Source organism: Pseudoalteromonas luteoviolacea (genome assembly GCF_000814765.1).
Lineage (GTDB): Bacteria > Pseudomonadota > Gammaproteobacteria > Enterobacterales > Alteromonadaceae > Pseudoalteromonas > Pseudoalteromonas luteoviolacea_H.
In genome coordinates this window covers 346029-403699 of sequence record NZ_JWIC01000004.1, presented here as the reverse complement: position 1 = coordinate 403699, position 57671 = coordinate 346029, and the positions used below count along the sequence as shown (strand labels likewise).

Here is a 57671-nt window from a genome sequence, read left to right as displayed (position 1 = left end):
GCGCACTTTCAAATGTCTCTTCCATTTCTAACATGGCTTTAGATAAGCGTTTAGCATGGATTGGATCTGCTGCATAACGTCCCGCTAAGCGGTTTTGCGACTGCTGCATTTGCGATATCAGCCATGCTGCTTGTCTGTATGTACCAATGAACCTTTCGGTTTCCTGCTCTAGGCTTAGCTCAGCCTGTGCCACACTGAGTTCCAGTGATTTCATCTCAAGCCATAAGGATTCAATGCGCCTTGCCTGTTCAGCATCCAGTAACGTTAATTGAAGATTGTTAATTTCAACACGCTCTTCCGCACCTAAGCGCTCACTTTGTGCCAGTAACTCGCCTTCTTTTTTAATTTTACGCATGGCCGCTCTATGGGAGACCATTTCACCAACCACTCCCGTAATACCACCGATAGCTGCGCCATATCCTTGTGCCTTCCCTAAATCTGCAACTGGGTTTAAAGTGGCAGTGAATAAAGAGGTTCCCATGTCAGCAATGGCGTCAAACACAGCAACTTTATGTCGTGAGCGCTCCGCTTCCGCCCTGACTTTAGCAAGCTGTATTTGGATATTAGCCCTCTCTTCTCCATAGAAAAGGAAGATATCCGACACGTCATGAATATGATCTTTTTGTGCTAGGATACGTTCAAGCTCAATGTGAATGGAGCCTTTGCCAAATACATGAGTATAAGGTACGTTATCTTCGGCTGATTTTTGCGCGGCAATATCGGCACACACTTGCTCATCGAGTATTTCATCTTGAGGAGAGTCATAAGTGACCTGGGCGTTTGCACCATTAGTCAATTGACAATAGCCCACTCTTTGACGTAGCTGTAAAAGTGCACGTTCTAAATTTAAGCGCGCTGTATCAATATTTTGCTGTTGCCAAGCTAACTGGCTGCCATCTGTAGGTGTGTTTTCAACAAAGCATCTGTCTTGGTCAATAATACAACTTTGAGTACGAAGCTCCCAACCAATTAACTGCTTTAACTGATAATTATACTGGTCAAACTTATCTTCATGTACTGTTGCGATTGTCGATAGATTATGATGGAAGGTATCATAACTGGCATGCGCCTTTGCATATGCCGCTTCAGCTTTGGCAACGAGCTCCGAAGCTAAGCCATCTGCCAAGTAATCGAAAGTCCAAACCTTGTTATGGTTATGTAAAACTGGGAATGCGCCAAACGGATGGCCCATCAAGTTAGTCTCACCCTTAAGCCAAGAAAGCAGATTATCTAAGCGGGTATTAGCTGATACAAACTTAGCGTATGCGATAGGTAATTCGTCTATATCAGAGCCTTGCATAATGGCACTACCAAATAGCTCTTTAAGTGCATTGTCTATGACTTGCACATCGCTGCGAAGAATATTTAACGTGTGTATATAATCCGCATAGTAAGCTTCTTCATACTTACCCGACACCATATTTGTATGAGTGTGACGGTAAAAAGTATCAAGCTTTTGTGCCATGACGTTATATACCATCACCACGTCTTTATAGCCGCCAAACAAGATGGTTTCAGAAGCTGTCGTGAGATCTCCATTGGCCAATCGACGCTTCACTGCTCGGATTTCACCTTCACTGTAGACAGGTTTAGCTAAATCGCCATCCCAATAACGAGGGCTACGCTTGCCCCTGTCAGCTGAATAAGTCAATAATTTTTGAGCATAGTCAGAGCCACTGCCCGCCAGTAAACTACGGTAACGGGTAAAGGCAGTATCAATGGCATTCTCGGCATTAGCAAGCTCCCTTTCGATATACTTCGGCTCTTGGAAAGTTAAGTTTGCACCGCGCGCATTATCTAGGTATTGATTTGATAAAATAAGATCTGCTTCAGCTGAGTCATGAATAACATCAAGCCACAGTAAATGAACGATGTCATCATCCAAAAATTGCGGTAGTCTTTTCATATTCTCTAATTCAGCTTTGACATCATCAGCCCGAGCTCGCTCTGCACTGCCCCACAAAGTAGTAAAGCTAGCTGTTTCATGACCATTAATTGCGCTGTTTACTATTTCAGTGGACTTGCCCTTCTGCTTAAACAACTTAGTCTGATATCTAAATGCAGCCAATTCTCTGTTATACAGTCCGGCATCTGGGTTTTCTTGCTGGTCCGCCTCTTCCCAATACAAACGTTTACGCAACAAGTAAGTTTCATCACGTCTATTGCTCACTCTGACCGCAGCCATGTTAGAGGAGACCGTTTGACCATTCTTCTCGTTATATGCGTATAGCCTAAACCAATGCTCACCCAACGGTAAGCTCTCATCTGATGACCAGCTACACTCTGATAGTTCTTCACTACAATCGATTCTAACAGGCTTATTGTTGATTGATAAACGATACCCTGCCACCGAATCGTCTTTTGGCCAAGTCACTTTGAATGGCTTAAACGCCGTTGCAGGAGCGCTAATCGCCGGTGTTTGCGGTTTGCTTGGTTTCTCAACTTTCGTGATAATGTTAACTGATTGCCAATCGCCGCACGCCGTGAAACATGCACGCACTTTAAAGGTGTAATCACCATCCTGAGTCAGTGAAACCGTTTTGGTTGTACCTGTAACAGCTTGTATGGGATGTTCGACCCCGTCTTTGATCATCACGAACTGGTAAGTAGCACCTGTACCCGCACTATTCCACTCCAGCGTAATTGAGTTATCGGTGACCACTGCAACCCCGTTGTGCACTGGATACCCCGTCACGACAGGTATAAAAAAGAGTGTGCCTGAAGAGTTAATTGGCACTAAGAATTCTTTATCCTGAAGACCCATTGACACAGTGCCTGGTGGCAATTCAACTGTAAATTCTACCGCTGAACTATATCCAGAACACAGTCCGTCCTTGTTACAAGCACGCACTTTATAACTATAGTCCTCGTTATTTTGTAAGCCGCCGACATCAAGCTTGTTACCTGAATATTTTTTATCTGATCCGTATAATTGATAGTAAACATCAAAGCCAACAGCACCTGATTGTGCAGAAACCGTGCTCCATTCTAATCTCGTATTACCGACAGGTAATATACCATTTAATAGCCCAGTGGCGCTTATATCAGAAGGCGTACTCGGAGCTAAGTAAGTTACGGTGTCTGACACTGTTGAATAAGGGCTACATGACTCCATGTTATTTGTTGTGCGACAGCCCTTTAATTGAAAACTGTAATCCCCCGCAGAAGTCAAACTAATTGTATGTGAGCCACTTGTTATGCTTGAAGAGCCAGCGTCTTCCCAGGCACCATCGCCACGTTTTTTTTGTACTTTTATATCCGTAGCACCAACAAAGTCGATTGTGTTGCCTGCAGTTCGCCAGTTTACATTCACATTTGACTTATATGTTTTTTGCGTAGAAAGGCTCCCGACTCCACCGCCAATAACATGGGTGGTGTGACAATTTGAGGTGATCGTCTTTTCAGGGATGTTAGCGTTTGGCTCTGAACTACTTAACCAACCTACCTTACCTTGACGCTCCATGCAAAACTTATATGTACCAGGGGTGTTCGCTTTGTAGGTAACAGAATTACCAGCATGCTTTACACTTTCGCCAAGTCTTTCTGTTGTTCCATCAGGTTTTGTCATCACTACTTGAAAAAAAGTAGAGCCCCAATAAGAGTAATTATAAGTGATACCCGCAATTTTTTTGCTTTTGCTTTTAGGTAGGTCCCCAACCGTCCAACTATAAGTAATATCAGCACCTTTTGGATAATACTTATTCAAGGTGGTTCCATTGGCTCCCGCTAAATGACAATCAGTTGACCACAAAGGAACGCCCGTATCAACGTAGCTCTCTTTAGCACAGTACGCTAGTAACTCAGGTGAGAGTATTCCTCCAACCAGTAATACTAGCCCATTTAGTTTATGCTTCATTCCTATATTATCTCCTTTTCCCGCAATAAAAGCTCATCGGTAAAATCATCCTTTTACCTATCATGTAAAAAACAATAAAAAATAAAATAAGACTGCTATAAAAATAACAGACAGCAGAGGCTGCACCCAAAATAGTAACACAGGTAAAATATAATACACTAAAAAGTTAAAGAATAGATTGATAAAAATAAGGTAAAATAAATTTGATAATATACACAAATCCAAATATAAAAATATTAAACAGCAAAAACAAAAACCTAAATAAAACCTTTAAAAATAAAAAGATAAAAACAAAGTAAAATAAATTTAATTATTTATATTTGCGCAATAAAAAAGGAGCTTATTAGCTCCTTTTAAATGGTTTTATATATAATTATTCAATAAACTTAGTCGGTGCTGGTGGCACAACAAGTTTCTTTTTAGGGTTTTCATCAAGCTCTTTTAATAGCTCTTTCACCGCACGCTCTACTGACGGATCTTGACCTGCTTGAATAAGCTCTGGACGGTCAATCACTTCGATATCTGGAACAACCCCTTCATTTTCGATGATCCAGTTGCCGTCATTATCAAGAATACGGAATGTCGCCGCAATCACCTGACCACCGTCAACTAAGTATGGATTACCAGAGATACCAATTAAGCCACCCCAAGTACGAGTCCCGATCAACTTACCTAGACCTGCTTGACGGAAATAGTAAGGAATAGCATCACCACCTGAGCTTGAGTAGCCATTGATCAGCATGGCTTTTGGTCCATCATGAGCAAACTGCGGCGTTTTTGTTGGTGTCACACCACGACGCTTCCAATAGTTTAAAGGCTTGCGTGCTAACCACGTGATCACGTGCTCAGGGATAAAGCCACCACCGTTATAGCGATCATCAATGATCAGCGCATCTTTGGTTGTTTGCGGCATAAAGTTCTTGAACATCGAACGGTTACCTTCATATGCGGTGTTTGGCAAATGAACATAGCCAATACGTCCACCAGATAACTCGTCGACATAGGCTTTACGCGTTTCAACCCACTGTAAGTAACGTAGACCGATCTCACTCTTCACCGGTTTAACAGTCACTTTCCAGCTATCGTCAAAGCTTGTTGATTTGCTCAGGATCAGCTCAACTTGCTCGCCTTGTGTATTTTCAAGTAACTCATAGAAGTTACTGACTTCATTTACGTTGCGACCATTAACCGCCAAGATAAAGTCACCTTCACTTGCACGTACACCCGTTTCACCCAATGGAGAGCGGAAGTCTTCGTGCCAGTTTTCACCTTTAAAGATATGTTTAAGCGTGACAAAACCTGACGGGTGGCTTGCCACTTCAGCTCCTAGCAAGCCATGCTTTTTACGTTTGCCTTTTGGCTCATCACCTGACTGTACATAAATGTGGCCGGCATTGATTTCACCAGCAATTTCACTCAACACATAATCAATATCTGTGCGGTGCGCTGCTGCATCAGCCATAGGTTGATAGCGCTTCAAGATTGCATCCCAGTCTTGACCGTGGTGATTTGCGTCATAGAACCAATCACGCAATGTACGCCAACCTTCAGTGTACATTTGTGACCACTCAACGCGAGGATCAATCTTTAAGTTCATGTTGCTAAGATCAAGTTGATTCGATTTCAGATCTTGCTTCGCTTTTGGTTTGATCACACTGTACTTGCTGCCTGCACGTGCAATGACATGCTCACGATTAGCAGAGACTTTATACTCGCTCACCCCTTTTGCGACAGTTTTAACTTTGCCATCAGCCTTGTTTTCAACCAGCTTCAGTGCGCCGCCGCTCAGTGTTAACACACCGCCTTTCACGCCAGTCAGTGATGAGTAATTGCCTGCAGGTGCAGGTAATGAGACGACGCGATCCATAAAGCCGTCGACTTGGATGCTGGTGTCCAGCTCAGTCTTCTCTTCTGACGCTTTTTCGTCACCGACAATGTGTGTCTCATCACTTTGTAAGGTGTTGATAGGTAAATTGCTATCGTTCACCGCTACCGAGTATATACGTGTCGCTTTATTAAATAGATAGTCAAACTCATACGAGCTAAATGCTAAATTAAAGTCACGCTCCGAAGTGAAATATATATACTGGCCATCTTCTGAGAACGTTGGGTTTGATTCAGACGTCATATCGTCTGTTAAGCGGCTTAGCTTTTTAGACTCAACGTTATAATGCCAAAGCGATGAATAGCGGTTTTCGTTATTCTTAACAAAGACTAAATCTTTACTATTCGGTGACCAAGTATATTGTGTAATACTGCGCTCATCATGCAGGCCACGGTCAATCTTGTGTAGCTTGCCACTTTCAACATCTAACCACCAAATAATATGGTCTTTATCTGCAAATAATAACTTCGTGTTGTCTGGTGACCAGATCGGGTCAAAACGCCAAATCGTACCATTGTTAGTTAACTGCTTAACCGCATTGTTATTGGCACGATCTTTTATGTAGATCTCATACTCGCCCGTTGCATCACTTAAATACGCGACATAACGCGCATTTGGTGACCACGTTGCTGCGATTTCGCGACCCGCAGGGGTATGTGATAAGTTACGTGTTGGACCATTTTTAACAGGTACTGAGAATATTTCACCTCGGGCTGTGAACACAGCGCGCTTACCATCGTGTGACACATCCATTGAATCAATGAACTTGCTGACATTCTTAGTGTACGGTAGTGCAGACTTACGTACACCATCCACATTGATAGTCAGTTTTTCGGTCATTTTATTTGCTTCATTGAAGCGATATAAGTAACCACCGTTTTCATAAACGATTGAGTCTGGACCTGCTGATGGCCACAATACATCAAACTCTTTATGGTCCGTCATCTTAACTGGCTTTTTGCCTTCACGATATTTGTAAAGGTTAAGTGTGTAATCTCTATCAGAGACGAAGTAAATGCTGTCATTTACCCAAGTTGGCTGCTGATCCGTTGCACGGTGTGTCGTCAATTGCTTAGACGTATTCTTGTCTAAATCATAGACCCATACATCTTGCGCACGTCCGCCACGTGAACGCTTCCAAGTACGGAACTCACGATCAATTGGCGTGTAGACAAATTTAGTACCATCACCCGACAGCATACCGCCGCCACCTTCAGGGATTGCAAGCGGCTGCTCTAAACCACCTTCAACTGGCACCATGTAAGGTCGACCCATGCGTTTGCCCCAAGGTGTACGGTTAGCACGGAAAACAATATGCTTGCCATCTGGTGTCCAATCTAATACACGGTAATCAAAACCACCACGAGGCGGCATAGGACCAACATCATTATAATAAGTGAGCTGTTTTAGACCTGAACCATCACGGTTAATCACGTAGATTTGGCGACTGCCGTTATATTCAGCAGCAAAAGCGATTTTTTCACCATCAGGTGAAAACTTAGGGAAAGTTTCAAAACCAACATGATCTGTTAAACGCGTGCTTTTACCTGTATTGGTATTAGCAACGTAGATATCACCAGAGTACACAAACGTGACATGTTCTTTATGAATATCAGGAAATCGTAATAAACGGGTATCTTCAGTGCTGTAGGCGCTCGCTAAAGGGCTTGCTAGCGGCCCAAGCACAGCAGCCATCGCTGCAAATAAGTGCTTAATTTTCATTATTATCTCGTATATAAATTTGACTGTTACATGATAACAATTTCCCTCATAAAGTCAGGTTGATGCGATAAAAAGCACAAAAATACCCACCAAATTAAATTAAAAAATCGTCACAAAATGTAAATTGTCGATTATATGACTCACACAACAGCGTGAGTCATCACTAAGATAGGTTTAGTTATGCGGGATCGTTATCAAAACGACTGACATTAAATGGTGTCAAATCAATTGAAGTAGGCTGATTGGTGACGAGTTCTGTTATTAATTTACCTGTAATGGCCGACGTCAAAATCCCCGTCCTGAAATGACCACATGCATTAAGATACCCTTCAACACCAGACACTTTACCTAAAATGGGCAGCTCATCAGGCGTGCCAGGTCTAAGGCCAGCCCAACAACGCTTGATATTAGACTCATTGAGAATCGGTAAGCATTTCATTGCTCCACGGGACAACTCTTGGATCTTATCTAAGCTATTGGTGGTATCAAACCCTTTTTCTTCCGTGGACGAACCAATTAAGACCTCCCCATTGTCTTTTTGCGCGATATAACAATCACTGGTACTGATACAACCATTCATGATTTTTGGCATACGTTCAGATAAGACAATTTGTCCTTTAACTGGATATACAGGCATATCTTTGCCTGTCGCCTGCTTATACAGCTCATTCGCCCAAGCCCCCGTCGCATTAACGAGTGTGTCACAGTGTAATTCTCCAGCAGCAGTATTCAGCCCAACCACTCGATTACCTTCTTTCAATACTGACTCTATTTCGGTATTTAAGAACAGCTCAACACCATTTTGCCTCGCCGCTTCAGTATATGCTTCAACCAAACGATAAGGGTTCACTTGGTGATCGCATGTGAAATCAATGGCGCCGATGGCATCTGGCGTCACATATGGCTCTTCAGCCTTTAACTGCTCGGCATTCAACCAGCGGATCTGATCGCTTAAATGAGGAATGCAACTGACAATTTGGTCGGCATACAACTCATCTTCACGGTTATACATAATAAACTTGAGCCCAGTGCGCTGAAATTTAAAATCAACATCGTGCTTGATACGCAGTTCTTCATATAAGTCTGGGTACATAGCATTGGATTTCAGTGCAAATTCAAAAAAACAGTCTGGTAATTGGTGCGGACGCATCGTTGGCACTTCCTCACCTTTGGCTTCGCTGTGCAGCTTAGACAAGGTTTTAAAAAATATGACACCGCAGCCAAGTCCCACTGATTCACCAATAGCCCATAATCCTCCCGCAGATGCTCTGGATGCATTACCTGGCTTTTTGATATCAACCAACGCAATCTTTAAATCTGTGTCACGACTTAAAAAGTAAGCACACGCAGCACCCACAGCACCGCCACCAGCAATAACAACATCATACTTGTTCATTTAAGGTTTCTTCCATAAAAGTAAAAGGGATAGGGTCGAGCGGGAATCGAGGTTTGATTACTCCAGTATTTTTGTCATGACCGGCCTGATGGAGTAAATCTAGAGCATAGCTACTGCACGTTTTCCCCTGACAATCCCCCATACCTATTCGAGTCCGCATTTTGAGTGTTGTCATGTCTTTAACTCCCTCAGCGATGGCATCGGTGAGTTGCTTCTTGGTCGCCTGTTCACAGCGGCACACAACCGTATCGTCTTGAGGTAAATCCAATAACCCAGTTTGACGCGCACTAAAGCGGTCAAAGCCAAATCGGAAACGCTTGATACGTGCATGTTTACGCTCTATTTTACGCTTTTCTTGTTGCATAGCAGCACTATCGAGTAGACCACGTTGATGTACAATATTTAACGCTGCTATCTGCCCTTCGCAAATCGCGGCATCGGCGCCTAACAACCCACTGCTATCACCAACCACATACGTCTTTTTTTGGCTACTTTGATAATTATCATCAAGTTTGGGTATGTAACCACTTACTTTAGAATAATCATGCTCAATACCAAGTAGCATCGCAAGCTGAGTACGTGCAACAAAACCATAACCGACGCCTATCGCATCCACATCTAATGACTTAACCTGACTAATATTAGGACGCCACTGATCATCATATGGCGCGACAGACACTTGCTCTAGGTATGTGTCTCCTTGCGCACTCACAATACCGTGACCATAGTGAAAAGGAATTTGATGCTTTTTCAAATAGCTCATCATGCTTAAGCCATTGAGCGTCAGTTTTGGCTTATGTAATAAAGCCACCGCTTCTTTGGCTAGCTTGTTGAAGGCACTCGCTTCGTACACTCCCACCACCTTAACGCCTGCTTTATGCAGCTGACACGCCACCAAGGGCAGCAATGGGCCTGTGCCCAAAAGTGCCATTTTGCTGCCAGGCTTTACTAAACCGCTTTTAATCTGTAGTTGCACGCCCCCCAGCAACATGACTCCTGGCAATTGCCAGCCTGGAAAAGGTACACTGCGCTCATGACAGCCTGTTGCTAAAATTAAATCGCTATACTTTTGGGTTGTCAGGCCACCGCCTTCACTCAGTAACAAATGCTGTTTACCCTCAGGGCCAAGTACACGCGTTTGCAACTTAAGCTCAATAAAAGATTTATGTTTTTCATAACGAGTGCGCAGCGCACTCATCGCTCGCTGTAAATTATCGTCCAAATGCGGCAGGGTGGCTGTATTTCTTAGCGGCCCTCGGTAGATAACGCCCCCTATTTTGGAAGTCTCATCAATGATAATCGATGGAATTTGGTACTTGCCCAACATGGCCGCAGCAGCCGTCCCCGCAGGCCCACCTCCCACAATTACAACAGGGTTAGACTTTGTCATGATCAATCCCCACATCTTTAAAACGGTTACTCAACGTTTCGACCTGCATATTAGGTTCCACTAAAGTCTGACATGCTCTTTGTTTGTATCGTTTATTCACTTTGACATGGCAGCAATGGCAAACGCCCATTGCACAATACCCACCAGTGACCACTTTTCTGTCATTTTCACAAACTTGCTTAATATCTGCAGCCTGTAGTACCGACAGGACAGTTTCACCTTCACATGCGGTGATAGGCTGTTCATCTATGAGAATTTGAAATGTAATTGAGTCTAAAGGCGTAATATCCTTTGTACGCGTCGCTGTTGTCATTTTTTTACCTTTCATTGCCGAATATTCTGCCAGCCTAGGGTAAAAAACTGCCAATAAAAACCTATTTTTTACAACGGTTAAATATTTGTTGATCTACATTAAGGAACTGCAAAAAAGCACCCATTTGTAATGTCGTGTAATTTATTTTTCCTAAAAAATGTGAATGAAAAGAATTATAAAACCCTATATTTTTTCACTAAATTAGTAACTTAAACTTTATTGGACTGACCAGTCATGCAATAAATATCAACATAACAAGCAGGATATTAGGTGTATGAAAACAACTAGAAAGGTGTGCTACACACCTTTTAATGTTAATTTTTTGGTAAGATCGTCACCCCTAAATCTTCTTTAACATGTTCAATCACCATATAAGTATGGTTTGTGCCAACACCCGGTATTTCAACAATTTGGCCGAGCACCTCACGATACTGATGCATATCAGAGACCCGTATTTTTAATAAATAGTCAAACCCTCCAGCGACCATGTCACATGCAACCACATGGGGGATCTCTAGAACATGCTGTTTAAAGGTTTCAAATACAGACTCTGTTGAACTTTTAAGCGTGATTTCAACATGCGCGACCAACTGTTGCCCGAGCTTCTCAGCATTTAATCTTGCGGTGTAGCCTTCTATATAACCTTCTGACTCTAGCTTCTTAACCCTATCTAAGCAGGGACTGGGGCTTAAATTGACAGCTTTTGCCAAGTTAACATTTGAAATTCGGCCATTTTTTTGCAATTCGTCTAAAATTGCATGATCGATCCTATCTAAGATGCGTGTTTTTATTGAAGTGGTCATACAGTATAAAATTCTGCAATAAGGTCTAATCTCACTTAAATTTACCGTAATTCACGAAAATAAGACAGCACATTCTGCTGCACTTTCTATACAATGCTCGAAAATTATTATGGATGTCCCTTTTTTATGATGTTTGTTTCTACGAACAAAGGGGCTAAAATTTAACCACCGCAAAATTACGCAGCGTTCATTTAAATAATGAGGCAAGAAAGCAATTCCAGCCTTTGGCTATGCTTTCTGTAGTATTTAGGTTTTCAATAGAGGGTTTAACCTATGCTATTTCAAGGCGACTTAACAACCCAGTGTCCGATCCGTCAAAAGATCCGTGACTTCTACCGCATTGATGAAGAAACTGTTATCGATCACATTTTACCATTGGCTGAGGTCGGTGTTTCTGCCCGTACTCGTGCGTGGGAACGTGCTCGTCAAATGGTACTGAATATCCGTAAAGACCAACACGGTCAAGGCGGTGTAGACGCATTACTAGAAGAGTACTCACTGTCTTCTGAAGAAGGTGTTGTACTTATGTGTTTGGCCGAAGCACTGTTACGTGTGCCAGATGCACAAACACAAGACATGTTAATTCGCGATAAGCTTAGCAAAGGTGACTGGAGCTCGCACTTAGGCAATAGTGATTCACTATTCGTCAATGCGTCGAGCTGGGGCCTACTTCTAACCGGTAAAATGGTTAACTATGCTGATAAGAATAAAGAAGAGCAATTTGGTTTATTAAAGCGCACTATGGGCCGCATTGGTGAGCCTGCTATTCGTAAATCAGTGCAATATGCAATGAAGATCATGGGCCAGCAGTTTGTTATGGGCACCACGATTGAAGCGGCACTTGAGCGCGCAAAAGAAAAAGAAGCCACAGGCTACGCATACTCATACGACATGCTAGGTGAAGGTGCACGCACCATGGCTGACGCCGAGCGTTACTTCAACAGCTATATGACGGCTATCCATGTGATTGGTAAAGCAGCTAATGGCCGTGGTCCAATTAAGAGCCCGGGCATATCTGTAAAACTATCTGCTATCCACCCACGTTATGAATTTACGCACCGTGATCGTGTGATTGCAGAGCTTGTGCCTAAACTGAAAGAATTAGCACTTGCAGCAAAGCAGTATGACATTAACTTCACCGTAGATGCAGAAGAAGCTGACCGTTTAGATATCTCACTCGATATCATCGAGGCGGTATTCTCTGATGACGCACTGGGCAACTGGAATGGCTTTGGTCTTGCAGTTCAAGCATACCAAAAGCGTGCTATTTGGGTGATTGACTGGCTTGAAGCGCTATGTCGCCGCGTTGGTCGCAAGATGATGGTGCGTCTTGTAAAAGGGGCTTACTGGGATACGGAAGTTAAACTGACGCAAACTGATGGTCTAGAGGACTTCCCAGTATTTACACGTAAAGCAACGACTGATGTTTCATACAAAGCATGTGCTATCAAACTGATGAACGCACGTGATGTGATCTTCCCTCAGTTTGCAACGCACAACGCCTATTCTGCGGCGACTATCCTAGAACTTGCCAATGGCGAGTTCAACAACTTTGAGTTCCAGTGTCTACACGGCATGGGGGATTCACTGTACAACCAAGTAGTAACAGAAGATAAAGTACAGTGTCGCGTATATGCACCGGTTGGTCAGCACGAAGACTTACTTGCTTACCTTGTTCGTCGTTTACTTGAAAACGGCGCAAACTCGTCATTCGTAAACGCGATTGTTGATGAGTCGATGCCTGTTGAATCACTACTTGAAGATCCGGTTGAAAAGATCCAACGTGTTAAGCACAAGCGCAATATGCAGATCACCTTGCCGATCGATCTATACGGTGAAGAGCGCAACAACTCTAAAGGGTTAGATTTAACCAACATCAACCACATCACGCCAATGCGTGACAACTTGCAAAAGTGGGTTGATGACAACTTGATCACTGCTGCGGATGTACCTGAAGGCCACGAAGCAGTATTGAACCCTGCCAATCACAGCGAAGTTGTGGGTTCTATCCGCCACCAAGATGCACAAGAGATGCAACAACTGGTTGCTAGCGCAGAAGCTGCTTTTGCCACTTGGTCACAAACACCAGTGAGTGAACGTGCAGAAATTCTGCGTCGCACAGGTGATGCGCTTGAGCGTCATCGTGACGAACTTATCGCGATGTGTATCAAAGAAGCGGGTAAAATTACCCAAGATGGCATCGATGAAGTCCGTGAAGCCGTTGATTTCTGCCGCTACTACGCTGCAAAAGCAGAAGAACTTTCACTGGATGAGCGCTTTAGCCCACGCGGTGTGATTTTATGTATCAGCCCTTGGAACTTCCCACTGGCAATTTTCCTAGGTCAGGTTGCTGCTGCTATTGTTACTGGTAATACAGTTATCGCAAAACCTGCAGAGCAAACATCACTCGTTGCGCTTCGCACCATAGAGCTAATGGAAGAAGTCGGTTTACCAAAAGGCATCGTACAGCCTGTTATCGCGCGCGGTAGTGAAGTTGGTAAGCACATCGTTCCAGATACACGTATCCAAACAGTGATGTTCACAGGTTCGACTGAAACGGGTACGCGTATTTCACAAACATTGGCTGAGCGCGGTGGCGATCAAGTACCACTGATCGCAGAGACTGGTGGTCAAAACTGTATGATCGTTGACTCAACAGCACTGCCTGAGCAGGTTGTTGATGACGTTATCTCTTCAGGTTTCCAAAGTGCTGGTCAGCGCTGTTCTGCACTGCGTGTACTATTTGTACAAGAAGAAATCGCAGACAAAGTGATCAACATGATCAAAGGTGCAATGCAAGAGCTTCACATTGGCGACCCTGCACACCTTTCTACAGATGTGGGTCCAGTGATTGACCAGAAAGCGTTGAATGCACTCAATGAGCACGTTGAGTACCTAAAAGGTAATGCAACACTACATTATGAGTGTTCACTACCAGATATGGGTGATAATGGTCACTTCTTCTTTGCACCGCGCTTATATGAGATCAGCGACCTGTCAGTACTGAAAAAAGAAGTATTCGGTCCATGTGTACACGTGATCCGCTTTAAAGGCAGTGATATCGACAATGTGATTGACCAAGTCAACAGTACAGGGTTTGGCCTTACAATGGGTATCCACACACGTATTGAAGAGCGAGCAGAATATCTTGCTAAGCTATCTCGTGCCGGTAACATCTATGTAAACCGTAACATGATCGGTGCCGTAGTCGGTGTGCAGCCGTTCGGTGGTCGTGGTCTGTCTGGTACAGGTCCAAAAGCGGGTGGTCCAAACTATATTGCCCGTTTGGTAAAAGAGAACCATGCAGAGCAAAACATCCAAGCGACTAACGTTAAAGTGGACAACGAAGAGATCACTGCTTACCAAGGTGCGCAAGAGCAAGTATCACGTATGATGTCTCTATCTAAGCGTGATGAGAAAGCTTGGCGTGCGATGCCACTAAACGACCGTGTTTCAGCGGTACGTCAACTACTGGCTAAACTGGCTAAAGTCGAGATCCTAGATACGCTTGCTGATGATTTGAATAAAACGTTAGCCGATGCACGTGAGCAACTTATCCGTGTTGAAAAGCGTTTAGATACTGTGATTGAACTGCCAGGACCAACGGGTGAGTCAAATACATTGCGCTACGAATCCCGTGGTTGTGTCGTGTGTTACGCAGATAAAGACACCTCTTTCAACTTCTGGGTACTCTCTGTGATCACTGCACTGGCAGCTGGTAACACGGTTATTACGGTTGTTTCTGACTTGTTCCATGAAGAAGCGATTGCGTTTAGAGACAAGCTACTAAGCAGTGGCATTGCTGAAGGCATACTGCAAGTTGCTAAGCTAAACCAGCTACCTGCAATCTTAGCCCATGAGCACCTAGCAGGTGCCGTGGTTGGCAATGGCTGTGAGCGTAAAGGCTATGTCAGTACACAGCTTGCTGCACGCAGTGGTGCTATCTTGCCAGTGATCAGCTCTGAGTACTACGATACCCTGCTAGGTCGCCTAGTCACAGAGAAAACAATCAGTATCGATACAACGGCGTCTGGTGGTAATACATCACTTATGACACTGGTTGAAGACGATGCGTAACTGACGCATCTAAATCAATATATTGAAAAGCCAGCGTATGCTGGCTTTTTTATTCTCTGCTATTTATCAAGGCCAACTTGATGATAATTGACATGTTTTGAAACAAGCCAATTGCATTATCTGTAAACAAAATTAACCTTTGTAAGACATAAATTACAAACTTTCACTTTGATTTGCAGCAAAACTATTTCAATTTTTAGCAGAGCGGTATATTGTGCCTGTTTCTCTCACAAATATAGGGGCAATTTGTGCTTAATAATAAAACGCTAGGTAGCATGCTCATCGTTGCTGGTACAACGATTGGCGCAGGCATGCTGGCATTGCCTATCGCATCAGCGGGACTTGGATTTTCAACGTCACTTATTTTGATCATCGCAACGTGGTTGCTGATGACCTATACCGCCCTTCTTATGCTCGAAGTACACCAATTCGCAAATAAAGAAGCCACACTAAATACACTAGCAAAACAGATCCTAGGTAAAAAAGGCCAATACATCGCAAACTTTTCGATGGTATTTCTATTTTATGCATTATGCGCGGCTTATATTGCTGGTGGCGGTGCACAGCTACAAGAGAAGCTCTCTGCTGCAACGGGTATGGATATAGCCCCACAAATAGGCTCTGTGGTTTTAGCGCTGATTGTTGCCACCATTGTCGCACTCGGCACGAGCACAGTCGACAAACTTAATCGTGTCCTATTTACTATCAAAATTATTGTACTGGCTAGCCTATTCTTCGTACTGACGCCTTATGTACATGGCCAACACTTACTGAACATGCCAATGGAGCAAGGCCTTATCTTATCGGCTATACCTGTTATTTTTACTTCATTTGGCTTTCATGGCTCAATTCCTTCGATCGTCAAATATGTGGGTTTAGACATTAAAACATTGCGCCGTGTGATGATTGCAGGTGCCTCTTTACCATTGGTCATATACATCTTTTGGCAGCTATTAAGCCAAGGTGTCATGGAGCAAGAAGCCTTAGTACAAAGCGCCGGTTTACCAGGGTTTGTCAACGCTATTTCCAATATCGCACATAGCAGTCAAGTACACACCTTTGTCACCATCTTTGCAGATCTTGCGCTTGCAACTTCTTTTTTAGGCGTAAGTCTTGGCTTATTTGACTTTTTTGCTGATGCATTCAAACAACAAGGCTCTGGACGAGATAGAGTAAAAACCGCTTTAATCACGTTTACACCGCCTCTGGGTTTTGCCATATTTTACCCTCAAGGGTTTATTATGGCACTCGGCTATGCGGCCATTGCGTTGGTTGTATTAGCCGTATTTTTACCTGTCGCTATGGTGTGGCAACAGCGAAAGAATCAACATTCAGGCTATCAGGTACAAGGTGGTAACCTTGGCCTCATTTGCGCAGGCTTATGTGGTGTGCTTATCATCTCTGCACAGGGCCTTCAAATGTTTGGACTGATCCCTGCACTCGGTTAACGCCGCGCATATGCCCTAGATCAAGCACGTTGCATACGCTAGGGCATCCTCACATTTCAACACTACTACTTTTTACAATTCATTTGTCGCTTTCAAAATCGACTTATGAATATAATTAGCTCACTTACCAAGGAGTTAATTATGAACAAGGTTACATTGGCAGTTGTGCCTTTAATGCTGTTGAGTGCGTGTGGCAGTGATAATGGTACGCCACTGAAAAAGAATAATACTGCGCAGGAAAATACCCCCACCAGCGAAAACGCATCACAAGATTGTGGCACAGAATTTTTTGCTGAGCGCTCAATCAATAAACTCGAATTTAACAGCGTATTTTGGCAATCAAGTAGTGACGCTTTACAGTCTAAACCTGAATTTAGAGTCTATGCCGATAAAAACTCACTAGGTGCGACACATACCATTTCATCGGATGTTTCCCAGTGTGTATTAGCGGCTAATATCTTTGGCTCTAGCAGCGCACAAGCTTGGCAAGGGGACAGTAACGCTTCTTTTAAACAAGGCGAATTAGTTTATTATTCTCCAGAGCTCATCTTTAAAACAGCACTACCAGAGATAAACTCTCTAAAAGATTGGCGTAACAAAGGGCGCCCAGAGACGCTCAGCCAACCCATCGACTCGGTTAATTTTACCATCCATTACCGAGACCAAAATAATAACCTCATTACATTCGGCGAAGACAGTACCAATACAAGCACAATCACCTTGGCGTGTAATAAATCAACTTTCGATCTAACCTTAACAATGCAGCCCGTTGTGATGAGTGCACAACAGCAACTTGATCAGGCTTATTGTGAGGAAGTCCAGGTAGGGTTAGACACTGAGTTGCATTGCTTATCTGTAGGAATAAGCCAACCGACTGGACTGGAGCAATGCACATTTGAGCAGACCAAAGCGATATTGCCAGATCAGTCAGGTAATAAATTAATTGTTGAAATTTGGGGTGGATTGCAGTTTAACGCACAGGATGCCGAGCTGACATTAAGTGGGATTAAACTCTGAGCAGCTAACAAACGAAAGGGCTCATCTTTTAATGATTCAATGAGCCATTTCTCCATTTGATTTTCTGGCTAAAATGCCAAATTAATGGAGCAAAACAAAGAATAATTGTCACTGTATTTACAATGGGTAACACTGACTTGTATAAATACGTTGAGTAACTTAGGTCCATAAGGTGTCTATCGACAAGGCGGAAAAGCTGTAATACCGGTGCCGGTAAAACGACTAATTGCACCATGATACTTTGCCACATATACATCTTGTCTTTTAAAGCCCAATAAGCAACGATAGCAATAAATACAATGTCGTTCAGCGCCCAAAAGATATACCTATAAACAATGCCGCTATCAAACGACAATATAGGCCCGTATGTAAAGTTCCCGACAACATAAAAAACAAGACAGAGAAAAGAATAGCGGAATGCTGCTTTATCCTTGATAACGATAAAGATACAGCATGCAACAAAGGCAAGCAGTGTTAGAGAGTCATCAAGAACAGTGATAAATGTATTGTAAAACTCATCACTGTTCAAATAAGTAACTAGATCGCTTTTGAACACGTTAGCTCACTTAATCAGGCGAAAAAGTTATTTTTCTTCACCATTACCACCATCGCCGCCAGTTCCATTACCACCAGGCATATCGGCAAATTTATATAATTTAGACATAAAAAACTCCCTTATAATAAAAAACTAAAAGCTTTAGTACGTTAGCCCAAAACGCTGCTCGACGCAATCTTTTCTAGTTATTTTCCCGTCTAACTTCAATAGGATCGGACTCTTTCGCTTTACCTTGTAAGATAGAGATTTCAACACGCCGATTTCGTTTTCTATCTGTGTCATTAGCATTTGGTACTAAGGGTCTAGTATCTGCATGCCCCACTACGACCATTCTATTTTTATCAAAGCCGCTGACTGTTTGCATCTCACTGGCAACCGCAACCGCTCGGGTCGCTGATAAGTCCCAATTGTTAAAATACAGTTCATTAGATACTTGGAAATCATCTGTATGTCCTGACACAGTGATCTCTCCAGGGACATCTTTAAGTAACTCAGCAATATCATGTATTACCGGTTTAAATTTTGGCTGTAAAAAGGCACTGCCCGATGGAAATGAGCCATTTTCTTGGATGCGAATGATAATTTGCTGGCCGAGAGACTCTAGCTCAATGGCCCCATCCATAATTTGCTTTTCTAGCTGTTGAGAAATTTTCTTTACCAGCTCGTTGACCTGTTCTTGATCAGCTGCCGAGACCGCTTGAGTCATTGACTGTTCTTGTGCAGTACTGGCTGACTCACCGCCTCGCTTATTGCCACGTTGCTCTTGACGACCACCAGCCGAGCTCTCCTCCCCAGCCTGAAATTCTAACATTTGCTGTGTCATTTCCACGGTCTGTTGTTGAATGGTTTCAATCGGGGTCGGCTCTGGCTTACCTGGAGTAAACTCCATGGCAATGACACTGGTCCCCTTTGGGATGTCTTTTACTTCAATTTTATTCTGTACACCGAATGCAAACTTCATTGAACCTGCAATTTGCTTAAATTTCAGAACATCCATCTCAGAAAACGCCAATAGTAGAACGAAGAAACACATCAGCAATGACATAAGGTCTGCAAACGTCCCCATCCATGCAGGTAATCCGGGGGGCGGGCATTTACATTCGTTCTCGTCTGACATCAGTTACTCCTCACCACCATCACCACGTTTAGACTCCGGCAGGTAGTTTTTCAAAATGCCTTCAATCACCTTAGGGTTTTGACCATCTTGAATACCCAAAATGGCATCTAAAATAAGGCGTTGATTTCTTTCTTCTTCGTCTTTTCTGAGTTCAAGCTTCACTTGAATTGGAATGGCGACAACGTTCGCTAAAAAAGCACCATATAACGTCGTTAAAAGTGCAACAGCCATTGCTGGACCGATTGCTTTTGGATCATCCATGTTTGACAACATCGCAACAAGGCCAATCAGCGTACCAATCATGCCCATCGCAGGCGCAATATCGGCCAGCGACTTAAATAAACCTGCACCAAGCTCATGTCGGTTAGCAGTCAGCGCAATATCTTTTTGCAATGTTGCCCTGACCACATCTGCATCGTGGCCATCGACTAACATATCCACTCCCTTTCTCATAAAAGGGTTTGGTATTTCTGCCTCTTCAAGCGCGAGAAAGCCGCCTTTACGTGCAGAGTCAGCAAGCTCTACCGCTTTTTCAATCAGCTCTTCAGGCGTTTCAATTTTAAACATGAAGGCTTTGCCCGCGACCTTTCCTATGCCTAAAAACTGGGCAAGGGTGAAGTTAGACAAAACAATGAAGATTGAGCCACCGAATACAATAACAACAGACGGTGTATTGTAAAACATGGCAAGTTGCCCATCACTACTTAGTACCATAGACATGACAATAAGGCCTATAGCACCAATGATACCTATAACGGTTGCTAAATCCACACACCCTCCAAAGGCATTAATTCGCGAGCTATCACGCAGTTATTCTTATACGTTGAGTTATCGGCAAGTTTTCCAATAACTTAATTCAATTATATTAAAAAGCCTTTAAATTGCGAGAATTAACCCGAACTAACAGATCAATTTCTCCACTTTAGACCGTAAAAAGTCTATCAGATACTTTGACCTCTTTCTTTATAACCAATAAAATTGCTCTCCTAAAGTTTTGCTTGAGAGTAAAAAAAGATATGGCGGTCAAAAAACCTGAAAATATGAGCTTTGAAGAAGCTGTCAACGAGCTTGAGTCCATTGTTCAAGAAATGGAACATGGTGAGCTGACATTAGAGCAATCGTTAAAACAATTTGAACGAGGCGTCAAACTTGCTCAAGCGTCTAATCAAAAGCTTCAACAAGCAGAACAGAAAGTCAATATTTTACTCGCCAATGACGAAACGAGCGCGCCAAGCGAGTTTACTGATCAGGTAGATTAATTGCGTGGAATTACATCAAAGACTAAACATCGCTAAACACGATGTCGAACAAACAGTCAGCGCCTACTTTGAACAAGACTTAGATACCGATCCTACCGCAAAAGCGGCGGCATTATACTCTATTAGCAATGGCGGTAAGCGTCTGCGCCCATTCTTGGTCTATGTGACTGGTGAAATGCTAGGTGCAGATATAGAAGACTTACATATTGCGGCAGCTGCTGTGGAGTGTATTCATAGCTATTCGCTTGTGCACGACGATTTACCGGCAATGGATGACGATGACCTCAGGCGCGGTAAGCCAACTTGCCATATTGCGTTTGATGAAGCGCAAGCTATTTTGGCCGGTGACTCTCTACAAACCTTGGCCTTTGAGTTTCTCGCGTCGCATCAATTCAAAGTTCCGGTCGCGCAACAAGTTGCGATGATTAAATCCCTTGCAAAAGCCTCTGGCTTGCAAGGCATGGTAGGTGGCCAAGCTTTAGACATTGCAGCAACAGATAAACAAACAAGTATTCAAGCACTTGAGCATATACACAGATTAAAAACCGGCGCTTTGCTCAATTGTGCAATCGAGTTGGGTGCACTATGCGCTCCAAACATTACAGACTTAACTCGTAGTCAGTTAAAGGACTTTGGCTTAGCTATTGGATTGGCATTTCAAGTTCAAGACGACATTCTTGATATTGAGGGCGATACAAATACCCTAGGTAAACCGCAAGGCTCTGATTTAGAGCATAATAAATCAACCTACCCTGCATTACTTGGCATGAAAGGCGCAAAAGAGAAAGCACAAATTCTGATAGACCAAGCACTTACAGCGCTAGAAAGTATAGACGCTGATACTCGCTTGTTGGCACAGCTTGCCAAGTACATTATTGCGCGGGACCATTGATTATCGCCTAAAACACATGACTATTTAATGACAAGTTCCCTTTAAATTTATAAAACTATCGGCAAGCTTTGTATATAATTGGGCAAGGTTTGCTAAGGATATTACGAATAATATGACTCTTGATAGTAGCAAGTATCCATTATTGGCATTAGTTGATCAGCCACAACAGCTTAGGCAGTTGCCACAACAGAAGCTGAACGACTTTAGTGCTGAGTTAAGAAACTATTTATTAGATTCTGTCTCTCAAAGCAGTGGTCACTTAGCGTCAGGTTTAGGCACCGTTGAGCTTACTGTCGCACTTCATTACGTGTATAACACCCCTATAGATAGGCTCGTCTGGGATGTTGGCCACCAAGCTTACCCACATAAAATACTCACGGGCCGAAAAGAACAAATGCACACCATTCGTCAAAAAGATGGCTTGCATCCTTTTCCATTTAGAGAAGAAAGTGAGTATGACACCTTTAGTGTGGGACACTCGAGCACATCAATATCTGCTGCGTTAGCAATGGCAATTGCCGCTGAAAAAGAAGGTAAAAATCGCAAAACTGTCGCCGTTATCGGTGATGGTGCAATGACCGCCGGTATGGCTTTCGAAGCGATGAACCATGCAGGTGATGTCAAATCAGATATGCTGGTTATCTTAAACGACAATGAAATGTCTATTTCAGAAAATGTTGGCGCACTAAACAATCATTTTGCGCGCATTCTTTCTGGTAGTTTTTATACCAATATTCGCGAAGGTGGTAAAAAGCTACTCTCAGGTGTACCACCTGTCAAAGAGCTTGCCAGTAAGGTGGAAGAACACCTCAAAGGTATGGTGATCCCAGGGACCTTTTTTGAAGAGCTTGGCTTTAATTATATCGGCCCCATTGATGGTCATGATGTCGATATGTTAGTCGATACGCTGCGCAATATGCGTAACTTAAAAGGCCCGCAACTTCTGCATGTCAAAACGCAAAAGGGCAAAGGTTATCAACCAGCAGAAGCGGATCCCATAGGCTATCACGGCGTGCCTAAGTTTGACCCAAGCATTCACAAGCTACCAAAAAGTAAGCCAAGCGCACCTACTTTCTCAAAAGTATTTGGTGATTGGCTATGCGATATGGCAGAACAAGATCCTAAGCTAATGGCCATTACACCGGCGATGCGAGAAGGCTCAGGCATGGTGCGATTTTCTAAGGAACACCCAAGTCAGTATTTTGATGTCGCTATCGCAGAACAGCATGCAGTGACGTTGGGTGCTGGTTTTGCATGTGAAGGTTTAAACCCAGTTGTTGCGATTTATTCGAGCTTTTTGCAGCGCGCTTATGACCAATTAATTCACGATGTCGCAATCCAGAACTTGCCTGTGCTATTTGCTATTGATAGGGCTGGGATCGTCGGTGCCGATGGAGAAACCCATCAAGGGGCTTATGATTTAAGCTTTATGCGCTGTATTCCGAACTTAGTGATTATGGCACCGAGCGACCTCAATGAATGTCGTCAAATGCTGTACACCGGCCACACACTCAATCAACCTGCGGCAGTGCGTTATCCACGCGGCTCTGCTGGAAGTATTGAACCAGCTGCTGAAATGACACAGTTACCGATTGGTAAAGCAAATACGCTGCGTGAAGGAAATAAACTTGCCATATTAAACTTTGGTACGTTATTAGATAACGCACACAGTGTCGCAGAACAATTAGATGCCACACTGGTCGATATGCGCTTTGTGAAGCCACTCGATGAGTCTTTATTGACCACGCTTGCACAGACGCATACTCACTTTGTGACATTAGAAGACAATGCAATTGCTGGTGGTGCTGGTAGTGCCGTCAGTGAATATTTTGCCCAGCAAAATATTGCCCGCCCTGTCAAACATTTAGGTATTCCAGATGAATTTATCAAGCATGGAACACAAGATCAGATGCACGCAGAAATGGGATTAGACAGCGATGGGATCCTAGCGGCAACAAGTAGCTGGATGGAAAGCTAAATCTATAAGCGTGGTTGTCAAAGCAACCACGCTTATTGCCCTACAATACGGTTCAGTGATTACAGCCACTAAACAGTCACCCCAACACCTCTACCTCGCCCCAATTAGTGCTTAATTAGCAACAGTATTATTAGCACTGAACAATAAATATCTGTTCTTTTTATATTTTCACTTATTGATGCCACATATTGTATAACGCCCCGATAAAAACAGCTGAAAAATTAAAATAATCATTAAAAATCCAAATATAATCATGATGATAGAGGCAGACAATCTCTCTATTTGCGCTTAAATAAAGTGCTTGATTTACCTTCGATAGCTAAAAGTTGCAAGAAATTATGAGGAAATTAATACTCAACACGCTGTGAAAATAGGAGTAAGTTTTTACCCTATGAAACATTTCATATTGTTGAATAAACAATAGACAGTATTAATTTTATGTGATAAAAGTTTGTGAAAATTACATTATATATACGAGCTTAGTATTGTGATTGTCCGTACTCGGCAGTGTATCAATGAAGATTTAATCAACACATGTAGATTATCTAAAAGCGCAGCATATGTTAGCTAAATAATAAACAATTAGGGCACAGCATTAAATTGTTACTCAATAAATACAATAGATAACCAATCATACATGTTATACAGGGTCGTCTTTTTAAAGTGTTGTAAATAAGTAACGGAATAGATGTTAAAAGGAACAGGAAATGGTAGATTTTTTTGCAAGGTATATCACAGGTGATGATCTGAGAGCATTGCGTAAGAAAAAAGGGGTAACAACCGCAATCATGGCAAAACACTTGGGTGTTTGTCGTAAAACATATGAAAATTGGGAACGGGATGTAGGCCAACCTAAGTTAAATCAGTTTTTTGCGATTTGCGCTTTCTGTTCTATTGACTTGAGCGAGTTGATAACCAAAATAAGAGGCCACCAAAGCTCTTAATCAAAAAGCATCATCACACTCTGACAATAGGTTTACTTCAATATATAGACCTATGTCAGGGGCTTTTCTCAATACTCGACCCCATAAGAAATTTAACAATGACAGAACCTTGCCTTGACTCGGTTCATCTGCCCGATTTTTTACACTTATGGCTAATGTTGATAAAGTTTCATGTTTATAAACTCTCTTTAAAACATAACTTTATGTTTATTAAATAAACCAGTTTATGCCCTCATATTGCATTTTTTCTCTATTTCTTATCAATATAAATTCGACACAACATGATAAGGATAATTACTATGTTCAAACACACAATCACCCACATACTGACAGTGTTCAGTTTCATGCTCATAAGTATGAGTACCAGTGCCGATGAATACGCAGTCGGTGTCACGTATTTTACAGCGACCGATTACAGCCGTACCGAGAACCTCACCCCCAACCACGCTGATTATCGAGAAATATTAATCAAGATTTGGTACCCAACAACCATGCCCTCCCCCTCAGCAAGCTACCTTCACTTTCACACACAGCAATTCCCCTACTCCACTGCAACGCCCACAGACAATCATTTTCAGCTTCACCGATATTTAAAAACATTGCCCTTCGAATTAAGTATAAACGCGCCTTTAGCACAAAGTTCATCTCCTTTCCCCGTTGTCATGTACTCACATGGTTACCAATCAACGGTAGAGGATAAAGAAATCTTAATGATAGCGCTGGCAAAAAAAGGCTATATCGCAGTCAGCGTGGGCCATCCACATCATGCACAGTTTGTTACCTTGAGTGATGAGCAAAGTGCCACTTATGATCAAGATGCACGCGCCAACGACTTTTATATCAGTGAATTAGCTGATGTTAATTTTGAGGAACTGGTTGCGGAACTTGACTCTTTGGCTGGCGTAGATCTCAATGATGAGCAAGTAGAGCGTGTATATCAGTTAATGAGCTGGACTGAAGGCGACCGCAAGGGCTTAGATTTATGGGTCGCGGACATGCATTTCGCATTGGATCAACTTACACGCCTTCAATATGGACAATACTGGGGCATGCACTACGCCGGTGAGCATCTAAAAACATTTAAAGGCCAGTTGGACCTATCTCAATTAGCAGCCATTGGGCTCTCTTTTGGTGGCCCAACTGTCGCGGCTTTTTGCCATCAGGTATATCAATGTAAAGGGGCAATCAACTTCGATGGGTTACATTTTAATTTGTCCCCAACAATGCCATCATTAAAGCCTTATTTAATGATGCATTCCGAGTTACCACTCAATGGCGATTACAGCGTCGTATTCAACCAACAAATTGCCGATACATATATGCTTCAAATTGACGGTGCACTTCACTGGGACTTTTCAGACTACCCTTATGTGTTTCCATTTGACCGCAATAGGCCTTACCTAGGCAGTATAGACCCTTACCTTGTCACTGATATTGTTAACTCCATTAGTTTAAAGTTTATCGATGTCTATCTTAAAGAAACCGCCACTAAAACAGAACTGACTGAGCTGTTAGAAAGCTATGCGCCCGTGCGATTTAAGAGCAAGCTAGGTAACTAACTTATAACTTGCCACATTCCCCATCACTTCTTTTACTGCCCCCTCATATTACGGGGGCATGCTCATGACATTTATACGGGCTAATTTTTGGCATTTTTACTGTTCCAGACGATACTTAAATCCTAAACATACGCCACACAATAGGCCAAATCATGCCAAGCCAAGCAAAAGACATGGAAGAAATGCTGTTTTTTAGCCAAATGCTCAATGAATGCTCTCCCCTTGAGCTACTAAAGCAAGTTCTAATGCATTCCCATCATGCCATCGTCATCACTGATGCAGATGCCAGTGCAGGCTACCGGATCATCTACGCCAATCCTGTATTTTGCCGCCATACAGGTTATGAGTTAGCAGAGCTTGTTGGCATGTCTCCACGCATATTACAGGGGCCCAAAAGCAACAAGCGTATCATTGAGAAATTAACACCCGCACTAAAAGAGCATGGCTTTTTTTACGGGGCATCGATTAACTACCGTAAAGATGGCAGCATGTACCCAGTTGAGTGGAATATCTCTGAAATTAAAAATGAGCAAGGGGAAGTCACCCACTATATGTCGATGCAAAAAGACCTCAGTAATTTTCACCGCCTTGCCAAACAAGTTAAAAAGAGCAATGAAAACTTTAAGAACTTTTATCTATCAACCACTCAAAAAGATAAATCCCATGAAAACAAAGCGGTGCTAGATTCACTCAAAGACAACCAAAAAATCTATGCGGGTGGCCTGAGAAATGATGAAAATGCCGATTTATTTGAGGATGCTTTTTTTGACTTTTCTCCAGATGAAATGGGAGCTTTAGGAAATAAAGTAGACAAAGGAGAGCTCAGCGCCGACGATTTTTGGCAAGAAAACCCGATTGATGATGAAGACATATCCTCATTAGTTGAATCGATTCAGGAAGTTGATGTTGAGCTTGGACTATTACAATCACAAGGACAAAGTAAAGAGCGCCTTGAAAACATCGCCAACGGCTTTAAGGAAGTTGCCAATAATCTCTATTTTTGTGTTGAGTTCAACGACGGCGCCTTGATCATCGATGAAGTCGCCAATGTGTTAAAGGAATTAGAAGAGAGTTACGAATTCCCTGTTGATGTACTCGTGACATTTAATAAGGAAGTATACGAGTGGTTAGACGGTGCCGTCATCACCAAAAATGCAGACAACATATTTGAAGGCGAAAACAATACCATCGCCGCAGGCAATCAGTTGCTGCTTTTTTTAAAGTAAAACAAAAGGGCTGAATAAACGATATCAGCCCTCATAAATGGCTCATCAATTGTCATTTTGATGATGTTTTCTCGCCATCAGTTTACGTTTTCTCTTGGCGATTTTGCTACGCTGTTCATCAGTAAGAATATGATGGATGGCATGTCGTGCTTCCAACATTGTCAACATAAAGGCTTGTTTTTTAGGTGAGCGTTCTTCTAACAAAAGCTGGGCTTGCGTTTTATCGAATGTATCTGCTTCAATGATAGCCTTAAATGCCTCACGAGGTTTAGCGGGGTACGCCTCTTTTAAATCCTCTAACTGCGCTTTATAAGTGGCAAACACGGCTTTGAGCTCTGTTTGCTGCGTTTGTGTCAATTCAAGATGACGAATCGCCTTGTCTGACAATAACCGCTTTTCTAAATGAGCAAATGGCTTCATGTGATGACGCTTTACTGTTTGCGCATGTGCTGTTGCTTCACTGGCGAATGTCGTGTGTGGGATCACTCCAACACTGATACAACTTACTAGTAAAAAACTGGCTAATTTATTCATCAAGGTATCTCCGGTTGATTGTATTAATGCGAAAAGTCGCTCTTACTCCTTTTAACTGAGCGCGCCTTGTATTCATGTCAGAGTGAACTTTAGCAAGCCTAAAGAAAAGCAACGTCAAGCTAACGTAAAGTTTTGTCAAAAGTGATTACAACGCATCTCAGAACTCTATTTTCCGCAAAAATGTGCAAATATTATTGAAATGATGAAAACGCATTGAGATCCACGCCAACCATGAATTGAACGTCTTTTAGCGTAAAGAAGTGTAAATTCAATTCGAAGCCTCTTATAGTTAAGTACAATAACCTCACAAGATAGTTGAAAAAGAAGCCACTATGAGCACGTCAATTCTCATCATCGACGATGATCAGTCACTTTGCGAATTACTGACAGAATACCTAGAAGCAGAACAATTTGATGTCGAATGCAAACATGACGGTGAACAAGGCTTACATAGCGCACTCACAAATGAATATGGCGTTATCTTACTAGACGTGATGATGCCTCAAAAAGATGGCTTTGAAGTATTAAAGTCATTGCGACTTGAAAAAATGACCCCTGTGATAATGCTGACCGCGAAAGGGGATGATTTTGACAGAATATTTGGACTAGAGCTCGGCGCTGATGACTATATCCCCAAGCCATTTAATCACCGAGAATTACTTGCACGGATCAAGGCCATCACGCGCAGAGTCGCCCACTTGACCCAACATAACACGCCTCTGAGCATTGAATTCCATGGTCTAGTGCTCGACATGGCATCGAGAAGTGCCAGTATACATAATCATACAATCCCTTTGACAGGCACAGAGTATGAAGTGTTATATCAACTGATGAAATCAGCGGGTGAAATCGTCAGTAAACAAACCCTATGCCAAAGTGTGTTAGGCCGCCCTTTAGTCGCTTATGATCGTTCCGTTGATATGCATGTCAGTAATGTCAGAAAAAAATTGGCGCAACACAGTGAACACACGTTTATCAAGACATTGCGAGGATCAGGATATATTTTCCTAACAGCTTAATATGAAAAAGTTTTTAGCAATCAAGGTCTTTTTTTGGTTTTGGTTAACCGTCTTATGTACTTTATCTCTTTTGATCAGCGTGAGCTTATTGCAGCCTGATACATTGGCAACGAAAGACATCTCCCCACCGATGCTCAAAAACTTATTTCACTTGCAAAGATCAATTGAACGCCATGCAGAGCGCTCACCTGACAAGTCCATTGAACACATTATTTCAAATCGTCGGCATGGCAAACGTGCCAAGGTCTATCTCAAGCATATCGAACCTGAAAAAAGCTTAGTCAGTCACCCAGATCTCTATAATTATGATTTAGCGCTTTTAAACTTTGCATTGGACGGCGAACCTAAAGCCATCAATACTGACAAATTTCGCGCATATGGCCCATTAAAAATGCATATGCGCGGCGACGACTTCCAATTGTTTATGATTTTAGATCACCGTGAAGGCGACCTCTTTCTTAAAGTCAGACTGATGCCACAGTGGTTAAAACTCGCCATCATTTTATTTGCCAGTATGTGCCTAAGTTACTGGTTTGCTCGAGGACTTCTTAAGCCAATTAAACAACTGCAAACGGCAGCGGCAAAGCTTGCCCATGGAGAACTCAATACACGGGCTAACGTAGATACCCACCGCCAAGACGAACTTGGGCAATTAGGAAAAGATTTTGACTCTATGGCCTCACAATTAGAGTCCCAAGTACTTAGCCAAAAACGCTTAATTGCCGATATCTCTCATGAGTTGCGCTCCCCCCTTACCCGTTTGCAGATGGCAACAGGCATCGCATCCAGCAAGGCCAGTGGTGATTTAGATAGTTACTTACAGAGAATCGAAAAAGAGTCTCAACTGCTTGAACAGATGCTCAGTGATATTTTACAGCTCTCCAAGCTGGAGTCTGGTATCAATCACTTCGCGCCACACCCTATATCGATTATTGACTTGCTTGCACCTGTAATCAATGATGCCGATTTTGAAAGCCAACAGCTAAACAAGGCCTTAAGCACCAATGAGCTGCCAGATGCCATTATTGATGGAGATGAAATTCTGCTCAGCAGAGCCATCGAAAACATTATTCGAAATGCGCTCAAATACGCCAAAAGTCAAGTCACAGTCACAAGTCTCATAGCAGAGCAAGCTCTTATACTCACAGTATCCGATGATGGACTGGGTGTCAGTGATGATATGCTTGATAAGCTGTGTATTCCATTTTATCGCGCCTCGCAATCAAGAACCCCAGATAGCAACAAAGCTGGCGGGTTTGGCCTCGGCTTGGCGATTGCACAACACGCGATAAAAGTGCATCATGGGCACATCGAATTTAAAAATCAGCAAGGTCTTCATGTGACCTTAACGATCCCACTACAGCAACCTTAATGTTTTATAGTCACAGTGCATCCTTGGGTGATAACCAGCCAGAAATAGAGCAACATTGGCAAGCTGGTACGAAAGGCCATATCAGCACACAACTCGGTAACGTATTTTATTTTCGTCATATCCCAGCATGTGCCAAATACACATTGGTGCTGGTGAACGGTCGGATAGAAAGCACCTATAAATATAAAGAATTACTCTGGGAATTGGCTAAAAATAATATTGGTGTTGTGACCTTTGATCACCCAGGGCAAGGCTATTCTGATCGCCTCTTGGCAAATCATCAAATAGGACACATTGACCACTTTGCGCAATATCGCGAAGTATTGAGTCTCATTATTACAGAGCAAGTTACTCCACACACTAAAAATTGGCTGTTTTTAGCGCACTCAATGGGCGGTGCCATCGTGCACAACTACCTTGCATACACGCCAGCAACAAGCGCCAGAGGGGCATTTCTCAGTGCACCGATGTTTGAAATCAACACATCCCCTTACCCAACTTGGTTCGCAAAGTGGATTGCGAAAGCAGCTTGCACACTGGGTAAAGCCACACATTTTGCCATTGGTCAGCAACCTTATCAGCCAAAACCATTTGCAGATAATGAACTTACAGGGTGTAGCGCTCGATATCACGTATTTAGAGAACTGTACGCACAGCACACAGAACTACAACTCGGCGGAGTGAGTTTTGGCTGGTTAAATGCGGCGCTCAATGAAACCACCAGCAAGCAACCACTACCAAGTGCTGTTCCAATCAGTATCGCCAGCGCTAAGCATGACAGTATCGTCAATAGCCAAGCACACTTCTCTTTCGCCTCGCAGTATGCATTGTGTACTATAAAAAGTTACCCTGGTAAACACGAACTGCTCTGTGAAGTAGATGCTATTAGACGAGCAGTGCTTATGCAGTGCTACGAATTTGCAGACTCGGTGACACTCAACGAAACCGGATCTTGATGCACAAGCACATCGATTTCTCCTTCACTATTCGCCTGGATCCGTGCAACCACTTCATCCGCAATTTGATGTGCCTCCATCAAGGGCATATCGTCATCAAGCTCTAGGTGAAGTTGCACAAATTTAATTTTGCCGCCTTGGCGCGTTCTTAAGTTATGCACACCATATACGGCTGCATGTGAGGTAGCAATGGCCACTATTTCGGCTTTTTCTTCCTCAGGAAGCTCCTTATCCATTAAGTGATCCGCACTTTCTCGAGCAATGCCCCAGCAATTGTACAGTAAATATAAAGCAACCCCGATAGCAAACACGGGATCAGCCCAACCAATACTATAATGACTCAACATCATCGCGATAAGTACAGCAATATTAAGCAAGATATCACCTTTGTAATGCATTGAGTCTGCTTTTATTGCTAAAGATTGGGTGCGCTTTACAACTTGGTGTTGAACTGCAACCACGAGCAAAGTGCAAATAATGGCAAATATGCTTACCCAGACCCCCAGTAAACTCTGATTAATTTCAACGGGGTTAAACAAACGCTCAATACCATGAAAAGCCAGTAAACAGGCTGAACCAGAAATAAACGCAGCTTGACCAAGACCTGCGAGTGCTTCCGCTTTTCCATGACCAAATCTATGGTCATCATCAGCAGGGCGAAGCGCATAACTCAGAACAAAAAAGCTCATGAGCGAAGCGGTCACGTCCAACATAGAGTCGGTTAATGACCCCAGCATCGCAGCACTGCCTGATGAGAGCCAAGCCCACGCCTTCGCGGCAATCATCACTCCCGCCATAATAATGGTAAAAATACTTGAAAAACGAACTAATGCGTCATAATTTCGCGCCACACTTCCCCCTCAATAACGCCGGCGACCATCCTCTCATCATACGACAGATCAGCTAATAGGTAGAAACTTTGTGCCAAAAAACAAATAGCTACCATATTAAAGTATCAACCCATTTGCCTGTCTAGCAGACATAAGCCTTTTTTAACATAGACTGTTTTGTTGGATGAGAATTAATAAAAAGTCCATCAGACCTTATAACCTCTCTATATTATCTAGTTGCACAACGTCCAATAAGCTATACTGCGCTCAAATTGAGTTAGAGGTTAATCATGTTAGACATCGTTTTATATCAACCTGAGATCCCACCAAATACGGGTAACATTATTCGTTTATGTGCCAACACAGGCTATTCATTACACTTGATTGAGCCGCTGGGATTTGATTGGGATGACAAACGTGTAAGGCGTGCAGGACTGGATTACCATGAATTCAGTGAAGTAAAGCGTTACCCGTCTTACGAAGCATATTTAGAACAACGCAAGCCTAAACGTGTATTTGCATGCACAACCAAAGGCAAAGCTTATCACCATGCACCAAAATACCAAGCTGGTGATACATTGTTGTTTGGACCTGAAACCCGAGGTCTGCCTGAAGAAATTATTTTTTCTCTACCAGAAGATCAAAGGCTAAGAATTCCAATGAAACCAGATAGCCGCAGCATGAACTTATCTAACGCGGTATCCGTATTCGTATATGAGTCTTGGCGTCAGTTTGAGTTTGATGGCGCGGTATAAAACACCTTACCAAAAATTGACCCCATGCTAATTGGGTTAGATTAGAAAAATCAAAAAAGCCGCTATTAAGCGGCTTTTTACTCTAGATTACTCGCTAGATATGAGGAGTTATAGCTTGTCTTCTACCTCTGCAAGGCCTTTATCTTCACCTTCCTCATCTTTAATGGTTGCTTGAAGTAATAACATTTCACGTAGTTTGCCTTCAATCTCGTCAGCGATTGCCACGTTTTCTTTCAAGAACTTAATTGAGTTCGCTTTACCTTGACCAATCTTATTGCCATTGTAGCTGAACCAAGCACCCGCTTTGTCGACTAGCTTGTGCTTAACACCTAAGTCAATTAGTTCACCCTGCTTAGACGAGCCTTCGCCATACATGATGATGAATTCCGCTTGCTTAAATGGAGGCGCAACTTTATTTTTAACAACTTTAACACGTGTTTCGTTACCCACAACCTCGTCACCCTCTTTCACAGAGCCGATACGACGGATATCTAAACGGACTGATGAATAGAACTTAAGTGCGTTACCACCAGTGGTCGTTTCAGGGTTACCAAACATCACACCAATCTTCATACGAATTTGGTTAATGAAGATACATAGCGTGTTTGAACGCTTGATGTTACCAGTTAATTTACGTAGTGCTTGCGACATCAAACGCGCCTGAAGACCAACGTGAGAGTCACCCATGTCACCTTCGATTTCTGCTTTAGGTGTCAAAGCAGCTACCGAGTCAACAACAACAACGTCTACAGCACCTGAACGTACTAACATGTCACAGATCTCTAGCGCCTGCTCACCAGTGTCAGGTTGAGAGACCAGTAAGTCATCAACATTTACACCGAGCTTTTCAGCATATACTGGATCAAGTGCGTGCTCTGCATCTACGAATGCACAGGTTTTACCCATTTTTTGTGCTTGGGCAATAGTTTGTAACGTCAGTGTTGTTTTACCTGAAGATTCAGGTCCATAAATTTCAACAATACGACCAGTTGGCAGACCACCGATACCCAAAGCAATATCCAGTCCCAATGAACCAGTTGACACTGACTCGATGTCTAAAGCTTGGCTATCACCCAGCTTCATGATTGATCCTTTACCAAATTGACGCTCAATTTGCGACAATGCAGCATCTAATGCTTTTTGTTTGTTATCGTTCATCTGTTTCTCCAATCTAGCGTAATGCGAACAAGTATACTGTATAGAATTACAGTATCAAGAGCCTTTTACTGATTTATTAAAGAAATTATTTTTTCTAAAATAAATTCAATAGCTTGCAACCTAACTTCCGCTCGACCTCCGGGAAACACTTGCATAAAAGTCTGTGTATCCCCCTGTATATCTATTGCAAACCATACAGTACCAACAGGTTTTTCTTTACTGCCGCCACTTGGCCCTGCAATGCCAGATACCGATATCGCAATATCTGCTTTACCCGCAGCTCTTGCGCCTGCGGCCATCTCAATGACTGTCTGCTCACTGACTGCGCCATATTGAGCAAGCGTTTGCTCTGATACGCCCAGTAATTCACGCTTCGCCTCATTGCTGTATGTGACAAAGCAACGATCGATATAGGCAGAGCTTCCCGGCGTATCTGTGAGCGCATAACTAATTCCACCACCAGTACAAGACTCAGCGGTAGTGATCACGAAGCTTTTATTCGTTAGAATAGCGCCCAATTGTGCCGCTAATGCGGCGATTTTAGTGTGTATTTCCATACAAAAAACCTTAGGTAGAAGCATGTCATTAGATCTTTATTCTGAACATACTATAAAGCAACAAACACCTATGATGCAGCAGTATCTTAGGATCAAAGCCCAACATCAAGAGATCCTGCTATTCTACCGTATGGGTGATTTTTACGAATTATTTTTCGATGATGCCATTCGCGCCGCACAGCTACTCGACATTTCGCAAACACATCGCGGTAAAGCCGGTGGTAATCCCATTCCAATGGCGGGTGTACCCTATCATGCCGTAGAGAACTACTTGGCAAGATTAGTGCAAATGGGTGAGTCAGTTGCGATCTGTGAGCAAGTTGGCGACCCTGCAACCAGCAAAGGCCCGGTTGAGCGCAAGGTTGTACGCATTGTCACACCGGGTACCGTCACTGATGAAGCCCTACTACAAGAGCGTCAAGACAACTTGCTTGCTGCAGTGTGGCAAGATAAAAACAAATATGGCGTTGCCTATTTAGATATCAACTCTGGGCGCTTTAATGTTGTAGAGCTGGCAACGGACGAAGCGCTGATGTCAACGTTACAACGCTTGCAGCCAGCTGAATTACTCTATCCAGAGTCATTTCAAAATTTAATCGTACTTGAGCAAGTCAAAGGCTGTCGCCGTCGTCCAGATTGGGAGTTTGACTTAGACACCGCCAAACACCTACTTTGCCAACAATTTGGCACCAAAGACTTGATCGGGTTTGGTGTCGAATCGGCCTCTGCGGGATTAATTGCAGCAGGCTGTGTCATGCAATATGTCAAAGATACCCAACGTACAGCACTGCCGCATATCAGAGCCATTACCTTAGAGAAAAATGAACACGCTGTGATTTTAGATGCAGCAACGCGCAAAAACCTTGAGCTCACAGTCAATTTATCTGGTTCTATCGATAATACCCTGGCACAGGTACTCGATAAAACAGCGACGCCTATGGGGTCTCGTTTACTTAAGCGCCGGATCCATACACCGGTCCGTGACCGAGCTGAACTGAATGCACGTCTAAACGCCATCTCAAGCATAATCGATATGCATTTAGGTATTGAGCTGTATGATGCCCTGCGTCAAATAGGTGATATTGAGCGTGTCGTCGCAAGGCTTGCACTGTGCAACGCAAGACCACGAGATTTAACGCGTCTTCGCAGTGCATTGCAAGCACTACCGCCACTACATCAATTGTTAAATGAGAGTGATGATGCGCGCATCCAACAGATCAAAGCGCAATCTCCTGAGCTACCTCATTTACAAGATTTACTCGAGCGCGCAATCATCGACAACCCGCCAGTGCTGATCAGAGATGGTGGCGTCATTGCCACAGGCTATAATGCGGAATTAGATGAGTGGCGTGCGCTCAGTGAAGGGGCAACCGATGTCTTAGAACAACTAGAAGAGCGGGAGCGCGAGCGTACTGGTATCAGCACCTTAAAAATCGGTTACAACAAGGTGCATGGTTTTTATATTGAGATCAGTAAAGGCAACGCGCACCTTGCACCACCTGAGTATATTAGACGCCAAACCCTAAAAAATAATGAACGCTATATTATTCCTGAGCTAAAAGAGCACGAGGACAAAGTCCTAGGCAGTCAATCCAAGGCACTGGCGCTTGAAAAGCAGCTATATGAGCAATTATTTGAATTAATTGCCCCTTATCTAGAGCAATTACAAACAATGGCTGCGGCACTGGCAGACTTGGATGTATTGAATACATTAGCTGAGCGCGCACAGACACTGGATTACTGTAAACCAGAACTCACCTCAAGCGATGAAATCAATATTCAAGCTGGTCGCCACCCTGTGGTTGAACAAGTCAGCAGTGAGCCCTTTATTGCAAACCCAGTGCACTTGAGCAATGACAGAAAAATGTTGCTGATCACAGGTCCAAATATGGGCGGTAAATCAACTTATATGCGCCAAACCGCGTTGATTGTGCTAATGGCACATATTGGTAGCTTTGTGCCTGCAAGCCATGCGCACATTGGCCAAATTGATAGGATCTTTACTCGTATTGGTGCAAGCGACGATCTTGCCTCAGGGCGTTCAACCTTCATGGTTGAAATGACTGAAACCGCTACCATACTCAACAACGCAACCGAGCAGTCTTTGGTATTAATGGATGAGATTGGCCGAGGCACCAGTACATACGATGGCCTATCACTGGCATATGCCACAGCTGACTATCTTGCGAATAAAATCTCTGCCAAGACATTATTTGCAACCCATTACTTTGAGCTTACTGAGCTAGCTGAGCAGCAATCTGGTCTTGTTAATGTGCATCTCGATGCGGTTGAGCACAATGACACCATAGCATTCAAACATACCGTACTCGAAGGCGCGGCAAGTAAAAGCTTTGGTTTACAAGTAGCAGGCCTTGCTGGTGTGCCAAAAGCCGTTATCAAGTTAGCCAAACAAAAACTCACACTGCTTGAGCAACATCAAAGTGTCGTGGATGGTGTCCAGCCAACAACAGTACCTCAACAACACAGTTTAGTACTCAATACTGAACCTTCTGAAGTAGAGCAGCTTCTAGAGTCTATTGACCCAGATGAGCTGACTCCAAAACAAGCGCATGCTTTGCTTTATCAGCTAAAAGACAAGCTATAACAAAAAGGGCTGCACCATCGCAGCCCTTTTTCTTACATTGGGTAGAACGTTAAAGTGTATGGTTATATTGCAAACCAAATACTGACGCATGACCTTTTGACTTAAAGCCCCACTCGCTACCGAAATTATCTTTTTCAACAAAGCGCTGCGTTTTACCTCGAATGATGCTCACACCGACATCTAAGCTTGAATTCGCCGTTAATTGATATTCTGCACCAAATGAGTACCAAATACGGTCTGTATCAGGAATAGAGATGGACATATGATTTTCATCCGCTGGTGACTCATCATACGCAAAACCTGCACGTAACTTAAGCACTTCGCTCCACTGGTGATCCGCGCCAATTGAGTAACGTAACGAGTTACTGAAGTTTTCGTCCTTTGTGAACACAGTGCCAACATTTTCAACATTGGCCGCTAGTGTTTGGAAGCTATTCCAGCCAGTCCACAAAATGCTGTAATGTAGCGCAGTTTGTTTGTCTAACTTGTGCGAGCCAGATATTTCAGCAATTGCAGGTAATGTGATTGCAACGCTACCAGGTAAAGCCTGTCCACCCGTACCATTGAAAGGCGCGACTGCTGGTAGCTGGTTACTGAAAGTGCCTTTAAATGTAATGTCTGTTTCACTGCGGTAGTGAAAACCAAAGCGATGGTCTTCGTCAATGTTAAACACCGCCCCCACATTCCAACCAAATCCAGTATCATCACCTTCTAAGTTTACGACCTCAGTATCACTAGGTACACCAAACGTATTTACACCTAGGTTTCTAAGAATTTTCGCATCAGCATAAACATGGTTTAGTCCCGCCGCGATGCTCCACTGCGCATTAACTTGATAGGACGCTGCAATACCGGTGTTAATAGTCACGATTTCAGTTTCACCTGCAATTTGACCAGCCACATAGTCGTCATCAAACTCGGTTGCCAGCCCAAACTGAGAATACATACCGCCACCTACAGACCATTTATCATTAATATTGGTGGTGATAAACGCGCTTGGCACAACCGCACTTGGGGCAATACTGCTATTATCTAGTGCTGATGCAGGTACACCATTGTTAGTACTCGTACCTTGCAAACTCACATCCGGTTTGACATACATCGCAGATACACTCACCTGCGTCCCCTTTAGTTTATTCATCAATGCTGGGTTACGTGAAACCACCGATGCATCATCCGCGACACTGGCCTCGCCCGCGTATGCTCTGCCTAAACCGGATACATTTTGCTCAGCTAACTGAAATGCAGCTGCTAAACCCTGCGTTGATGTGATCATTGCGCCTGCACCTATCAGTGCAACCATAATTCTGTTCATTCTTGCCTCTTAATTTCTAACCGCAATAAAATTAATGGTTTGACACACTACAGAAAACCGAATTAAAAATCCTCAACTTTGACACTTTTAACCCACCAATTGCGTAAAATAAAAGCTTTTAATTACTTTTAATAACAAGTCAGACCAGAAATTAAACATTCATCACACAACTATAAATGAGACTAATTCTCAATATCATTGAACCATGTGCGAGTTTCACATATACTCTTTGCCATTCAAGTGAGGAGAATAATCATGATGGTGTTATTGATTATGGCAGCGCTGCTGTTTTCAGGCGTCAGCGTGTACTGTTTATGTAAAGCAAACTATTGTGCGTGCCAGCGCGCCGGCCAGTGTGACAACCCAGTAAACCATTACTGGTTAGGCGCCATCATCGCTGCGCTATTTGCTTTGGCTTGTTGTTGCCTTGCTCTGCATAGTGAAAAAGGCACCTTGCTTTGGATTGTATTGATGTCTAGCTGTCTTGCAGGTGCACTGCTCTCAGCCAAGGTACAAAGGTTAAAACGTTGCAAGCAGGCTAAACAAGCAAATTCTCTTGCAACAGACGGGATAAATTAATCTGGTAGTCGATTGGTCTCACATTTGACACAATTTTAATATCATTTGTGGCACTGAGATCGACATCTTTCAGTGTAATTTGATGCATGTGTTTCACGTTATAAAACACGCGAACAATCGGTGATGTAGGTGAGCCTTCATTACCCGCCATTACCAACCCTAAACGGTCATTGGTCAGCTTTACTAATGTGCCAACGGGGTGTATCCCAATACACTTGATAAACTTTTGCACCAATACCGCATCAAACTGGTCTTTGTTAGATAACAAAAAGCGCAGAGCATGCACAGGCTCTATGGCCTTCATTGCTGGCTGATCCGTTGTTAACGTTGCATAGGTATCGACAATGGCCATAACACGTGCAGCTTTACTTAACTTATCTTGCTCAAGTCCCCGTGGAAAACCACTGCCATCTAGGCGCTCATGATGATTTACAATCATGTCTATCATCAAAGGGGTTATTCCCTTTTCCTCTTTAACCATCGCCACAGAATAAGCAACATGTCTTTGCATATAGCGCGTTTCATTGTCACTCAGCGGAGTCGTCTTCTCCTGAATACTTTGCGGCACCTTACTCCTGCCGATGTCATGCAGCATCGCAGCCATCGCCATTTGTTCTACCACATGAGGCTTCAGGCCCAGATATTTAGCAAAAATGGTCATCAAGATTGTGCAGTTGATCATATGACGCCAACTAAACCCACGTTTGTCTTTGAGACGGGTTAAAATCGCCATAACATTACTATTTTGAGTCACTGACGACACAATCTCTTTACTGATGTCATTGACCAAATGCATCTGTAGTGCTTCGCCACCGAGAATATTGCCATAGATCAGTTGCAGCTTTTTATTCTGCATTTCAAATTGATTCAACGCTTCAGAAAAGACTTCAGCGGTGGGCAGCGGATTCGTTCCTACTGAAGTTAACAGCGCATCGGTGTCCTGCTCTATTTCAGTGTCTGGCGTTTCAGCCTGAGACGATGATGCTCTCTGTACGCTGTGTGTTATTGTGCTATTGGCGGCATCCGTCTTGATAAAACGCTCAGGTACAGGCACCTGGCTTTGCGTAATATCAATATTGAGTTCTAAAACACCATCCGCTTCGAGCTGTGTGATTATCGCCGAATTACGCACCATCCCTCGTGACTTTAATTTAATATCTGCATCAGATCTTAATTTATGAACACTGTCCACAAACATACCTGGTACAAGTTCACTAATGGGAATTGTTGCGTGCATGGTTCCTAAGAGAAGCTTTTTTAATCAAACGCAATAATATGCATAGTTACGACAAAATTGTCTACTATAAGATCAAAATACAAGAATAAAGGATTAGAAAAATAGATAGAGAGAAGTCCATTTCTTTCTCAAAGGGTGCTACCTGACTGAATTAGTCTTGGAAGTAGGTACCCCAACCATCATATTCAACGCCAGTTTGCTCTGCAATTGCAACCAACTTAGTCACGTCTTCCAGGATAACTTCGGCGTTTAATTCAGCTTCAACAACAATATCAAAGCCCCATATTTTACCACCGTCTTCCAGCTCTAGCTCAGCTGGCTCTTCAACATCATAACCCAGTTTAAATGCAGCTAATGCGGCCTCTTCCAGCTTATCAAAGTTTTCACATACAAAGTGATGCTCAACCTCATACAGCTTTTCTGGATTGGAGCCGTCTTCAAGAAGCGACTCAACAATGTCTTCACTGATCTCTTGCCAATTTTCCATCAGCTTTTCTCACCTTTATCTAATTGTGCGATTTTATCGGCCATCTTAGCATGAATGCGCACCGCATGCTCTCTTGCCGAGCAATCCTCTGATAACTTAATCGGTGCCAGCATTGAAATATAAACTTTGCCGTTGTTCCAGCGATTAAGCTTAATTTTATCTTTCGTTGAACTCATGCAGACTGGAATAATTGGCACTTGAGCATTTTTTGCAGCGTGAAAAGCACCGGTTTTAAATGGTAAAAGGCCACGTCCATAGCTGCGCGTCCCTTCGGGAAACATCCACAGTGATAAGCCTTTTTGTTTGATCTTCTCAACCGCTTTATCTAACGTACCCACCGCTTTAGAGCGATTTGCACGGTCAATTAAAATATTGCCAGAGAGCCAATAAAGCTGACCAAAAAACGGGATCCACTTAAGGCTTTTTTTACCCATACTGACAGTGTTTTGCGGTACCACAGCAGGCAAGGTAAATAAGTCATAGTTATTCTGGTGGTTTGCAACGTACAGTGCAGGGCCAACCTCAGCCACTTCTGGTGCTCTGTCTATCACTAACTCAACCCCGATTACCTTGGCCATAGAGCCAAACCAAGAGGCGATAACGTGCACATTGTTGCGATGGAAAGGTCTTACAATACACAGTGCCAATCCAAAAATACAACTCATAATAATAAATATGGCCATTGCCAAAATTCGTAATAAAGCTAACAAACTCAGCGCTCCTAAAACTTGATCGATGCATTATAATCAAATAAGCGTACACTTGTAAGCTCAATTTTTTATGACACAAAAAAATACCGCCCCATAACTGGAGCGGTATTTAAAAATCTTGAATGCGTTAACGCTTAGCTCATCGCTGCTTGCAGCTTTTTCATAGCCGACTTCTCAAGCTGGCGAACGCGTTCAGCAGAAACACTATATTTGTCAGCCAAGTCTTGCAGTGTCGCCTTATCTTCCGCTAACCATCTCGCTGCTACAATATCCTGAGAACGCTCATCTAGCGTCTTCATTGCCGCCAGCAAACGATTTTGTGCTTGCTGCTGATACTGCTCTTCTTCAATTACTTCAGCAATGTCACTGTTTGAATCAGCGAGATACTGAACTGGTGAAAAGTTGCTGCTTTGCGTCCCTTCATCTTCATCTGACCCTAAATCGAAGCCCATATCTTGGCCGCTCATACGCGACTCCATCTCACGGACTTCTTTTTCACTGACACCGAGCTCAGAAGCTACAGTGCTCACCTCTTCTTGATTAAACCAACCAAGACGCTTTTTATTCTTACGCAGGTTAAAAAACAGTTTACGTTGTGCTTTTGTTGTCGCAACTTTGACGATGCGCCAGTTTTTAAGCACATACTCATGAATTTCAGCTTTAATCCAGTGCACTGCAAACGAGACTAGTCGCACGCCCACTGTTGGGTTGAAACGTTTGACCGCTTTCATCAAGCCAATATTACCTTCTTGGATAAGGTCAGCTTGCGGCAGGCCATAGCCTGAGTAACTTTTAGCAATGTGTGCTACAAACCTGAGGTGAGACATAATGAGCTGTTTTGCGGCATCTAGGTCGCCATTTTCATGAAGACGTGTAGCAAGCTTATGTTCCTTTTCAGCGTCCAGCATAGGAATCGTGCTCACAGCTTGCAGGTATCCTTCGATACTCGCACTTTGCTGTCCAACTGTTAATGCCATTGCATATGTGTCTTTACTCATTTTTCACCTCAGTGATAAATTCTTTCGTTTATTTTAGCACTCTAACCCTTAGAGTGCTAACTGAAATCTACTACTTTTCTAGCCTAAAAATCAAGCTTTTTATTATTAACAATAAATGAATAAATAAGATATTGATTTTAAAGAAATTTATCAACTGTAAAATTTAACAGATTGAAGCAGACAGAAAAAAGGCAAGCAGACTGATGACAACACAGTCTGCTAAAAATGAAAATCAGACCTTCTCAGGTTCAATTTCACGAATATATTTTTGTACAGAAAGGTAAGAGCCGATAAAGCCCAAAGAAATTGCTAACAAGAGTAAAGAAAACAGCTCTGACAGATTTAAACCTTCTAATACAAAGTTACTCTGATACACACCCACAACCAGCGATACAGCAGATTCCAGCCACCAAAGCATCAGTACAACACATATAAAAGCAACTAAGCCACCGACAACTCCATACCAAATCCCAGTCCATAGGAAAGGAGTGTGAATAAAAGTATTGGTCGCCCCGACAAGCTTCAACACTTGTATCTCTTCTTTTTTATCCATAATAGACAAGCGAATAGTGTTACCAATAATCAGAACAACCGCACTGAGCAGTAGCAAACCAACGGTAAATACACTTTCTTTCAACAGCCCTAATAGTGCATTCAAACGCTCAAGCCACTCAATATCCAACTTTCCAAACTCGACCTCACGCTCTCCTTGTAGCTTTTCAAGCAGTACCTGAGCACTTTCTGCACCTCGATGACGTTTAGTTGGTGTGACCAAAACCACGCTTGGTAGCGGGTTTTCTTCTAAATAATCCAGCGCTTGCCCAAACCCAGAGATTTGCTTGAACTCTGTTAGCGCCTCAGAGCGAGAAATAAAGCTGACAGAGTCCACTTCCGGATAGAGAGCTAATCGTTTAACTAATGTTTGCGTCTCTTGCTCGGTGATCTCTTCTTTAACGAATAATGAAATCTCCGCCGCCTCTTGAAAACCACTACTGACTTTTTGTACGTTTTTAACGACAACATATAAAGTGGTCGGCAAAGTTAAGCTTAACCCCAATACTAATATGGTCATTATTGATGCCATAGGCGTACGCCACATTTCGCCTAAGCTATGTACACCATGACGAAATATCGTAATAACAAAAAAATACAACTTTAAAAACAGCGATTTATCCTGACTATTAACCTGATTACCGCGCCCTTTAAATAGCAAACTCATAACGAATCTCCTATAAAGTCACCTTTTAAAGGATCAACAGCCAAAGGGTCTTGTAGCATACGTCCGTGGTCCAGCGTCAAACTGCGATACTTCATGCGAGCAATGAGCCCCAAATCATGGGTCGCAATTAAGACCGAAGTACCGTGACGGTTGAAGTCTTCAAACAGGGTTAAGATTTCCATAGATAATTCTGGGTCTAGGTTACCAGTCGGCTCATCGGCGAGCAAAAGAGGAGGTGAATTAACAATGGCTCTCGCAATGCCTACCCGTTGCTGCTCACCGCCAGACAATGTGCTCGGTTGACATTTTACCTTATCTAACAGACCCACTTTATCCAGCGCAGCATGTACCCGCTTAGTAATGTGCTTACGATGCGTCCCTTCAATAACGAGCGGCAAAGCAACATTATCAAAGATGTTGTAACGCTCCAGCAGTCGGTGATTCTGAAATATAATGCCAATATCTCGGCGAACAAAAGGGACTTGGCGGTTAGAGATGCTATTTAGGTCAACATCGTTGATGGATACCCTCCCTGCTGACGGACGCTCCATTAAACTGATCAGCTTTAACAAGGTGCTTTTCCCCGCGCCACTGTGACCAGTTAAAAATGCGAGCTCACCTTTGCCAAGCTCAAAGCTCACTTTCTCGAGCGCTCTGTGACCTCCAGGGTAAGTTTTGCTTACTTGTTCGAATTTAATCATATACGACCTACAAAATGCGTATGCTCTGTCCTTATAGAGAAAAAGCGCCTCGATTAGTCGGGCGCTTTTTTGCTTTTAACTTTTCTGTTCATCATCTTGGCTAAATAACGCCTCGATAAAATCATCGCTCTTGAACGTTCTCAAGTCATCGATACCTTCACCCACACCGATATAGCGAATTGGAATTTTAAATTGATCAGCAACGGCGAAAATAACACCACCTTTTGCAGTACCATCTAATTTAGTTAGCGTGATACCAGTTAAACCCACTGCTTGGTCAAATAGTTTAACCTGACTAATGGCATTTTGACCCGTACCTGCATCAATCGTCAGCATCACTTCATGGGGTGCATCTGGGTCAAGCTTTTTCATTACTCGTGCAATTTTTTCAAGCTCTTGCATCAGGTTATCTTTGTTTTGTAAACGACCCGCCGTATCAGCGATCAGCACATCCACATTTCGGGCTTGAGCCGCTTGAAACGCATCAAATACCACTGACGCACTGTCCGCACCGGTATGCTGAGCGACCACTGGAATATCGTTACGCTCGCCCCATACTTGTAACTGCTCTACAGCTGCCGCTCGGAATGTATCTCCTGCTGCAAGCATCACAGACTTACCTTGTGACTGGAACTGTTTTGCCATTTTACCGATTGTGGTCGTTTTACCGACACCATTCACACCGACCATTAAAATCACATATGGTTTTTTGCCTGTATTGATTTCTAGTGGTTGCTCAGCATCCTTTAAGATCTCAGCCATTTCACTTTTCATCAATTCGTACAGCGCATCACCATCTTTTAACTGCTTGCGATCTGCAGCATCAGTCAGATTATCAATCAGCTTCATGGTGGTTTCAACACCCAAGTCAGCGGTTAATAACTGAGTTTCTAGTTCCTCAAATAAGTCATCATCAATTTTCTTGCCGCGGAAAATTGACGCAAAACCAGAACCAATATTTTCTTTTGTTTTAAGAAGTCCCTGTTTTAAGCGTGCAAAAAAGCCTTTCTTCTTTGGCTTTTCTGCTTCAGCTTGCTCTTTGGCTAGACGCTCAGCTTCTTCGCGCTCTGCCTGTTCTTTCGCTAGACGTTCTGCTTCTTCACGCTCTGCCTGTTCTTTGGCTAAACGTTCTGCTTCTTCACGCTCTGCCTGTTCTTTGGCTAAACGTTCTGCTTCTTCACGCTCTGCCTGTTCTTTCGCTAGACGCGCTGCTTCTTCACGCTCAGCTTGTTCTTTGGCTAGACGTTCTGCTTCTTCACGCTCTGCCTGTTCTTTGGCTAAACGCTCAGCTTCTTCACGCTCTGCCTGCTCTTTGGCTAAACGCTCAGCTTCTTCACGCTCTGCCTGCTCTTTGGCTAAACGCTCAGCTTCTTCACGCTCTGCCTGCTCTTTGGCTAAACGCTCAGCTTCTTCACGCTCTGCCTGCTCTTTGGCTAGACGCTCTGCCTGCTCTTTGGCTAGGCGTTCTGCTTCTTCACGCTCTGCCTGTTCTTTGGCTAGACGCGCTGCTTCTTCACGCTCAGCTTGTTCTTTGGCTAAACGTTCTGCTTCTTCACGCTCGGCTTGCTCTTTGGCTAGACGCTCAGCTTCTTCACGCTCAGCTTGTTCTTTGGCTAGACGCTCTGCTTCTTCACGCTCGGCTTGCTCTTTGGCTAGACGCTCAGCTTCTTCACGCTCGGCTTGCTCTTTGGCTAAACGCTCAGCTTCTTCACACTCTGCCTGCTCTTTGGCTAGACGCTCTGCTTCTTCACGCTCGGCTTGCTCTTTGGCTAGACGCTCAGCTTCTTCACGCTCTGCCTGCTCTTTGGCTAAACGCTCAGCTTCTTCACGATCTGCCTGTTCTTTTACTAAACGCTCAGCTTCTTCACGCTCTGCCTGTTCTTTGGCTAGACGCTCTGCTTCTTCACGCTCCGACTGCTCTTTGGCTAGACGCTCTGCTTCTTCACGCTCAGCTTGCTCTTTGGCTAGACGCTCAGCTTCTTCACGCTCTGCCTGCTCTTTGGCTAGACGCGCTGCTTCTTCACGCTCGGCTTGCTCTTTGGCTAGACGCTCAGCTTCTTCACGCTCTGCCTGCTCTTTCGCTAGGCGTTCTGCTTCTTCACGCTCAGCCTGCTCTTTGGCTAGACGCTCTGCTTCTTCACGCTCAGCTTGCTCTGTGGCTAGACGCGCTGCTTCTTCACGCTCGGCTTGTTCTTTATCGGATTTACCAAACCCCAACCAAGATAAAAATTTGTTTTTCTTTCCCATAACCAACTAATACCATATAAGTTTGTATTGTGATTTAGCAGCCATAACCGTATCTATGATCACCACTATTAAACGCAAAGCTGTATAACGCTGCACACATGCGCACCGCCATCTAATACTGTTTGCCAAAATGTTGGGATTTGTACAAAGACCTTAATAATCACACAAAAGACTTTGTGATAATTGTTATAATCACTAAGTTAACGCCATAATATGCGCTTAGTGTATCATGTTCCAAGTAGATGAAAAATTTATAATCGAGTGCAATAAACTCGATAGTGAAAATATATGAAAAAAAGAAAGCCTCAAACCCGCACTGACGGCCATATTCGAATTATCAGTGGTAAATTTAAAGGTCGTAAACTGCCAGTAAAAGACGTTGAAGGCCTCAGACCCACAACTGACCGTATAAAAGAAACCGTATTTAATTGGTTAATGGCAGACACACGTGATGCCAACGTGCTAGATTGCTTTGCGGGCTCTGGCAGTTTAGGCTTGGAATCTCTATCGCGTTTTGCCAATACAGCGACCTTTATAGAGTTAGATAAAACCGCAGCTGCGCAAATCAAACAAAATATACAGACGCTCGCATTAGATAATGCACAAGTTATTCATACTAGTGCGCTAGACTACTTAAGTAAAAACGAGCAAAACCGGACTTTTGATATTATTTATCTCGATCCACCATTTAGAAAAGACCTACTTTCACCTTGTTGCGAATTACTCGAAAGTGCCGGTTGGCTTCATGATGAGTCATTAATTTATGTTGAATTTGAAAAAGAAGCACAGCCTAACCTCCCTGCTAACTGGCAGTTGCTAAAAGAGAAAAAAGCTGGCCAAGTGGTTTGCATGCTTTTTCGCCGAGGCCACCAATAACGGGATAAAACGCACTAAAGAGATTAACGCATGACACAATTATTCAGATCCGCTATAATTTGATCTTTACACGCGGTCTCGCTTCGGCTTACAATACCGCACCATTTTTGAACCAATTGACCATTTTTCGGTCAATTTGAGCCAAGCTCATTATTTAGGTAGGTGAATTTTTAATGCCAGTAATTAAAGTAAGAGAAAACGAACCGTTTGACGTAGCACTTCGTCGTTTCAAGCGTTCATGTGAAAAAGCAGGTATCCTTTCAGAAGTTCGTCGTCGCGAGCACTATGAAAAGCCAACTGCAGAGCGTAAGCGTAAGAAAGCAGCAGCTGTAAAGCGTCACATGAAAAAGCTTTCTCGTGAAAACGCACGTCGCGTTAAACTATACTAATTAACATTTGGTCTTGTACATATGAGCTTATTAGCGACGCTAAAAGACGCCCAAAAGGAAGCAATGAAAGCCAAAGACAAACCTCGTCTTGCGGCAATCAGAGCAGCTCTAGCTGAAATCAAGCAACGTGAAATTGATAACCAGACAACGCTAGACGATGCTGGTATCACCTCAGTGTTGGTTAAACTGGTTAAACAGCGTAAAGACTCTTTCACTCAGTATACTGATGCGGGAAGAGAAGATTTAGCACAAATCGAGGCTGGTGAAATATCAGTACTTGAGTCTTTCTTACCTCAACCTTTGTCTGAGGAAGAAGTACTTGAGATGATCGATGCTGCTATCGCTGACACAGGCGCAGCTGGTATGCAAGACATGGGTAAAGTAATGGGTGTGATCAAAGCAAAAGCTGAAGGTCGCGCTGACATGGGCAAAATCTCTGGTTTAATTAAGCAAAGATTAAGCGCATAATTACCCACATACAAATGTATGAAATTAGTAAACCGAGCCTCGTGCTCGGTTTCTTCGTATAAGCGTTAGGAAAACTATGGCTGGCAAAATTCCAAGACAGTTTATCGATGATTTATTGGCAAGAACTGACATCGTCGAGCTTATTGATGGCCGTGTTGGTCTAAAAAAAGCAGGAAAAGACTACCAAGCCTGCTGCCCTTTTCACAATGAAAAGTCTCCTTCCTTTACTGTTTCTAGAGATAAACAGTTTTATCACTGCTTCGGGTGTGGTGCTAATGGTAATGCCATTTCATTTTTAATGGAGTATGACAAACTTGAGTTTGTTGACGCCATTGAAGAACTTGCCGGTATGTTTAATCTTGAAATCCCAAGAGAGCAAGGGCTTGGCGGACCACAGAGAAGCTTTGAAGAAAAGAAGTCTGATTATGACTTAATGATGCATACTGCGCGCTTTTATCAACAGCAATTAAATTCGCATAACAACGCAGGTCAAGTACAGGCTTATGTCAAAGGCCGTGGACTCTCTGAACAAACCGTCAATAAGTTTCAAATTGGATACGCACCACCAGAGTGGGATGCGTTACTTGGCAAATTCGCACGCAGCCCAGCTCAGCGACAACAATTGGTTGAATTAAAGCTCGCCAGTGAAAAAACGCCCGGCAGACAATTTGATTTTTTCCGCGACCGACTAATGTTCCCTATTCGGGATAAACGCGGCCGGGTAATCGCCTTTGGTGGTCGTGTTATGGGCCAAGATCAGGGGCCGAAATATCTTAATTCACCTGAAACACGTATATTCCATAAAAGCTTTGAACTGTATGGCTTTTACGAAGCTAAGCAAGCACATAAAAAATTAGAACAAGTGCTCATAGTCGAAGGCTACATGGATGTGGTGGCGCTCTCAGAGTACGGCATCGATTATGCGGTTGCAGCACTTGGTACTGCTACCACGCTAGAACATATGCAAACACTGTTTCGTAATACCGACAAAGTCGTGTGTTGTTATGATGGTGATAGAGCTGGTCGTGATGCTGCATGGCGTGCACTTGAACATGCATTACCAAACTTAAAAGATGGCAAATCTTTGGGGTTTGTCTTTCTACCGGATGGCGAAGACCCAGACTCCTTGGTTCAGCAAGAAGGCAAAGAGCGCTTTGAAGAAAGATTATCAGCGGCTGATGACTACAGTAAAGTATTATTCAACCGTCTGTGTGAGCAATGTGACTTAACCACTGATGCAGGTAAAGCAAAGCTACTCGCAGAAGCGGTACCGCTGATCAATAAAATTCCGAGCGAATTTTATCAGGAGTCTTTACTAACAACATTGGCAAGGCTCATAGGTAGAACGCGAGAACAACTCACCGCAAAACTATCAACACCTAAAAAACAACATAATATAGAACGCAAATTCAAAGTCACCCCAATGCGACGTGCAATCGGACTGTTATTACAACATCCAAAACTGGCAAATTGTGTTGATTACTTACCCGATCTTGCTCACATGCAACTACCTGGCATGGCGCTGTTTTTGAGGCTTCAACATACCAGTCTAGAAAACCCCAGTTACACCACTGCACATATATTAGAATCATTTAGGGATAGCCAAGATTATGAAGCATTAAAAAAACTCGCAACTTGGCAACATAATATACAAGAAGAGGCCTTGGAAGATGAATTTAAACACACTTTTAAATTTATTGAAGATCAGTGTTTAAATTTACGATTAGAGACCTTACTTATTAAAGACAAAACTGAGGGCTTAAATAGCGACGAACGACTAGAATGTGCGTTATTAACACAAGCTTTAAGCTCTCGTAGAACTGGTCAAAATTAATTTTTGGTGTTATAATGTTCTATTCACTGCGTCAACCAAAATAACGCTGTTTTTAGCTGGCGCCCGTTGTATAAACTTTATCAGAGTGGAAGCATAAATCTCTATGGATCAATCTCCTCAGTCACAACTCAAACTTCTGATTCAGAAAGGTAAGGAGCAAGGTTACTTAACTTTTGCAGAAGTTAACGATCACCTTCCACAAGACATCATAGATTCGGATCAAGTTGAAGATATCATTAGCATGATTAATGATATGGGTATTCAGGTTTCTGAAGCAGCCCCTGATGCCGATGAGTTGATGATGCAAGAAACAACCACCGACGAGGATGCAGCAGAAGCAGCGGCAGCTGCGCTAGCAACGGTAGAAAAAGAAATTGGCAGAACAACTGATCCAGTCCGTATGTATATGCGTGAAATGGGCACCGTTGAGCTACTGACTCGGGAAGGCGAAATTCTTATTGCAAAGCGTATTGAAGAAGGGATTAATCAGGTGCAGATTTCTGTTGCCGAATACCCTGAAGCAATCACGTATTTGTTAGAACAGTGGGACAAGTACGAAGCCGAAGAAATGCGCTTAAGTGACATCGTCACTGGTTTCTTCGACTCATTAGAAGATGACGAAGCAACTATCTCTGCAACGCATATCGGTTCAGAGCTAAGTGAAGAAGACTTAGACGATGAAGACGATGATGGAGAGGATGACGACGATTCTGAAGAAGGCGAGTCAGGCCCTGATCCTGAAGTTGCACGCGAGCACTTCGAAGAGCTTCGCTCACTTTACACCAGTGCGCGTCAGTGTTTTGAAGAAAAAGGCCGCAGTCATCCAGACGCACAAGCCGCTATCAAAGAGATAGGTGAGCTGTTCCGCAAATTCAAATTAGTACCTAAGCAGTTTGACCGTATGGTTAATAACATGCGTGAAATGATGGACAAAGTTCGTGTTCAAGAGCGTATCATCATGAAGCAAGCTGTTCAGATTGCAAAATTACCTAAGAAAACATTTGTTAAGCACTTTGCCAACAACGAAACTGATATTGCTTGGATTGACGCTGAAATTGCAGCGGGTGAAAAGCACTCAGATAAGCTTCGTGAAGTGAAACCTGAAATTGAGCGTTGTGTTAACAAGCTAAAAGCCATTGAAGAAAGTACAGGTTTAAGCGTAGAGCGCATCAAAGATATCAACCGTCGTATGAGTATCGGTGAAGCAAAAGCGCGCCGTGCGAAAAAAGAAATGGTTGAAGCGAATTTACGTCTTGTAATTTCAATTGCTAAAAAATACACCAACCGTGGCCTTCAATTCTTGGATTTAATTCAAGAAGGTAATATCGGTCTGATGAAAGCTGTTGATAAGTTCGAGTACCGCCGTGGTTATAAGTTCTCAACTTACGCAACATGGTGGATCCGACAAGCTATCACACGTTCAATTGCTGACCAAGCAAGAACAATCCGTATTCCAGTGCACATGATAGAGACGATTAACAAGCTTAATCGTATTTCTCGTCAAATGCTGCAAGAAATGGGTCGTGAACCTAGCCCTGAAGAGCTAGCTGAGCGCATGATGATGCCAGAAGACAAGATCCGTAAAGTGCTTAAAATTGCTAAAGAGCCTATCTCTATGGAAACACCAATCGGTGATGATGAAGATTCGCATCTTGGCGACTTCATCGAAGATACAACGATTGAATCTCCGATTGACTCAGCAACAATGGAAAGCTTACGCGGTGCAACTAACGAAGTGCTTGCAGGCTTAACTGCAAGAGAAGCTAAAGTACTTCGTATGCGTTTTGGTATCGACATGAATACGGACCACACGCTTGAAGAAGTTGGTAAGCAGTTTGATGTAACACGTGAGCGTATTCGTCAAATTGAAGCGAAGGCACTGCGTAAACTGCGTCACCCTTCTCGCTCTGACCTGCTGAAAAGCTTCTTAGATGTCAAAGGCTAAGAATACAAAATAAAAAAAAGGCCGCATCATGCGGCCTTTTTATTTGAATTTAAATATGTGCCTGTAATTGTACACATCAACACCTAGGTGCTCACATTCAGTAACAGTCATAATCACTGTTAGTCGATGTGTCATTCATCGCACAATGAAAACCAAAAGATATTTAATAGGAACAACATTATGGCTTGGATCCAAATCCGCATTGATGCTAACAAAGAAACAGCCGATCTGATCAGTGATTTACTGATGGATATTGGCTGTCCTTCTGTGACATTTATTGATGGCCAAAACACCCCTGTCTATGAACCTAAGCCGGGTGAAGTTATTTTATGGCCTGAGACAACTGTCATTGGCCTATTTGAAGCAACCCATGATATGCAATCTGTTGTTGATTACCTCTCTGAGCAAATGCCGGAAGCGCCTAAATACAAAATAGAGCAGTTAGAAGACAAAGACTGGGAAAGAGAATGGATGGATAACTTCCACCCTATCAAGTTTGGTGAACGTTTGTGGATCTGCCCAAGTTGGCGTGATATCCCAGATCCGGATGCCGTGAATGTGCTATTGGATCCTGGCCTTGCATTTGGTACAGGCACACATGCTACCACTTCACTCTGTTTACAGTGGTTAGAAGCACAAGACTTAAGCGGTAAAACCGTAGTCGACTTTGGTTGTGGGTCGGGTATTTTAGGCATTGCAGCGATTAAACTCGGCGCAGAACGCGTGATCGGTATCGATATTGACCCGCAGGCGCTTATCGCAAGCAGAGACAATGCACAGCGCAATGGTGTGGCTGATCAACTAGAAGTTTACTTACCAGAGAACCAACCAGAGTTTAAAGCGGATATTGTCGTTGCGAATATCCTTGCTCAACCGCTTAGGGAATTGCATGAAATTATCCTTGGATTCTTAAAACCACAGGGAGCAATTGCCATGTCAGGGATCTTAGAAGAACAAGCTCAATCTGTTGCTGATGTGTATGCACCGTATATTGAGTTAGATGCAATAAAACAAGAGGGAGAATGGACTCGAGTAAGTGGAATTACAAAACCATAACAAGTGTAACGACTATCTTCTGAGTTAGTATTCTATTACGCGTAAAGCCTGTACTTAACAGGCTTTACGCTTTTTTTACAGCTCGATAAACACGTCCAAATTTACCATTCAAAAATTTTTGAATAAATTTCCAGCAATTTATGCAGCGCTTCATATTGTTACCAAAAGTCAACCCAAAAAGTTCAAAAAAAAAACACTTATGTTCAATTTATAGCCTTTGATTTTTGCGAAAAAAACCGTAAACTTAGCGCCCCTTGAAATGAGGCAGATGAATAGCAGTGCGTATTGGTCCTTACCAACTTGATAACAATGTGATCGTAGCTCCAATGGCTGGTATAACAGACCGACCATTTAGACAATTATGTCGGCGTCTTGGCGCTGGACTTGCGGTTTCTGAAATGTTGTCATCAAATCCAAAGGTTTGGAAAACTGATAAATCAATGAACCGCATGGATCACTCTGGTGAATCAGGCATACGTTCAGTGCAAATTGCAGGAGCCGATCCTGAGCTTATGGCACAAGCTGCACAATTCAATGTCAAAAATGGCGCGCAAATCATAGATATCAATATGGGTTGCCCAGCCAAAAAAGTGAACAAAAAACTCGCAGGTTCTGCACTGTTGCAGTACCCGGATTTGGTTGAGGAAATAGTACAAGCCGTGGTTAGCGCGGTAGATGTGCCTGTCACCCTAAAAATCCGGACTGGATGGGATCCTGACAACCGCAATGGTGTTGAAATTGCGAAAATAGCCGAGCGCAATCGTATTGCATCACTGGCAGTGCACGGAAGAACTCGTGCATGCATGTACAAAGGTGACGCGGAATACGACACTATCAAAGCGATAAAGCAATCGGTTTCTATGCCTGTTGTAGCGAATGGTGACATAACGTCTCCAGAAAAAGCTAAGCAGGTTTTGGATTATACGGGCGCAGATGCCATCATGATTGGTCGAGCCGCCCAAGGTCGTCCTTGGATTTTCCGAGAGATCGACTATTATTTGCGAACTGGAAAACACTTACCAGCACCAGAGGTTTCCGAAGTGCGTGGTATTTTGATGGAACACCTAGTGAACCTCCATCAGTTTTACGGTGAACCAATGGGAGCGCGCATCGCACGCAAACATGTATCTTGGTATTTGCAGTCCCATGACCAAGAAGGTCAATTTAGGCGAGTATTCAATGCACTTGAGGAGCCAGAGGCGCAAATCGAGGCATTAGAAAACTATTTTGAAACACTAGCAGCTAACTAAGAAAGAGACATAAAGATGTTCGAACAAAATGTGACTTCTCCTTTTATCACTAACGCTCATGTTCAGTCACAAGAGAAACCGCAACCACTGCGCGATGCAGTAAAAAAAGCTGTCCACCACTACTTAAAGCAGTTAAATGGTCAAGACGTGCAAGATGTATATGAGCTAGTATTATCAGAGCTTGAAGCACCTTTACTTGAAGAAGTAATGACTTACACACGTGGTAACCAAACTCGTGCTGCAATCTTACTAGGTATCAACCGTGGTACTCTTCGTAAAAAGCTTAAAAAGTACGGCATGAACTAATCCGTATTTAAGCTGAAAACGTCCAAATTAGGGCGTTTTCACCCCTTATTGCCTCTTTCCTAAAAAAACTCTCTTACTCCATTTATCTGAAAAAAATAAGGCATAATGTCCTCTTATCGACTAATTGATAGGTAAAGTTCAGTATTTCTCAATCTCGTTAACATCATTTCCATCGTTTTCTCATCCTAGTTGAGCTAAAATACAGCCTTTCTAAGCTAGCCCTTAACTAATCATTGAGGAAATCAAAACCATCATGGATATACATCGTCCTATTCGTCGCGCACTTTTAAGCGTGTCAGATAAAACTGGTATCGTTGAGTTTGCCCGTGCTCTTGCTGAGTCAGGTGTTGAACTTCTTTCTACAGGCGGTACTTGTAAACTCCTAGCCGATAACGGCATTCAGGTAACGGAAGTATCTGACTACACAGGCCACCCAGAGATCATGGATGGTCGCGTGAAAACCCTCCACCCTAAAGTACACGGTGGGATCTTGGGGCGTCGTGGCCAAGATGAAAATGTTATGGCAGACAACAATATCTCTGCTATTGATATGGTTGTAGTTAACTTATACCCCTTTGCACAAACTGTTGCAAAAGCTGACTGCAGCCTAGAAGATGCGATTGAAAATATCGACATCGGCGGCCCAACCATGGTTCGCGCAGCAGCAAAAAACCATAAAGACGTAACGATTGTGGTTAATGCCAGCGACTATGACCGCGTGTTGTCAGAAATCAAAGCAAATGATGGTTCAACAACGTATAAGACACGTTTTGACCTTGCGATTGCAGCCTATGAACATACAGCGCAGTATGACGGCATGATCGCAAACTACTTTGGTAAGCTCGTTGCTGACTACACAGAAGAAGCAGCTGAGGAAACTAAATTCCCGCGCACGATCAATATGCAGTTCACTAAAAAGCAAGATATGCGATATGGTGAAAACTCACACCAAGACGCAGCTTTCTATGTAGAGAACGACATTGAAGAAGCATCAGTTGCAACTGCGAAGCAATTGCAAGGTAAAGCGTTATCATACAATAATATCGCAGATACCGACGCGGCACTTGAATGCGTTAAAAGCTTCGAAGCACCTGCATGTGTGATTGTTAAACACGCAAACCCGTGTGGTGTGGCAGAAGACAAAGATATCTTAAGTGCATACGACAGAGCATTTAAAACAGATCCAACCTCTGCGTTTGGTGGCATCATCGCTTTCAACCGTGAGCTAGATGTAGACACTGCAAAAGCGATCATTGAGCGTCAGTTTGTGGAAGTGATCATTGCACCAAGTATCTCTGCAGAAGCTGCTGAAATCGTCTCGGAGAAAAAGAATGTTCGTCTTCTTGAGTGCGGGCAGTGGGCAGCTAAATCAACCGGTGTTGACATTAAACGCGTCAATGGTGGCGTGCTTATCCAAGATCGCGATCAGGGTATGGTAACACTGGATGATTTAACGGTTGTTTCAAAACGCCAACCTACAGAGCAAGAGCTGAAAGACTTATTATTCTGCTGGAAAGTCGCGAAATTCGTTAAATCAAATGCGATTGTGTATGCCCGCGACGGCATGACCATAGGTGTAGGTGCAGGCCAAATGAGCCGTGTTTATTCAGCGAAAATCGCAGGTATCAAAGCCGCAGACGAAAACCTTGAAGTAAAAGGTTCTGTCATGGCCTCTGATGCATTCTTCCCATTCCGTGATGGTATCGATGCAGCCGCTGAAGCAGGCATTACCGCCGTAATTCAGCCTGGCGGTTCAATGCGTGATGAAGAAGTGATTGCCGCCGCTGATGAAGCAGGTATGGCAATGGTCTTCACTGGAATGCGCCATTTCCGTCACTAATCGATTTGCGCGAAACGTTTAACGTTTCGCGCTTTTTGTTTGCACCAAATTCAAGTATTCTGACCAAAAGACAATCACAATAACCTTGAAGGAACTGAATAATGAAACTAGGTATTAAAGCATTAGTCACAGCAGGTATCGTCGCTGCAGTAGCAGGTTGTAGCAGCACAACAAGTTCTGATAGTTCAACTGTCAGCATTGCAAAAGCAGCGCAAAGTAGCGAGCGCGCAGAAAATAATCGTGCCCGTGATAAATACCGTAATCCAGTCCAAACATTGGAGTTTTTTGGTTTAAAGCCGGATATGACCATCGTTGAAATCGCACCAGGCGGCGGGTGGTATACAGAAATCCTAGCGCCAACTGTAAAAGGCCAAGGTACTTTATATGCAGCACACTTCCCTGCTAACTCAGAGAGGGAGTATTACAAAAAATCGTTAGCTGCGTTTAAAGACAAGATTGCCAACGATACACGTTTTAGCGAAATCAAAGTGACTGAATTTTCAGCTTTAACACATCATGATATCGCACCTGCAGGCTCTGCAGATATGGTCTTAACTTTCCGTAATGTTCATAACTGGTACATGCGCCCGGGTGATGAAGGTGTGCTTAAATCATTCAAAGCATTCCATACAGCACTTAAGCCAGGCGGCATTTTAGGTGTGGTAGAGCACCGCTTACCAGAACATCGCGATACTGAAGATCAAAAGCGTTCAGGTTATATGAAGCAAAGCTATGTCATCGAAATGGCAAAGAAAGCAGGCTTTGAATTGGTAGCAAGCAGCGAAATCAACGCTAACCCATTAGACAGTGCAAACCACCCTCACGGTGTTTGGACACTGCCACCTAGACTTGCGTTAGGTGAAGAGAAATCTGCGCAGTATAAGGCGATTGGGGAAAGCGACCGTATGACTTTAAAGTTTAAAAAGATTTAATAGGAAACAATGCCATGAATGTACTTGTCATTGGCAGCGGTGGCCGTGAACACGCACT

General features: G+C 43.2%; 47 protein-coding genes (2 of these 47 cut by a window edge). 26 read left to right on the top strand and 21 right to left on the bottom strand.

The features are described from left to right. The 6 genes from JF50_RS04875 to JF50_RS04850 all read right to left on the bottom strand — a co-directional run. On the bottom strand, positions 1-3856 hold the 5' portion of the coding sequence (locus JF50_RS04875; protein WP_039608369.1) for a fibronectin type III domain-containing protein. Its footprint begins 1199 nt before the window's first position; the window shows 3856 of its 5055 coding nt (coding positions 1-3856); the start codon lies at positions 3854-3856; its stop codon lies off the left edge, out of view. A gap of 373 nt (positions 3857-4229) precedes the next feature. Further along, positions 4230-7463 carry a S41 family peptidase gene (locus JF50_RS04870; RefSeq protein ID WP_080760118.1) on the bottom strand — a complete coding sequence of 1078 codons (3234 nt, stop codon included), beginning with the start codon at positions 7461-7463 and terminating at the stop codon, positions 4230-4232. A gap of 178 nt (positions 7464-7641) precedes the next feature. Further along, a complete protein-coding gene (locus JF50_RS04865; protein ID WP_039608367.1) occupies positions 7642-8859 on the bottom strand; it encodes an NAD(P)/FAD-dependent oxidoreductase in 1218 nt (405 codons plus the stop codon). Further along, the gene (locus JF50_RS04860) at positions 8846-10249 is read right to left on the bottom strand and encodes an NAD(P)/FAD-dependent oxidoreductase (RefSeq protein ID WP_039608366.1); all 1404 of its coding nucleotides are present in this window, start codon (positions 10247-10249) and stop codon (positions 8846-8848) included. Before JF50_RS04860 ends, JF50_RS04865 begins: the two co-directional genes overlap by 14 nt. Then, the gene (locus JF50_RS04855) at positions 10236-10562 is read right to left on the bottom strand and encodes a 2Fe-2S iron-sulfur cluster-binding protein (RefSeq protein WP_039608365.1); all 327 of its coding nucleotides are present in this window, start codon (positions 10560-10562) and stop codon (positions 10236-10238) included. Before JF50_RS04855 ends, JF50_RS04860 begins: the two co-directional genes overlap by 14 nt. A 314-nt stretch (positions 10563-10876) precedes the next feature. After that, positions 10877-11365, bottom strand: coding sequence for a winged helix-turn-helix transcriptional regulator (locus JF50_RS04850; protein WP_039608364.1), 489 nt, complete (start codon positions 11363-11365; stop codon positions 10877-10879). 273 nt (positions 11366-11638) lie between these two features. Here JF50_RS04850 and putA point away from each other — a divergent pair, with 273 nt between their 5' ends. The 3 genes from putA to JF50_RS04835 all read left to right on the top strand — a co-directional run bounded on the left by putA (position 11639) and on the right by JF50_RS04835 (position 17907). Beyond that, a complete protein-coding gene (gene putA / locus JF50_RS04845) occupies positions 11639-15442 on the top strand; it encodes a bifunctional proline dehydrogenase/L-glutamate gamma-semialdehyde dehydrogenase PutA (RefSeq protein WP_039608363.1) in 3804 nt (1267 codons plus the stop codon). 248 nt (positions 15443-15690) lie between these two features. Next, the gene (locus tag JF50_RS04840) at positions 15691-16890 is read left to right on the top strand and encodes an aromatic amino acid transport family protein (RefSeq protein WP_039608362.1); all 1200 of its coding nucleotides are present in this window, start codon (positions 15691-15693) and stop codon (positions 16888-16890) included. A 141-nt stretch (positions 16891-17031) separates the two neighbouring features. After that, positions 17032-17907, top strand: coding sequence for a hypothetical protein (locus tag JF50_RS04835; protein WP_039608361.1), 876 nt, complete (start codon positions 17032-17034; stop codon positions 17905-17907). 28 nt (positions 17908-17935) lie between these two features. On the opposite strand, the gene JF50_RS04830 is transcribed toward JF50_RS04835, so the two are convergent. From JF50_RS04830 to pomA, 3 genes are all read right to left on the bottom strand, one after another. Beyond that, entirely contained in the window at positions 17936-18463 is a 528-nt protein-coding gene (locus JF50_RS04830; protein ID WP_235423398.1) for a hypothetical protein, read from the bottom strand. 181 nt (positions 18464-18644) lie between these two features. Further along, positions 18645-19580, bottom strand: a complete 936-nt coding sequence (locus JF50_RS04825) for a flagellar motor protein MotB (protein WP_039608360.1) — start codon at positions 19578-19580, stop codon at positions 18645-18647. A 3-nt stretch (positions 19581-19583) separates the two neighbouring features. Continuing rightward, positions 19584-20351, bottom strand: a complete 768-nt coding sequence (gene pomA / locus JF50_RS04820) for a flagellar motor protein PomA (protein WP_039608359.1) — start codon at positions 20349-20351, stop codon at positions 19584-19586. A gap of 245 nt (positions 20352-20596) precedes the next feature. Between pomA and xseB the strand changes: the two genes are divergently transcribed. The 6 genes from xseB (at position 20597) to JF50_RS04790 (ending at position 27438) form a co-directional block, all read left to right on the top strand. Then, a complete protein-coding gene (gene xseB / locus JF50_RS04815) occupies positions 20597-20839 on the top strand; it encodes an exodeoxyribonuclease VII small subunit (RefSeq protein WP_039608358.1) in 243 nt (80 codons plus the stop codon). A 4-nt stretch (positions 20840-20843) separates the two neighbouring features. Next, positions 20844-21731 carry a (2E,6E)-farnesyl diphosphate synthase gene (gene ispA, locus JF50_RS04810; RefSeq protein WP_039608357.1) on the top strand — a complete coding sequence of 296 codons (888 nt, stop codon included), beginning with the start codon at positions 20844-20846 and terminating at the stop codon, positions 21729-21731. Positions 21732-21843: 112 nt separating this feature from the next. Further along, positions 21844-23709, top strand: coding sequence for a 1-deoxy-D-xylulose-5-phosphate synthase (gene dxs, locus JF50_RS04805; RefSeq protein ID WP_039608356.1), 1866 nt, complete (start codon positions 21844-21846; stop codon positions 23707-23709). Between the two features lie 707 nt (positions 23710-24416). Next, complete coding sequence (locus tag JF50_RS04800) at positions 24417-24653, top strand: helix-turn-helix transcriptional regulator (RefSeq protein ID WP_039608355.1); 237 nt, start codon at positions 24417-24419, stop codon at positions 24651-24653. 299 nt (positions 24654-24952) lie between these two features. Beyond that, complete coding sequence (locus tag JF50_RS04795) at positions 24953-26212, top strand: hypothetical protein (protein WP_039608354.1); 1260 nt, start codon at positions 24953-24955, stop codon at positions 26210-26212. A gap of 152 nt (positions 26213-26364) precedes the next feature. Next, a complete protein-coding gene (locus tag JF50_RS04790) occupies positions 26365-27438 on the top strand; it encodes a PAS domain-containing protein (protein ID WP_039608353.1) in 1074 nt (357 codons plus the stop codon). A 45-nt stretch (positions 27439-27483) separates the two neighbouring features. On the opposite strand, the gene JF50_RS04785 is transcribed toward JF50_RS04790, so the two are convergent. Next, entirely contained in the window at positions 27484-27972 is a 489-nt protein-coding gene (locus tag JF50_RS04785) for a Spy/CpxP family protein refolding chaperone (RefSeq protein ID WP_052262134.1), read from the bottom strand. 332 nt (positions 27973-28304) lie between these two features. On the opposite strand from JF50_RS04785, the gene JF50_RS04780 reads away from it, so the two are divergent. The 3 genes from JF50_RS04780 to JF50_RS04770 are packed head-to-tail and all read left to right on the top strand — an operon-like array spanning position 28305 to position 31319. Then, positions 28305-28991: a response regulator gene (locus JF50_RS04780; protein WP_039608352.1), complete on the top strand. Its 687-nt coding sequence runs from the start codon at positions 28305-28307 to the stop codon at positions 28989-28991. A 1-nt stretch (position 28992) separates the two neighbouring features. Further along, complete coding sequence (locus JF50_RS04775) at positions 28993-30363, top strand: ATP-binding protein (RefSeq protein WP_039608351.1); 1371 nt, start codon at positions 28993-28995, stop codon at positions 30361-30363. Further along, positions 30363-31319: an alpha/beta fold hydrolase gene (locus JF50_RS04770; RefSeq protein ID WP_039608350.1), complete on the top strand. Its 957-nt coding sequence runs from the start codon at positions 30363-30365 to the stop codon at positions 31317-31319. The genes JF50_RS04775 and JF50_RS04770 overlap by 1 nt, the downstream gene beginning before the upstream one ends. Here the strand turns inward: JF50_RS04770 and JF50_RS04765 are convergent. Then, positions 31274-32170 carry a cation diffusion facilitator family transporter gene (locus JF50_RS04765; RefSeq protein WP_268747806.1) on the bottom strand — a complete coding sequence of 299 codons (897 nt, stop codon included), beginning with the start codon at positions 32168-32170 and terminating at the stop codon, positions 31274-31276. The two genes, JF50_RS04770 and JF50_RS04765, sit on opposite strands and share 46 nt — an antisense overlap. 269 nt (positions 32171-32439) lie before the next feature. Between JF50_RS04765 and trmL the strand changes: the two genes are divergently transcribed. Then, complete coding sequence (gene trmL / locus JF50_RS04760) at positions 32440-32904, top strand: tRNA (uridine(34)/cytosine(34)/5-carboxymethylaminomethyluridine(34)-2'-O)-methyltransferase TrmL (RefSeq protein ID WP_039608349.1); 465 nt, start codon at positions 32440-32442, stop codon at positions 32902-32904. 108 nt (positions 32905-33012) lie between these two features. On the opposite strand, the gene recA is transcribed toward trmL, so the two are convergent. Both recA and JF50_RS04750 read right to left on the bottom strand, forming a co-directional pair. After that, positions 33013-34062: a recombinase RecA gene (gene recA, locus JF50_RS04755; protein WP_039608348.1), complete on the bottom strand. Its 1050-nt coding sequence runs from the start codon at positions 34060-34062 to the stop codon at positions 33013-33015. Between the two features lie 65 nt (positions 34063-34127). Beyond that, entirely contained in the window at positions 34128-34619 is a 492-nt protein-coding gene (locus JF50_RS04750; RefSeq protein ID WP_039608347.1) for a CinA family protein, read from the bottom strand. A gap of 22 nt (positions 34620-34641) precedes the next feature. Here JF50_RS04750 and mutS point away from each other — a divergent pair, with 22 nt between their 5' ends. Further along, the gene (mutS, locus tag JF50_RS04745; RefSeq protein WP_039608346.1) at positions 34642-37224 is read left to right on the top strand and encodes a DNA mismatch repair protein MutS; all 2583 of its coding nucleotides are present in this window, start codon (positions 34642-34644) and stop codon (positions 37222-37224) included. A 49-nt stretch (positions 37225-37273) separates the two neighbouring features. On the opposite strand, the gene JF50_RS04740 is transcribed toward mutS, so the two are convergent. Beyond that, complete coding sequence (locus JF50_RS04740) at positions 37274-38539, bottom strand: outer membrane protein transport protein (RefSeq protein ID WP_039608345.1); 1266 nt, start codon at positions 38537-38539, stop codon at positions 37274-37276. 255 nt (positions 38540-38794) lie between these two features. Here JF50_RS04740 and JF50_RS04735 point away from each other — a divergent pair, with 255 nt between their 5' ends. Then, complete coding sequence (locus JF50_RS04735) at positions 38795-39118, top strand: hypothetical protein (protein WP_039608344.1); 324 nt, start codon at positions 38795-38797, stop codon at positions 39116-39118. Here JF50_RS04735 and JF50_RS04730 read toward each other — a convergent pair. The 7 genes from JF50_RS04730 to ftsY form a co-directional block, all read right to left on the bottom strand. Further along, positions 39078-40355 (bottom strand): HD-GYP domain-containing protein, encoded by a 1278-nt coding sequence (locus JF50_RS04730; RefSeq protein ID WP_039608343.1) that lies wholly within the window; start codon positions 40353-40355, stop codon positions 39078-39080. The two genes, JF50_RS04735 and JF50_RS04730, sit on opposite strands and share 41 nt — an antisense overlap. Before the next feature lie 151 nt (positions 40356-40506). After that, complete coding sequence (gene rraB, locus JF50_RS04725; RefSeq protein ID WP_039608342.1) at positions 40507-40842, bottom strand: ribonuclease E inhibitor RraB; 336 nt, start codon at positions 40840-40842, stop codon at positions 40507-40509. Further along, a complete protein-coding gene (locus JF50_RS04720; RefSeq protein WP_039608341.1) occupies positions 40842-41552 on the bottom strand; it encodes a 1-acylglycerol-3-phosphate O-acyltransferase in 711 nt (236 codons plus the stop codon). The genes rraB and JF50_RS04720 overlap by 1 nt, the downstream gene beginning before the upstream one ends. 134 nt (positions 41553-41686) lie before the next feature. Beyond that, entirely contained in the window at positions 41687-42550 is an 864-nt protein-coding gene (gene rpoH, locus JF50_RS04715; RefSeq protein WP_039608340.1) for an RNA polymerase sigma factor RpoH, read from the bottom strand. Between the two features lie 232 nt (positions 42551-42782). Beyond that, on the bottom strand, positions 42783-43769 hold the full coding sequence (ftsX, locus tag JF50_RS04710) for a permease-like cell division protein FtsX (RefSeq protein WP_039608339.1): 987 nt from the start codon (positions 43767-43769) through the stop codon (positions 42783-42785). Next, entirely contained in the window at positions 43766-44470 is a 705-nt protein-coding gene (gene ftsE, locus JF50_RS04705; protein ID WP_039608338.1) for a cell division ATP-binding protein FtsE, read from the bottom strand. Before ftsE ends, ftsX begins: the two co-directional genes overlap by 4 nt. 75 nt (positions 44471-44545) lie before the next feature. Then, positions 44546-46717 carry a signal recognition particle-docking protein FtsY gene (gene ftsY / locus JF50_RS04700; protein ID WP_080760115.1) on the bottom strand — a complete coding sequence of 724 codons (2172 nt, stop codon included), beginning with the start codon at positions 46715-46717 and terminating at the stop codon, positions 44546-44548. Positions 46718-47005: 288 nt separating this feature from the next. Between ftsY and rsmD the strand changes: the two genes are divergently transcribed. From rsmD to purD, 11 genes are all read left to right on the top strand, one after another. Next, a complete protein-coding gene (gene rsmD / locus JF50_RS04690; protein WP_039608337.1) occupies positions 47006-47593 on the top strand; it encodes a 16S rRNA (guanine(966)-N(2))-methyltransferase RsmD in 588 nt (195 codons plus the stop codon). 173 nt (positions 47594-47766) lie between these two features. Continuing rightward, positions 47767-47982, top strand: coding sequence for a 30S ribosomal protein S21 (gene rpsU, locus JF50_RS04685; protein WP_010362466.1), 216 nt, complete (start codon positions 47767-47769; stop codon positions 47980-47982). Between the two features lie 21 nt (positions 47983-48003). Beyond that, the gene (locus tag JF50_RS04680) at positions 48004-48450 is read left to right on the top strand and encodes a GatB/YqeY domain-containing protein (protein WP_039608336.1); all 447 of its coding nucleotides are present in this window, start codon (positions 48004-48006) and stop codon (positions 48448-48450) included. A 76-nt stretch (positions 48451-48526) separates the two neighbouring features. Next, positions 48527-50284: a DNA primase gene (gene dnaG, locus JF50_RS04675; RefSeq protein ID WP_039608335.1), complete on the top strand. Its 1758-nt coding sequence runs from the start codon at positions 48527-48529 to the stop codon at positions 50282-50284. 103 nt (positions 50285-50387) lie between these two features. Beyond that, positions 50388-52229 (top strand): RNA polymerase sigma factor RpoD, encoded by a 1842-nt coding sequence (gene rpoD, locus JF50_RS04670; RefSeq protein ID WP_039608334.1) that lies wholly within the window; start codon positions 50388-50390, stop codon positions 52227-52229. Between the two features lie 180 nt (positions 52230-52409). Continuing rightward, positions 52410-53285, top strand: coding sequence for a 50S ribosomal protein L11 methyltransferase (prmA, locus tag JF50_RS04665; protein ID WP_039608333.1), 876 nt, complete (start codon positions 52410-52412; stop codon positions 53283-53285). A gap of 278 nt (positions 53286-53563) precedes the next feature. Beyond that, positions 53564-54535: a tRNA dihydrouridine synthase DusB gene (dusB, locus tag JF50_RS04660; protein ID WP_039608332.1), complete on the top strand. Its 972-nt coding sequence runs from the start codon at positions 53564-53566 to the stop codon at positions 54533-54535. Between the two features lie 15 nt (positions 54536-54550). Beyond that, entirely contained in the window at positions 54551-54841 is a 291-nt protein-coding gene (fis, locus tag JF50_RS04655) for a DNA-binding transcriptional regulator Fis (RefSeq protein WP_010374122.1), read from the top strand. A 253-nt stretch (positions 54842-55094) separates the two neighbouring features. Beyond that, a complete protein-coding gene (purH, locus tag JF50_RS04650) occupies positions 55095-56681 on the top strand; it encodes a bifunctional phosphoribosylaminoimidazolecarboxamide formyltransferase/IMP cyclohydrolase (protein WP_039608331.1) in 1587 nt (528 codons plus the stop codon). Between the two features lie 101 nt (positions 56682-56782). Beyond that, the gene (locus JF50_RS04645; protein ID WP_039608330.1) at positions 56783-57613 is read left to right on the top strand and encodes a class I SAM-dependent methyltransferase; all 831 of its coding nucleotides are present in this window, start codon (positions 56783-56785) and stop codon (positions 57611-57613) included. A 14-nt stretch (positions 57614-57627) separates the two neighbouring features. After that, on the top strand, positions 57628-57671 hold the 5' portion of the coding sequence (gene purD, locus JF50_RS04640; protein ID WP_039608329.1) for a phosphoribosylamine--glycine ligase. It continues 1240 nt past the right edge of the window; 44 of the gene's 1284 nt are visible here — the first part of the coding sequence; it begins with the start codon at positions 57628-57630; the stop codon falls past the right edge of the window.

What these genes read in the sequence shown, in the direction of transcription:
- recA (WP_039608348.1), bottom strand. Translation starts at nt 34,062, where the DNA reads ATGAACGATAACAAACAAAAAGCATTAGATGCTGCATTGTCGCAAATT.
- JF50_RS04735 (WP_039608344.1), top strand. Translation starts at nt 38,795, where the DNA reads ATGATGGTGTTATTGATTATGGCAGCGCTGCTGTTTTCAGGCGTCAGC.
- JF50_RS04785 (WP_052262134.1), bottom strand. Translation starts at nt 27,972, where the DNA reads ATGAATAAATTAGCCAGTTTTTTACTAGTAAGTTGTATCAGTGTTGGA.
- JF50_RS04775 (WP_039608351.1), top strand. Translation starts at nt 28,993, where the DNA reads ATGAAAAAGTTTTTAGCAATCAAGGTCTTTTTTTGGTTTTGGTTAACC.
- putA (WP_039608363.1), top strand. Translation starts at nt 11,639, where the DNA reads ATGCTATTTCAAGGCGACTTAACAACCCAGTGTCCGATCCGTCAAAAG.
- rraB (WP_039608342.1), bottom strand. Translation starts at nt 40,842, where the DNA reads ATGGAAAATTGGCAAGAGATCAGTGAAGACATTGTTGAGTCGCTTCTT.
- JF50_RS04730 (WP_039608343.1), bottom strand. Translation starts at nt 40,355, where the DNA reads ATGCACGCAACAATTCCCATTAGTGAACTTGTACCAGGTATGTTTGTG.
- purH (WP_039608331.1), top strand. Translation starts at nt 55,095, where the DNA reads ATGGATATACATCGTCCTATTCGTCGCGCACTTTTAAGCGTGTCAGAT.
- rpoD (WP_039608334.1), top strand. Translation starts at nt 50,388, where the DNA reads ATGGATCAATCTCCTCAGTCACAACTCAAACTTCTGATTCAGAAAGGT.
- JF50_RS04645 (WP_039608330.1), top strand. Translation starts at nt 56,783, where the DNA reads ATGAAACTAGGTATTAAAGCATTAGTCACAGCAGGTATCGTCGCTGCA.
- ftsY (WP_080760115.1), bottom strand. Translation starts at nt 46,717, where the DNA reads ATGGGAAAGAAAAACAAATTTTTATCTTGGTTGGGGTTTGGTAAATCC.
- rpsU (WP_010362466.1), top strand. Translation starts at nt 47,767, where the DNA reads ATGCCAGTAATTAAAGTAAGAGAAAACGAACCGTTTGACGTAGCACTT.
- dnaG (WP_039608335.1), top strand. Translation starts at nt 48,527, where the DNA reads ATGGCTGGCAAAATTCCAAGACAGTTTATCGATGATTTATTGGCAAGA.
- JF50_RS04740 (WP_039608345.1), bottom strand. Translation starts at nt 38,539, where the DNA reads ATGAACAGAATTATGGTTGCACTGATAGGTGCAGGCGCAATGATCACA.
- rsmD (WP_039608337.1), top strand. Translation starts at nt 47,006, where the DNA reads ATGAAAAAAAGAAAGCCTCAAACCCGCACTGACGGCCATATTCGAATT.
- JF50_RS04825 (WP_039608360.1), bottom strand. Translation starts at nt 19,580, where the DNA reads ATGTCAGACGAGAACGAATGTAAATGCCCGCCCCCCGGATTACCTGCA.
- JF50_RS04680 (WP_039608336.1), top strand. Translation starts at nt 48,004, where the DNA reads ATGAGCTTATTAGCGACGCTAAAAGACGCCCAAAAGGAAGCAATGAAA.
- JF50_RS04835 (WP_039608361.1), top strand. Translation starts at nt 17,032, where the DNA reads ATGAACAAGGTTACATTGGCAGTTGTGCCTTTAATGCTGTTGAGTGCG.
- ftsX (WP_039608339.1), bottom strand. Translation starts at nt 43,769, where the DNA reads ATGAGTTTGCTATTTAAAGGGCGCGGTAATCAGGTTAATAGTCAGGAT.
- JF50_RS04790 (WP_039608353.1), top strand. Translation starts at nt 26,365, where the DNA reads ATGCCAAGCCAAGCAAAAGACATGGAAGAAATGCTGTTTTTTAGCCAA.
- fis (WP_010374122.1), top strand. Translation starts at nt 54,551, where the DNA reads ATGTTCGAACAAAATGTGACTTCTCCTTTTATCACTAACGCTCATGTT.
- JF50_RS04855 (WP_039608365.1), bottom strand. Translation starts at nt 10,562, where the DNA reads ATGACAACAGCGACGCGTACAAAGGATATTACGCCTTTAGACTCAATT.
- JF50_RS04865 (WP_039608367.1), bottom strand. Translation starts at nt 8,859, where the DNA reads ATGAACAAGTATGATGTTGTTATTGCTGGTGGCGGTGCTGTGGGTGCT.
- JF50_RS04770 (WP_039608350.1), top strand. Translation starts at nt 30,363, where the DNA reads ATGTTTTATAGTCACAGTGCATCCTTGGGTGATAACCAGCCAGAAATA.
- JF50_RS04780 (WP_039608352.1), top strand. Translation starts at nt 28,305, where the DNA reads ATGAGCACGTCAATTCTCATCATCGACGATGATCAGTCACTTTGCGAA.
- xseB (WP_039608358.1), top strand. Translation starts at nt 20,597, where the DNA reads ATGGCGGTCAAAAAACCTGAAAATATGAGCTTTGAAGAAGCTGTCAAC.
- dxs (WP_039608356.1), top strand. Translation starts at nt 21,844, where the DNA reads ATGACTCTTGATAGTAGCAAGTATCCATTATTGGCATTAGTTGATCAG.
- trmL (WP_039608349.1), top strand. Translation starts at nt 32,440, where the DNA reads ATGTTAGACATCGTTTTATATCAACCTGAGATCCCACCAAATACGGGT.
- rpoH (WP_039608340.1), bottom strand. Translation starts at nt 42,550, where the DNA reads ATGAGTAAAGACACATATGCAATGGCATTAACAGTTGGACAGCAAAGT.
- JF50_RS04860 (WP_039608366.1), bottom strand. Translation starts at nt 10,249, where the DNA reads ATGACAAAGTCTAACCCTGTTGTAATTGTGGGAGGTGGGCCTGCGGGG.
- JF50_RS04870 (WP_080760118.1), bottom strand. Translation starts at nt 7,463, where the DNA reads ATGAAAATTAAGCACTTATTTGCAGCGATGGCTGCTGTGCTTGGGCCG.
- JF50_RS04750 (WP_039608347.1), bottom strand. Translation starts at nt 34,619, where the DNA reads ATGGAAATACACACTAAAATCGCCGCATTAGCGGCACAATTGGGCGCT.
- prmA (WP_039608333.1), top strand. Translation starts at nt 52,410, where the DNA reads ATGGCTTGGATCCAAATCCGCATTGATGCTAACAAAGAAACAGCCGAT.
- JF50_RS04795 (WP_039608354.1), top strand. Translation starts at nt 24,953, where the DNA reads ATGTTCAAACACACAATCACCCACATACTGACAGTGTTCAGTTTCATG.
- JF50_RS04800 (WP_039608355.1), top strand. Translation starts at nt 24,417, where the DNA reads ATGGTAGATTTTTTTGCAAGGTATATCACAGGTGATGATCTGAGAGCA.
- JF50_RS04850 (WP_039608364.1), bottom strand. Translation starts at nt 11,365, where the DNA reads ATGACCACTTCAATAAAAACACGCATCTTAGATAGGATCGATCATGCA.
- mutS (WP_039608346.1), top strand. Translation starts at nt 34,642, where the DNA reads ATGTCATTAGATCTTTATTCTGAACATACTATAAAGCAACAAACACCT.
- ftsE (WP_039608338.1), bottom strand. Translation starts at nt 44,470, where the DNA reads ATGATTAAATTCGAACAAGTAAGCAAAACTTACCCTGGAGGTCACAGA.